This window comes from Luteimonas terrae, assembly GCF_031457535.1.
GTDB lineage: Bacteria > Pseudomonadota > Gammaproteobacteria > Xanthomonadales > Xanthomonadaceae > Luteimonas > Luteimonas terrae_A.
On sequence record NZ_JAVDWO010000001.1, the window covers coordinates 115,343 to 173,013 of the forward strand.

Below are 57,671 nucleotides of genomic sequence, written 5' to 3' on the forward strand. Positions count from 1 at the left end.
TTCGGCCGCCAGTGCATCGATGCTGCCGGGCAGCGCCTGCGCAAGGTCGAGCGCCGGCGACTGCAGGCCGAACACGCCGCGCACAGGTGACAACGCACGTGCGAGATCGCGGTAGCACCAGGCGATGCCGCCGGCCGGATGCACGACGAACAGCGGCGCCCGCGCCGGATCGCCCTGTGCGAGTGCGATCACCGGCGCCAGGCCGTGATCGGGATCGTCACCTTCGCCCGCATCGAGCGCGGCGGCGAGCCCTTCCACGGTGGGCGTCGCGAACAGTGCGCCGAGGCCCGGATCGCGGCCGAAGCGCTGCTGGATCGCGAGCAGCAGATGCACGGCGAGCAACGAATCGCCACCGAGCGCGAAGAAGTCGGCATCCGCGCCGACGCGCTCGATACCGAGGGTCTCGGCGAACAGCGCGGCGAGCGCGATCTCGGTGGCGGTGCGCGGTGCGACGAAGGCACCGGCCTCGAACGCGGGCGCCGGCAGCGCGTCGCGGTCGAGCTTGCCGTTTGCGGTCACCGGCCAGTCGGCGAGTGCGACGAAGGCGGCCGGCACCATGTAGTCGGGCAGCTGCGCGGCGACGGATGCGCGCAATGCCGCCGCATCGTAATCGGCGCCCGGCTGCAGGTACCCGACCAGCCGCCGGTCACCGGCACGGTCCTCGCGCACGATGACCGCCGCCTGCGATGCGAACCCGCTGGCGACGATCGCGGCCTCGATTTCGCCCAGCTCGATGCGCAGGCCGCGCAGCTTGACCTGATGATCACTGCGGCCGAGGAATTCGACCGCGCCATCCTCGCGCCAGCGCGCGAGATCGCCGGTACGGTAGATGCGTTCGCCCGGTCGATGCGGATCGTCGAGAAAGCGCTCGGCGGTCAGATCGTCGCGCCCCAGATAACCGCGCGCGAGCTGCACGCCACCGAGATACAGATCGCCGACCACACCGGGCGGCAGCGGACGCATGCGCGCGTCGAGCACGTACAGCCGCGTGTTCCAGACCGGGAAGCCGATCGGCACCGGGCGCGAGCTGTCGTCCGCACTCGCGGGCCAGAAGCTGACATCGACCGCGGCTTCGGTCGGGCCGTAGAGGTTGTGCAGTTCAGCATGGACCGTCGCGTGGAAGCGGTCGCGCAGATCGGCATCCAGCGCCTCGCCGCTGACGAAGACGCGGCGGGTAGACTGACCGTGCGCTTCGTGTGCGGCGAGGAACGCGGCCAGCATCGACGGCACGAAATGCAGGGTGGTGATGCCGGCATCGCGGATCAGTCGCGCGATTGCGACCGGATCACGGTGCGCATCCGGCGGTGCGATCACCAGCGTGGCGCCGGCCAGCAGGGGCAGGAAGAATTCCCAGACCGAGACGTCGAACGTGGCCGGCGTCTTCTGCAGGATGCGGTCGGACGCGTCGATGCCGTAGTGCGCGCGCATCCACGCCAGGCGGTTGACGATGGCGCGATGCTCGACGACGACGCCCTTGGGCTCACCGGTCGAGCCGGAGGTATAGATGACGTAGGCCGCCTGCTGCGGTGCGACTGCCGGCAGCATGGTGCCCTCCGCGATCTCCGGCCAGTCGCGCGGCGCGAAGCGCGGCATGTCGTCGGGCCATTCGATGCCGTCGTCGTCCAGCGCCAACAGTGCGAGCGGCTGCGCGGAGCGCAGGACGCGCGCCCGGCGTTCGAGCGGATGCGCGAGATCCATCGGCAGATAGGCCGCGCCGGCGCGCAGCACGGCGACCAGCGCGACGACCAGTTCGATCGATCGCGGCAATGCGACGGCAACGACGGTGTCGGCGCCTGCGCCGCGCGCGTGCAGTGCCTGCGCGAGCGCGCGACTGCGGGTGTCGAGCTCGCGGTAGGTCAGCGTCTCGCCGTCGAACACCAGCGCCGGCGCATCGGGCGCCGCCGCCATCGACGCTTCGATCAGCGCAGTCAGCGTCGTGTCGGGCACCGGATGCGCGGTGGCGTTGAAGTCGAACAGCGTGCGCGCGGCTTCGCCCGGCGTTGCCAGCGGCACGTCGTCGAGACGCGCGTCCGCTTGCAATGCGCATGCGAACGCGTTCATGAGAAACGTGCGTAGCCGTGTCGCATGCGCGGCGACATCGGCGGGTGCATACAGATCGGGATTGGCTTCGATCTCGAGATCCAGCGCCTGCGTGCCGTCACCGCGGAAGCCCAGCGTGATGTCGTCGACCGGCCCGGTGGCGAGGATTTCCATCGACGCGCGGGCACCGGTGAGCACCGTCGGGCGATAGAACGGCTGCACGTTGATCAGCGGACCATGCAGACGGCGCTGGCCGCCGATCAGGCCGAGATCGCGCCGTAGCTGTTCGCCGCGGTAACGGCCATGGCGGCGCCCGCGCAGCAGTGCGCGGATCATCGTCTGCATGAAATCCGCGATGTTTGCGTCGGACAGCGCCGGCACGCGCAGCGGCAGCACGTTCATCACCATCGCCGGCACGCGCGCGGACGCGCTGCCGAGGCGGCCCATGAAGGGCACCCCGACGACCGCCTCGCCCTGCCCGCCAAACCGCTGGCAATAGGCAGCGGTCAGCGCGGTCAGCACATCGGGCCACGGTTGGCCGAGCGCCGTTGCCGCGCGCGCGAGACCCTCACGGAAGTCCGCATCGAGCGCTTCGACATGACGCAGGCAATCGGACGCGGCATGGGCGAAGCCACCGCCCAGACCCGACGCGGCCGGCATCCCGGAAAGCGTCTCCTGCCAGTACGTCGCATCGGCCGCGCGCTTGTCGGACGCGCGATAGCTCGCGTCTTCGGCCAGCACGCCATCGAGCGGCGCGAAGGCCGAGCCCGCAGATGCGTCGGCATACAACGTGCAGGCGCGCTCGGTCAGCAGCGCCATGCCGTAACCGTCGGTCGCGAGGTGATGCACGCGCAGATACCAGACGAAGCGATCGCCGCCGAGCACATACAGCCGCTGCAGCGCAAGACGATCGCGCGCCGGGTCGACCGGCGTCAGGCGGTCACGCGTCATCGCCGCCCGCGCGGCGTCCTCGGGTGCAGGCCCGGTCGACAGGTCGACGAGCTCCAAATGCGGCGTGTGCGCGGCATCGATCCACTGGATTGGACCCTCAGCGGTCTCGCGCATGCGCAAGGCCAGTGCCGGCGTCTCGTCGGCGGCCTGGTTCGCCGCGCGCGCAAAGGCCGCGACATCCAGCGCGCCATCGATCCAGAGCGCGTGCGCGGTGTTGAACGCCGGGTTGTCCGGCGCCAGCCGCTGTGCATACCAGAGCCCGGCCTGCGCTTCGGCCAGCGGCCAGCCCGCATTCGAAGTGGATGCGTCGGCTTCGATGGGAGACGCCGACGTTGTCATCCGGCGGCAGGCGTGTCGCGTTGCAGGTCCTGCACCACCTGCCACCAGCCAGCCAGCGTGGTGTGCTCGGCGAGGTGCGAGAACTCAAGCGCAATGCCGTGCTCGCCCCAGGCCATCACCAGGCCCAGAACGCGCATCGAATCGAGGCCCAAGTCCATCAGATTGTCGTCGTCGCGCACGTCTTCGGGCGCTTCGCCGACGAGCCTGGCGACGTCGGCGCGCATGCGCCCGAGGGTCAACGCGCCGGTGCGGTCCATAGTCACTGCAGCATCTCCAGAAGTCGGTCGGTGGTCAGTGGCACGCCGCAGGTGCGCGCAATCCAGTGCAGCGCGAGGTCGTGGTCGGCGCGCGAGAAGTCGGCGATCGCGTCGGCGACGACGAAGGTTTCGATGTCGCGCTGGAAGGCCTCGGTCGCCGTCGACAGCACGCCGATGTGCGCGTAGACGCCGGTGATCAGCAGCTGGTCGCGGCCGCGCGCGCGCATCAGTGTGTCGAGATTGCTGCGCTGGAAGGCGCTGTAGCGATGCTTGACCAGCACATGGTCGCCATCGGCCGGTGCCAGCGCGTCGACAATGGTTTCGTGTTCGGCGCTCGCCTGCATGCCCGGGCCCCACAGATCGGCCTGCAGGCCGCGATCGCGCCGGTCCTGATTGCCGCGCTGCGCGGTGTAGAACACCGGGATGCTGGCGCTGCGGCAATGCGCGAGCAGGCGCGCGAGGTTCTGGACCGCGGGCGCCAGAGGCGCATCGTCCTGCGCGAATGCGGCGAGGAAGTAGCGCTGCATGTCGTGGACGAGCAACGCCGCGCGGGATGCCTCGGGCATCCATTGGCCGCGTGCGGCCGGGAGATCGGCAGCGGTGGGCAACGGATATGGTGCGATCTTCGGCAGGCCCATCAGTCGGCGTCCTTTTGTTCTTCGAGGAAGCGCGCACGCAACTGCGCCCGCAGTTCCCGCCGGCTGATCTTGCCCACCGCCGTGGTGCCGAAGGCATCGACGAACACGATCTGGTCCGGCACCTTGAACGCCGCAAGCCCGCGACCGCGCACCCAGGCCTTGAGCTCGGCCGGACGCGGCTTCGTATCGCCGGGAATCACGAACGCGCAGCTGCGCTCGCCGAGAAACTCGTCGGGAATCGACACCACGGCCGCGTCGAACACCTGCGGATGTGCAAGCAAATGATCTTCGATCTCCTCGGCCGAGATCTTCTCGCCGGCGCGGTTGATGTGGTCGGTCGCCCGGCCCTGCACGATCAGATGCCCGCTTGGCAGGCGCTGCACCATGTCGCCGGTGCGGTAGAAGCCGTCGTCGGTGAACGCGCGCTCGTTCGCCGCGTCGTCGTTGTGGTAGCCGCGGATCGTGTACGGCCCGCGCGTCAGCAGATGGCCGATCTCTCCATCGGCGACCGGCGCACCCGCGTCGTCGACCACCCGCACTTCGTCGTCGGTGCTGATCGGTCGGCCCTGCGTGGTCAGCACGAGATCGTCGGCATCGTCGAGACGCGTGTAGTTCACCAGGCCTTCGGCCATGCCGAACACCTGCTGCAATGTGCAGCCCAGGCCGGCGACGACGCGCCGCGCGGCCTCGGGCACGAGCTTGGCGCCGCCGACCTGCAGCACCTGCAGGCTCGACAGATCGAACGCGGTCTTGCCCGCGGCATCGGCCCACAGCAGCGCCAGCGGCGGCACGAGGCCGACGCAGGTCACGCGCTCGCGCGCGATCAGCGGGAACGCGGCATCCGGTCCCGGGCCGGGGCTCAGCACCACGCGCGCGCCGGCATACAGCGCGCCGAAGAAGCCCGGGGAGCTCATCGGGAAGTTGTGCGCGGCCGGCAGCGCGACCATGTAGACGCTGTCCGCGTCGATACCGCACAGCGCGTTGCTCGCGCGGAAACTGTAGATGTAGTCGTCGTGCGTGCGCGGGATCAGCTTCGACAGGCCGGTGCTGCCGCCCGAGATCTGCAGGAAGGCGACCGACTGCGGATCCGGATCGCCGGGCAAAGCATCGCGCGCGCCGTCGAGCGCGGCGGTGGACACGAACTCCGCCGCATCGCCGACCACGAACACATGCCGCACCGCCGGCACCTCGGCCTGCAGGTCGCGTGCGAGCGTGCGGTAGTCGAAGGTTTCATAACGTTCGGCGCAGACGTAGGCGCTGGCCTCCGCCTTGCGCGCGAAGTGCGCGACCTCGGTCAGGCGATGCGCAGGCAACGCGTACACCGGCACCAGCTGCGCGCGGAACAGGGCGCAGACCACGGCGATGAATTCCGGAATGTTGCCCAGTTGAACGACCACGCGGTCGCCGGGCGCCAGCCCCTGCGCGAGCAGGCCGGCGGCGATGCGCTCGGCTTCGGCCCACAGTTGCGCATAGCTCCAGCGCGTGTCACCGCCGACGACGGCGATCGCGTCGGCGAAACGCGTCGCGCGTTCGCGCAGGAACCCGGGGAAGGTCTCGCCGCGCCAGTACCCGGCCGCGCGGTAGCGCGCGACGAACGCGTCGGGCCACGTCTGGCGCAGCGGCACGGTGTGTCGGAATGCATCGGTCATGCGAAACGGGTGTCCTGGTGGGGCGTCAAGCCGCGCGGGCATCGTCGATGCCGAGCGCATTACGCAGGGCCATGAACTTCGCCGCGGTCTCGTCGACCTCGAGCGCGGGCTGCGAGTCGGTCACGATACCGGCCCCGGCGAACAGATGCATCGCGTGGCCCTGCACGCGCGCGCAGCGGATCGCCACGTACCAGTCCCCGTCGCCCGAGGCATCGGTCCAACCCACGGCGCCGGCATAGAAGCCGCGGTCGAAAGGTTCGAGCTCACGGATCGCCTGCAACGCCTGCAGACGCGGCGTGCCACAGACCGCGGGCGTGGGATGCAGCACGCCGGCGAGCATCGCCGACGAGATGTCGTCGCGCTTCAGCGTGCCAGTGATGCGCGTGGCGAGATGCCACATCGTCGCAGTCGCATGCAGCGACGGTCGCGGCGGCGCCTGCAGCTGGCTGCACAGCGGCGCGAGGCCGTCGAGGATCGCTTCGACGACGAAGCGGTGTTCGTGGAGGTCCTTGTCGGAGGCCAACAGCGCATCGGTGCGCAAGCGGTCTTCGGCAGCGTTCCCGACCCGCCGCGCCGAACCGGCCAGCGGATGTGACACCACCGCGCGGCCGCGACGCGACACCAGCAACTCGGGCGTCGCCCCGACCAGCCAGGCAGGCGCATCGCCGGACGCGACCGGCAGCGGCACGACATAGGTGGTCACACTGGCATCGCTGCCGAGCCGGACCGCCAGCAGGTTCGGATCGATCAGAGCCGCGCTTTCCACACGCAGGCCACGCGCGAGCACGACCTTGCGCAGCGCGTCGTCACCGGCAGGGGCTTCGCGCAGCCTGGACACGCAGCGTGCAACCGCATCGGCGTAGTCGGCAGCCGGCGGCAGTTCCGCCGCGACCAGCAACGGCTCGAGCGTCGAGAGTGCCGCACCGCTCGCGGACGCGGAGAGACGCGCCGGCTGATACAGCGCATCGTCATGATGCGGATCGAACGGCAACGCGCCGACCAGCAGGTCCGGCCCGATGCGCGGCGCGGCGAAGAACGCGGCGACACGTTCGCCGAGCGTCGCCGCAGGCCCGGACGGCAGCCGGGCCTGGAGGCCGTCGGTCGCCAGACGCCGGTCCGGCGCGTGCAGCCGGAACAGGCTGGCGATGTCGCCAATCGAATCGCGCACTTCGATGGCGCGGGCCGCGCTCATGCCTGCTGCGGCGCGTGCAGCGCTGCGAGCAGCGACAAGCCGACGAGCACTGCGCCGACGCAGACATACGGCGCTGCCGGCGACCAGCGATACAGCAGCGTGCCGAGCAGCGGACCGGCGACCATGCCCATGCCCTGCACCGACGCGACTGTGCCTGCGGCGGCGCCCTGCTCGTGCGACTCCACCGAGTCGGCGGCCAGCGCCTGGAAGGACGGGAACACGAACCCCATGCCGAACGCCGCGACGCCGTAGGCGAGCAGCAGTTGCCACTCCATGACGACCAGCGCCGAGGACGCGAACCCGAGGCCCGACACCAGCGCGCCGATGGTGATCCAGCGCGCCGGCGGCACCGCCTTGAAGCGCATCACCAGTGACTGGGCGAGGATCAAGCCGATGCCCACCGCAGTCAGCGCGAGACCCGCGACGCGCGCGCCTTCGGCCGGTGACAGCTGCAGGCGGTCGATCGCGAAGAAGCCGACCACGACCTGGGCGATGCTCACCGACGCCATCGCCGCGAAGACCGCGCACAGCGGCAAGCGCAGCCGCTGATCGGCATACGCGAGCGTCGGCCGAGGTCCGGCCCGCCCTGCGTCGGCCGGCGTTGTGCCGGGCAGCCGGCTCCACACGACCGCCAGCGACAGCAAGGGCAGCGCGGCGGCGATGTACAGGGTGAACGCGATGCCATGCGGTGCGATCCAGCCCGCGACAGCCGGGCCGATCACCATGCCGACCGCGCTGGCGGTGCCGAGTTTGGCCATCGCCGCGCTGCGTACGCCTGCGGGCATCTCGTCGGCGATGGTCGCCATCGCGGTCGGGGACACGGCGGCCCAGAACAGGCCGATCAGCGCGCGCGTGGCGACCAGCATCGCCACCGACACCAGTACCGCCGGCGGCGCGCGCAGCGCCGAATCCACGAAGACCGCCATCACGATATAGACGATGGCGTAGCCGGCCAGGCCGATCAGCAATACGCGGCGGCGTCCGATCCGGTCGCTCAGCCGGCCCCAGCGCCGCGCCGACAGGATCAGCAGCACGCCGGCTGCGCTGACCGACAGGCCGGCATGCCACTCGGCCAGCCCCAGCAGGCGGACGATCGGCCCCACCACTGCGACAAAGGCCATCATCGCCATCGTGCCGACGAACACGGTGAACACCAGCGCCGGCAGGGCGGACGCAGTCGGGCGCGCGGTGGTCGCAGTGTGCATCGGGGTCTCGGTCGGCGGGCGCCGGCGGCGGCGCGGCAGGCGGTGCGCGAGTGCTGCTTCAGTGACAGCGATCGGCGTGCAAATGATAACAGGTCGCATTTGCGGACAGCCAGCGAGGCCTGCCGGAACGATTCATTCCAGCCGAACCAGTTATTGAGAATAATTCGCATTCATTTTACTATTCGCGAACGTCGTCCAGCGACGCCCTTCCCCACGTCACCGCCTGCCGCCGCCATGGCGAGTTACCAGCGCCGGAGTTTCCGCATGTCGTCCGCCCCCCTGCACCGCACCGCCCTGTCCGCCTCGATCGCCCTGTTGCTGTCCGCCCCCGCGCTGGCGCAAAGCGTGTCCGACGAGACCAGCCGCGATGCCGTCGAACTCGATACCGTCCGCGTCACCGCCGAAGCCATCGCCCGCCAAGCGCTGGGCACCTCGGTCATCACCGTGGAAGACATCGAGCGCCGCCCGCCGGCCAACGATCTGTCCGAGCTGATCCGCACCATGCCGGGCGTGAATCTCACCGGGAACAGCTCGTCGGGGCAGTACGGCAACAACCGCCAGATCGACCTGCGCGGCATGGGCCCGGAGAACACCCTGATCCTGGTCGACGGCAAACCGGTCGGCTCGCGCGATTCGATCCGCATGGGCCGCAGCGGCGAGCGCAACACCCGCGGCGACACCAACTGGGTGCCGGCCGAGGCGGTCGAGCGCATCGAAGTGCTGCGCGGACCGGCGGCGGCGCGCTACGGCTCCGGCGCCTCGGGCGGCGTGGTCAACATCATCACCAGGCGCCCGACCGGTGACCTGACCGGCTCGCTGAGCCTGTTCGGGCAGGTGCCCCAGCACGGCGACGAGGGCGGCAGCCAGCGCGCCGGCGTGACCCTGAGCGGTCCGCTGACCGACACGCTGTCGTTCCGCGTCTACGGCAACGTCAACAAGACCGATGCCGATTCGCTCGACCTCAACGCTGACTACCTCACCGACATCGGCGTCACCCCGCCCGCCGGCCGCGAAGGCGTGCGCAACAAGGACGTCAACGCCCTGCTGCGCTGGGACATCAACGAAGCACACGTGGTCGAGTTCGAAGCCGGCACCAGCCGCCAGGGCAACATCTTTGCCGGCGACCGCGCGGTGAGCCTCGACGGCACGCCGCTGATCACCGAGCTCGCCGAACAGGGCGCCGAGACCAACCGCATGTACCGCAACAGCGGTGCGGTCACCCATCGCGGCCGCTGGGGCGATGCGTCCTCGCGCGTCACGCTCGCATTCGAAGGCACCAACAACACCCGCCTCAACGAAGGCCTGGCCGGCGGCCCGGAAGGCTCGATCGGCAGCGCGACCGAGTCGTCGACCTCGCGCCTGCGCAACTACGCGGTCGATGGCGAGGTGAGCCTGCCGACGACCATCGGCGCGACCGAGCACATCTGGACGGTCGGCTTCGAACACCGCGACAGCGAGCTGGAAGATCCGTACTCGATGTCGCAATCGGGCGGCAACGGCGGCGGCATCCCCGGCCTCGATCCGGACCGCGGCGGCGGCAAGGCCGATGCGCAGACCTCGGCCGTGTTCGTCGAGGACAACATCTACGCCGGCGAGCGCTGGATCGTGACCCCGGGCGTGCGTTTCGACCACCACAGCCAGTTCGGCAACAACGCCAGCCCCAGCCTCAGTGTGCAGTTCGCACTGCGCGAGGACCTCAAGCTCAAGGGCGGCGTGGCGCGCGCGTTCAAGGCGCCGAATCTCTACCAGTCGAACCCGAACTACCTCTATTACACGATGGGCTTCGGCTGCCCGGACAACTTCGCAAGCCTGGGCTCGGGCTGCTACGTCCTCGGCAATGCCGATCTCGACGCGGAAACCAGCCTCAACAAGGAAATCGGCATCGAGTGGGCGCCGGTCTCCGGCCACCATGCGTCGCTGACCTATTTCCACAACGACTACAAGGACAAGGTGGTCTCGGGCTTCACGCCGGTGGGGCAGACGCCCGGCGTCCCCGGCGCGCAGCCGGTGCCGCCGGCGCGCATCTTCCAGTGGGAAAACGCGCCCGAGGCCGTGGTCTCGGGCCTGGAAGGCAACATCAACATTCCGCTGATCGGCGACCGCGGCAGCGTGCTGAAGTGGAACAACAACGTCACCTACATGATCGAGAACGAGAACAAGGTGACCGGCCAGCCGCTGTCGGTGATTCCGGAATACACCGTCAACACCTCGCTCGACTGGCAGGCCACCGAAGCGCTGTCGCTGCTGCTGACCGGCACGTTCTACGGCCGCCAGGAACCGGCAACGCGCGACATCAACAACGATGACCGCTGCGATGAAGCCGGCGCGGACTGCGTCGCCGTGCGCCAGGTTCGTGACCCCTACAACGTCTGGGGCATCGGTGCCCGCTACCGCATCACGCCGACGGTGAGCCTGGGCGGCGGCGTCAACAACCTGCTCGACAAGCGCCTGTTCCGGGAATCGAACAGCCAGTACGCGGGCGCGGCGACCTACAACGAGCCGGGCCGGTCCTACTACGTCAGCATGAATATCGGTTTCTGATGCAGCGCGGCCCCGGGGCCGCGCCCGGCCGGAGCGTCCGCGGTCCGGCCTCCATTCCCTGACGATCTGGACGCATCCGGCCCGTCGCACGAAGATCGGACCCCCGCACGCCACGATGCCCCGCATGACACTCCGTAGATCCTCCGCCACCCGCCCGCTGCGCCTGGCCACGCTCGCCGCGGCCGCGGGCCTGCTGTTCGCGCTGCAGGCCGTGCCCCAGACCGCCGCCGCGCAGCAACGGGATCCGACCCGGTCGATTGGTGAGACCGTTGCCAGCCAACCGTCGCAGCACTACGCCTTCGAACGGTTCGAAGTGCACAGCGCCGATGGCCAGCGGACGTGGCGCGTCCACGTCGCGGCGCCAAAGGGCACGGCGCCCGACGGCGGTTGGCCCGCGTTCTGGATGCTCGACGGCAATGCCGCGTTGATCGAATTCGACGAGGCGTTGCTGGCCGAACTCGCCGCGCAACCGGTGCCGCATGCGCTGGTGTTCGTGGGTTACGCCAATGACCTGCGCATCGATTCCGAAGCGCGCACGCGCGACTACACGCCGTTTGCCGGCGAGCGCCCGGTGCGCGAGGGCGGCACGATCACCGGCGGTGGCGGCGCGGATGCGCTGCTCGAAGTCATCGAGCGCCAGATCCGGCCCGAAGTCGAGCGCCGCATCACGACCGATCCGACGCAACAGACCCTGTGGGGCCATTCGCTGGCCGGCCTGTTCGCGCTGCATGTGCTCTACACCCGCACCGGCGCGTTCGACACCTATGCCGCCGGCAGCCCGTCGCTGTGGTGGGGCGACGGCGCCATGTTGGGCGCACCGGAGCAGCGCTTCGTCGAACACAACGCTGGCCGCCACGCCCGCGTGTTGCTCGGCCTGGGCGAAGGCGAGCGCCAGGTCACCCACCGTGATCTCGACGATCCACGTGTGCAGGTGCATCTGCGCCGGATCGAGGCCGCGCCGGCGGATTCGGCGGAAAAACTCGCGCAGCGCCTGGCAGATGTCGACGGCCTGCAGGTCGCGTACCGCGAGTTCCCCGCGCTGACTCACGGCCCGATGTTCCGCGCGTCGCTGATGTGGGCGCTGCACGCGGTCGCCGGCATCGCCGACCACAGCGACACCCCGAGCCGCGCCGACGGCGTGGACCCGCACCGGTGAGCGCGGTCGCGATGGACATCGACGGCCACGTGGCGGATGCCGATGCCGCCTACCCGATGCATTTCCATCGCGAACAGATGCCGGCGTGGCTGCACGCCACCGCCACGGCGCTGGGTTTTCGTGCGCCCGATCTTGCGCGGCCCTATCGCTGGTGCGAGCTCGGCAGTGGCGCAGGGCTGACCGCGCTGGTCGCCGCGGCCTGCAATCCCTCAGCGCGCTTCACCGCCGTCGACGCAGACGCCGCGCAGATTGCCCGCGCCCGCGACATCGCCGAACGTGCGGGCCTCGCCAATCTCGAATTCGTCCATGCCGATCTGCGCGAGTACGCGACGCACAGCGGTGAATCCTTCGATTTCATCGTTTCGCACGGCATGTGGGCCTGGGTGTCGGACCCGGTGCGCGACGCGTTCATCGCCATCGTCGAGCGACGTCTCGCGCCCGGCGGTCTGCTCGAACTCGGCTACATGAGCCATCCCGGCGCGTCGCAACTGCAGGGCGCGCAGCGCCTGCTGCACGAGGCGGGCCGGCATCTCGAAGGCGACACGCCGGCACGCGTGACCGCGGCATTGTCGCTGCTGCGCGATCTCGCCGACGGCGGCGCCGGTTACTTCGCCGAACATCCGGGCGCGAGGCGCCAGCTCGACGCGATGGAACGCGAGCCGGCCGGCTACATCGCCCACGAATTCCTCGGCGCGCACTGGCAACCGCAGCACGTCGCCGACGTGATCCGCGCGTTCGCCGGTGTGGGCTGCGGTTTTCTCGGCAGCGCGACGCCGATCGAGAACATCGATGCGCTGTCGATTCCCGGCGCGCTGCAGCCGCGGCTGCGCACGTTGCCGCCCGGCCCGCTGGCCGAAACCGCACGCGATCTCGCCCGCAACCAGAGCCTGCGCCGCGATCTGTTCCAGCGCGGCGCGCAGCGCCTCGACGATGCCGCGCATCTCGACGCGCTCGATACGCTGGTGTTCGCCGCCCTGCCCGGCGCGCCGCCGGCGCTCACCGGCGATCTGCGCTTCGACACGCGTATCGGCCCGGTGACCGGCGCGCGCGAGCTCTTCGCGCCGGCGCTCGACGCATTGGCGCAGGGACCGCAATCCTTCGCGAGGCTGCGCACGCTGCCGCCTTACGACGCGACGCCCGGCCTGCTCAACCAGGCGCTGCAGGCGCTGACCTGGGCGGGCTTCGTCCATGCGTGCCTGCCGTCGAGCCGCGACACCTCGGCCGATGCGCTGGCGCGTCAACTGTCTCCACTTCCGGGCGTTCCCGCACTGGCGCTGTTGCCGGCGATCGGGTCCGCCGCTGTACGCCAGGTGCCGCGATGACCCATATCGCGCGCCCAGCCCACGCTGTCCCCGCTCTACGCACCGAGTCCTTCCGGCGATATGCAACGCCGGTCAAATCCACGCTCCAGGAGTTCGTCATGCAAAAGCTGTCCTCGCGTCGTCTGCGCCTTGCCGCGCTGTCCATCGCCCTGTGCGCCGCCTTCGGCGCCGTCGGTGCACAGGGCTTCGGCCAGCCGGATCCCGATTTCAAGGGTGCCGTGCGCGCCGCCAGCCCGGTGATCAAGGCCGGTGACTCGGTCGACATGACCGGCCAGGGCTTCAAGCCCGGCCAGGCGGTGACCCTGCTGCGCGGCGAGACCGTGCTCAATGCCCGCCCGTGGACCGCCGATGCCGAAGGCCGGGTCAGTGGCCAGGTCCAGGTGCCCGCCGACGCGGCCGTCGGTCGCCACCCGGTGGTCGTGCGTGTCGCCAACCCGGATGCCGCCGCCGTGATCGAGCTGAAGGTCTCCAAGGACGTGCCGCTGTCGGGCGCCGAGCGCTATGACGTGACCACCAACAAGCTGGTGCAGGGCCTGTACCAGGTCGCGCACAGCCAGGCATCGAACGCGCTGTTCGTCACGGCCGCCGTGGGTCGGCCGCCGGTCAGCCAGTCGGAGTTGCTCAAGCTCGATCCCGAGACGCTGGAAATCACCGCGCGCGTGACCCCGGCCCAGATCGAAGGCGAGACCAATGGGCGCGTGTATGCGGTCTACGGTGTCGCCGTCGACGACGCCAACGGCAACGTCTGGGTCACCAATACCCGCGACGACACGGTGGCCGTGTATCGCCAGTCGGACCTGTCGCTGGTCAAGCAGTTCGACAAGGGCGTGCTCCCGCATGGCCGCGACATCGTCGTCGACACCAAGGACAACCGCGTGTGGGCCAGCGGTTTCGGTGGCGGCAAGTTCGTGGCATTTGATGCGAAGACGCTCGAGGTCGTGCAGGACCTGACCGTCCCGTCGGGCGTGCGCGGCGAAGAGTTCGGTCCGATGGCGCTGACCGTCGACCCGGTGGGCGGCAAGCTTTATTCGGTGGGCCTGTCGACCGGTGAAGTGGTGGTGCTCGATGGCGCCACCGGCGCAGTGGACAAGATGTTCCGCTTCCCCACGATCAACGGCGGCATCGGTGTCGCGATCGATCCGGTGGGCCGCCGCCTCTACGTTACGGCGCAGGGCAGCGACAACCTGGTGATTGCCAACGCCGACACCGGTGAAGTGCTGCATGACGTCTACGTGGGCGCGGGCGCGGTGTACGTCGCGTTCGACCCGCACAGCCAGCTCGCCTATGTCGCGAGCCGCGGCGCCGGCACGATCACCGCCGTGGACGCGAACGGCAACATCGTCGCCAATCTCGACGGCGGCACGTTCCCCAACCATGTGCTGCCCGTCGGCAACGGCACGGTGTACGCGATCAACAAGTCGCGCGGCGCCGAGGATGTCGACGGCGACCAGATCCGCCGGATCACGCCGAAAACCAACTAAAATCGGTGTCTCGCAGCGGCCGGACCCGGTCCGGCCGCTGCTTTTTTTTGCCGCGATGGAATTGAAGATGTCCGCACGCCGCGTCCACGTCCCGCTGATTCTCGCCCTCGCCCTCGCTTGCGCGCTGGCTGCGTGTGCGCCGGCGCCCGAGGTGGCACCGTCCGGCGATGCGTCCGTGCAGACCGACGAAGCCGCCCTGTCCGACGGCTGGCTGCGCATCGCCGGCACCGACATTCCACGCGTCGCGCGTTCGCAGCAGGATCTGCCCGTCACCGTGCGTTCCGACGACGGCGTCGAGGTGACGGTCACCGACACCGCGCGCACGATCGTCGGGAACGACGACATCGTGATGGTCATGGATTCGCTGGGCCTGTCCGACCAGGTGTTCGCGGCGCCGACCAACGCCGTCACCGAGACCGGCCGCAATGCGCAACATCATTTTCTGTTCAACCGCACGACGGGCGTCGAAGGCATCCTCAGCCTCGACGGCACGCTGTTCGTCGGCAACAGCCTGCGCCGCCACGGCAAGCTCGCGCAGCCGCTGCGCGACGCCGGGCAGACGCTGGTGATCGTCGACGAGCTGCAGCCGATCCCGGACAAGGTGCGCAAGCTCGCAGCCGTGTTCGGCCATGCCGACGAAGGTGAGCAACTCGCCACGCAGGTGCAGCAGCAGCTCGATGAAGCCGCGCGCATCGCTGCCACCCATACGCGCAAGCCGCGCGTGATCCACATTTCTGCGACCGGTGGCGGCGGTTCGCCGACCGTCGGCGGGGCCGATACCGCCGCCGCGGGGCTGATCCGCCTGGCCGGCGGCATCAATGTCGGCGACGAGGCCAAGGTGTCCAACTATTCGCAGCTCAGCAACGAGGGCATCGTCGCGGTCGAACCCGAGGTGGTCCTCGTCAGCGAGGACGACCTGCGCGTGTTCGGCGGCGAAGCCGGGCTGTGGAAGGCGTACCCGTCGCTCAGGCAGACGCCGGCCGGCTTCGCCAACCGCGTCTGGGTGATGCCCGATACGCAGCTCAAGGTGAGCAGCATCGGCGGCGGTGCCGGTGCGGTTGCCCTGGCGCAGGCCATGGCCACGCTGGCCGCCGAACTCGACGCGCTGCCCGGCGCGTGACGGCAGGCGCCGCCTCTCGACGCACAGGTCTCGTCCGGCGACCGCCGGGCGGGCTATTGTTCGTCGGCATGCTGGCGCTGCTGGTGGTCGTGATCGTGTTGTCGTTCGGCATCGGCCCGCTGCGCATTCCGCCGGGCGACGTGATCCATGTGATCGCGCACAAGCTGGGCCTGGCCGATGCCGGCGCACTGAGCCAGCGCGACATCTCGGTGGTGTGGAACCTGCGCGTGCCGCGCGCGCTGCTGGCGGTGATCGTCGGCGCGTCGCTGGCGATGGCCGGCGCCGGCCTGCAGGGCCTGTTCGGCAACCCGCTGGCCGACCCGGGCATCGTCGGCGTGACCCACGGCGCGGCGCTCGGCGCGGTTGGCGCGATCGTGATCGGCGCGACCGCATTCGGCGCGTGGACGATTCCGGTCGCGGCCTTCCTCGGTGGCGCGGCGACGACGACGCTGATCTACGTCCTGGCGCGGCCCGACCGCGGCACCGGCACCGCGACCCTGCTGCTGGTCGGCATCGCGATCGCGGCGGCGTGCTCGGCCGCGATCGGTTTCTTCACCTATATCGCCGATGCCGACGAGCTGCAGTCGCTGGTGTTCTGGCAGATGGGTTCGCTGGCGATGGCGAACTGGAATTCGATGCTGGCCGCCCTGCCTGCCTTCGCGCTTGGCGCGGTCGCACTGCACGCGCTCGCGACGCCACTCGACATGCTCGCGCTCGGCGAGCGCCAGGCGCAGCACATCGGCCTGGACGTGAAGCGCGCGCGGCTGATGCTGATCGCGGTCTGCGCGCTGCTGGTCGGCTCGGCCGTGGCGTTCGCCGGGGTGGTCGGCTTCGTCGGCTTGGTCGTGCCGCATTTCGTACGGCTGCTCGCCGGGCCGGGACATCGCTGGCTGATTCCGCTGTCGGCGGTCGCCGGCGGCCTGCTGATCGTCGCCGCCGATACCGCGGCGCGCAGCCTCGATCCGCCGTCGGAGATTCCGCTCGGCCTGTTCTCGGCCGCGCTCGGCGCGCCGTTCTTCCTGTGGCTGGTGTTGCGTCGCAAGGGCGCCGCATGAGCCACGACGCCGCCGACCTCGCGCAGGACGTGCTCGCGCTCGACGGCGTGAGCGTGCGCATCGACGGCCGCGCGATTCTCGACGCGATTGATCTGCGCTTCGCGCGCGGCACGCTGACCGCACTGGTCGGCCCGAACGGCGCCGGCAAATCCACCCTGCTCGCGGTCGCCAGCGGCGATCTCGTGCCAGCCGCCGGCCGCGTACGCCTGTCGGGCGCCGAACTGCGCGACTGGAAGGCGCGACCACTCGCCCGCGAGCGCAGCGTGCTGCCGCAGGACCACGCCGTGCGCTTCGGCTTCAGCGTGCGCGAAGTCGTCGCCATGGGCCGTCTGCCGCATGCGCCGGATCCGGATGCCGACGGCCGCATCGTCGATGCAGCGCTCACGTCAGCCGACGTGATGCATTTCGAAGGCCGCGACGTGCAGACGCTGTCCGGTGGCGAAGCCTCGCGCACCGCGTTCGCCCGCGTGCTGGCGCAGACCACACCCGTCGTCTTCCTCGACGAACCCACCGCCGCGCTCGACCTGCAACACCAGGAATCCGTACTGCGCATCGCCCGCGGCCTCGCCGACGACGGCGCCTGCGTGATCGTTGTGCTGCACGATCTGAACCTGGCCGCCGGCCACGCCGACCGCATCGTGATGCTGCAAGACGGCCGCGTGGCCGCCGACGGCAGCCCGCGCGAGGTGCTGACCCGGGCGACGATCGAACGCGTCTACGCCCAACCGGTGCTGGTGCTCGAACATCCGACCCGCGGTGTACCGCTGGTCGTCAGCGACGATCCGCGCGCCGACGACTGAGCCAACCTGCCAGGCACGCCGCGCAGCAGCTGCGGTGTGGACCAGGCGCCGATCGACCTCGGGGCCAGCGAACGAATGTGTCCGTGTAGGCGCGCGTCGACACGCGAACGCCCTGTAGGAGCGCGCTCGCGCGCGAATGCTCGTCCGCTGTCTCCCTCGCGCGCAAGCGCGCTCCTACACAAGGACGATGCGGCCTGCGCGGATACCGGCGCACCCTGTCGGCACGCGCTCGCGCGCGACGGTCGTTCCGCTGCCCCCATCGCGCGCAAGCGCGCTCCTACGGAAGGACGATGTGGCACGCGCGAATACCGGAGCGCCCTGTAGGAGCGCGCTCGCGCGCGAACAGGTGTTCGCCTCGCAATCACGTCACCGCGCTTCGGGCCAGCGCGCACGCTCACGCGTGCATCCGTCGGCACGTCACTCGCGCAGGCGCGCCACCACCGGCGTGACCTGCGCCTGACGTCCGAGTGCCTCACCGACATCGGCCAGACGCTGCGCCAATGCCTCGGCCTCGTCCGCCCGCAACGTGGCGTGGCCGACCTTGCGGCCGTCGCGCGGCTGCTTGCCGTAGTCGTGCCAGTGCCCGCCCGCCGTCGACAGCACAGGCGAGGCATCCGGCATCGCGCCGATCCAGTTGAGCATGCAGACCGTGCCGCGCACGGCAGTGTCACCAAGCGGCAGGCCGAGCACCGCGCGCAGATGGTTCTGGAACTGCGAGGTCTCGGCGCCTTCGATCGTCCAGTGCCCGGAGTTGTGCACGCGCGGCGCGAGTTCGTTGGCGAGCAACCCGCCATCACGGCAGAACAGTTCGAGCGCGAACACGCCGACGTAGCCGAGACGCTCCGCGATCGCGCGCGCATACGACAACGCGGTCGCATGCAGAGCGGCATCGACGCGCGCAGGCGCCAGGCTCGCCGACAGCACGCCGTCGACATGCCAGTTTTCGGTCAACGGCCAGGCGCGGAATTCGCCATCGCGACCGCGCACGGCGACCACGCTGAGCTCGCGCTGGAACGCGACGAAGCCTTCGAGGATCAGCCCGACCGTCTCCGCCTGCGCGCCGAGCGCCTCCCACGCAGCATCGACATCCGCTGGCGACTTGATCCGGAACTGGCCCTTGCCGTCATAGCCCAGCCGCCGGGTCTTGAGGATGCACGGGGTTCCGATGCGCGCGACCGCGTCATCGAGCTGCGCACGCGTCGCGACATCGGCGAAGTCCGGCACCGGGATGCCCAGTTCGCGGAAGAGGGTTTTCTCGGCAAGGCGGTCCTGGGTCAGCGCCAGCGCGTCGGGACTGGGAAACACCGGCACACGCTCGGCCAGCCAGTGCGCGCTCTCGGCCGGCACGTTTTCGAAATCGAAGGTCGCCACGTCCACCTTGCCGGCGAACTCGGCCAGCGCAGTCTCGTCGCGATAATCCCCGACCAGCAGCGGCGCGAATTGCCCGGCGCAGGCATCGTCGGCGGTGTCCATGACCAAGAACCGCATACCCAGCGGCGCGCCCGACAACGCGAGCATGCGGGCGAGCTGGCCGCCGCCCAAAATACCGACAGTCGTCATACGCGCAGATACTCCAGCGAACACAGCGCGTAGGAGAAGCGGACCCGCCCGGCGCCCGCGCGCCCTCTGCCTCCGGGGTGAGGATGGTCTGCTGGCGCGGCACTGCCGCGCAGGCCGGCCGAACGCCCGGCGCGCTGCGCCGGGCCGGGGCCCGGTTGCGGTGAGGGCAACAGGGACGCGCACATATCGAGTTCAACCGTGGTCGCGCTCATCGACGCGGGTCGTCGTTGCCGGCAACGTCGTCGGTCTGGCGTTGGCGGAACTCGGCCAGCGCAGCGGCCACCGTCGCGTCGTCGGCCGCGAGCATCGCCGCCGCGAACAGCGCCGCATTGGCGGCGCCCGCATTGCCGATCGCGAACGTCGCCACCGGAATGCCGGCCGGCATCTGCACGATCGACAGCAGCGAGTCCATGCCGTTGAGCGCCTTGGATTGCACTGGCACGCCGAGCACCGGCACCGCGGTCTTCGACGCCAGCATGCCCGGCAGATGCGCCGCGCCACCGGCGCCGGCAATGATCGCGCGCAGACCGCGCGACTGCGCACTGGCCGCGTATTCGAACAGCACATCGGGCGTGCGATGCGCGGACACCACGCGGACTTCGTGCGGGACGCCGAGCTGTTCGAGCTTCTGCGCGGCGTGCTGCATCGTGTCCCAGTCGGATCGTGATCCCATCACGATGCCGACCTTCGGCGGTACGGAACTGGCGGTCATTGGGGGGTCCCCGGCCACAAAGACGCATTTTATCCGCCCCGGCCGCATCGTGCGCGTGCAGCGGGCGCCCGGGGCCGAATGCTACCCTTCCAGTCCGCTCACCACGCCCGCACAAGACCGCCCATGGACCGCAAGCTGCTCGATATTCTCGTCTGCCCCGCCAGCCGCCAGCCGCTCGCGCTACTCGATGCAGCGGGACTCGACGCGCTCAATGCGGCGATTGCCGCGGGCTCGGCGCGACGTGAAGACGGCGCCGCGCAGGCCGGCCCGGTGCGCGAGGCGCTGATCACGCACGATCGCAAGCGCGTCTACCGCGTCGACGACGGCATTCCGGTGCTGCTGGTCGAAGAAGCCATCTCCACTGGGCAGATCCCCGATTTTCCGAAGGCATGAGCGCAACCGACCGCTTCGACATTCCGCACGCGGCGGTCGCAGACAACGTCGCGGCGGCATTGGCTGAAGACATCGGCAGCGGTGACGTGACCGCAGCGCTGCTTCCAGACCGCGACGACATCGCCTATCTGTTGTGCAAGGAAGACGCGGTGATCTGCGGGCGTCCCTGGTTCGACACCTGTCATCGCGCGCTCGACCCCGACGTGCGCATCGACTGGCGCGTGGCCGAAGGCGATCGCGTGGCCGCCGGGACCGTGCTCGCGACGCTCGCCGCGCGCGCGCGCGCGCTGGTCAGCGCAGAACGCACCTCGCTCAATTTCATGCAGACGCTGAGCGCGACGGCGACCGTCACCGCGCGCCACGTCGCCGCCGTGGCCGGCACCGGGACGCGCATTCTCGACACCCGCAAGACGTTGCCCGGCCTGCGGCTGGCGCAGAAATACGCGGTGCGCGTCGGCGGTGGCCACAATCATCGGACCGGTCTCTACGACACGGTGATGCTCAAGGAAAACCACGTGCGCGCGGCCGGCGGCATCGCCGCGGCGGTCGCATCCGCGCGCGCGCAATCGCCGGGCCTGCCGCTGGTGATCGAAGTGGAAACGCTGGACGAACTGCGCGCCGCGCTCGATGCCGGCTGCACACGGGTGCTGATTGATGACTTCGATGCCGCAACACGCCGCGAAGCCGTGCGTATCGCTCACGCCACGCCGTACGACGGACGTACTCCGCTGGAAGTCTCGGGCAGCGTGGATCTGGATGGCCTACGCGCGATTGCCGAAGACGGCGTGGACTTCGTCTCGATCGGCGGGCTGACCAAGCACGTCCACGCGATCGATCTGTCATTGAAGCTGGGCCCACCGCCGGGCTGATCGCCACGCGAGCGCGAACGTTTTGCAACGCGGCCGCTAAATCTTACGTCCCACGATGTCCCGGTTCGATGGCGCACCGACGCGTCGACGACGAGCCGACGGAAATCACCCTTCGCGCCAAGCTCCGAGATGCGCGCCAATGCAGGCATCGCCACGCCCACACTTGTAACCACGCGCCGCCGCCGCCACAGTTCGCGCATGCCCGACTTTCCGACAATGATCTTCGTCATGCTGGCTGCGTTCGCGGCGTTCCAGTGGTGGAGCAGCGCGCGTGCAGCAGCCGAACGCGCCGGTCGACTCGGGCGCGATGCCTGCGAGCGGGCGGGCGTGCAGTGGCTGGATCAGGCGGTCCATGCACATTCGATGCGGCTGCGTCGAGGCGACGACGGGCGCCTGGGCGTCGAACGCAGCTTCCGCTTCGAGTATTCGGAGGACGGTGTGCAGCGCCACATCGGGCATCTGGTGCTGCGCGGCGAACAGCTGCTCGCCTTCAGCGGCCCGACCCGGCCTCAGGCCGTGCCGATCCACTGGACCAACTGAGGCGCTGATCGCGCACCAATGCTGACGCGTCCACGTTCCGCGGACGTGAGGTTGAACCGCGATCCGCTGCTTACTTCACCACGCGCAGGTGCCCGCGGCGCGGCTCCGGGGGCGTATCGCCATCCGGCGGATCGTCGGGACCTTCGGCGTTGCCATCACCGTCGACCGCATGCAGCGACGGTGCGCTGTCTTCCGCCTCGTCACGGGGCTCGCCGGAACCGACGATCTCTTCCGGCAGCGCCATGCCCTGCCCGGTTTCGCGCGCGTAGATCGCCAGGACCGCACCCACCGGCACCAGCACAGACTGACTAACACCACCGAACCGCGCGGAGAACCGCACGCTTTCATTGTCCATCTCAAGCCTGCCGACCGCGCGGTCGGCGACGTTGAGCACGATACGACCATCCTTGACCGCATGCGCCGGCACGCGCACGCCCGGCTGCCGCGCATCGACGAGGATGTGCGGCGTCATGCCGTTGTCGGCAATCCACTCGTAGAGCGCCCGCAGCAGGTACGGGCGATGGCTGGTCATCGGGGGCGTGCTGTCCGTCATGCGCGACAGTTTATCCGTTCATACCGACGTTCAGGCGTACAGGGCTGAACACAACGGGCATCGCGGTTTATTCGGGCAGCGCGCGCAGTTGCCGCTCCTGCGGCGTCAGGCTGCGGACAAAGCCGGGGCTCCGGAAAATCCGGTTGCCGTAATCCTCGATCGCCTTGCCGCCATCCTTGGGCAACGGGATGTCGAGCGCCTGCAGACGCCAGACGATCGGCGCCACCGCGCAATCGGCGAGGCTCATTTCTGTATTGAGGAAGAACTTGCTGGCCTTGAACAGCGGCACCGCCGCGGTGACCAGTTCCTTGAGCCGCTTGCGGCCGCTCTCGGCCTGGGCCTTGTTGCCCATCTGGATGGCCTGCACCTGCGGCACCCAGTCATGCTCGATACGCAGCATCGCCAGGCGCAGGCGCGCACGCGACAGCGGGTCGACCGGCATCAGCGGCGGATGCGGATAGCGCTCGTCGAGATACTCGCTGACCACGCTGGCGGCATAGAGCACCAGATCGCGCTCCACCAGGGTCGGCACGGAATGGTAGGGGTTGAGATCGATCAGATCCTCGGGAGGATTCTGCGCGTCCACCGGGACCATGTCGTAGTTCACGCCCTTGGCGGCAAGCACCAGGCGCGCACGATGACAGAGCACATCATCGACAGAAGAAAACAGCGTCAGCACGTTTCGCATGGATGCACTCACGGCCGTCGCCCGGCCTGTCCGGAGGCTGGAGTCCGCCAGCCCGGTGACGCCGACTGCTGCTCGCAGACGGTTGTCGCGGTTTCCCGAGTCTCGCATTTCCCTGAGCCGGACGGCAATGGCCGGACGGCTCGGAGGAACGCCTGCGGCGCAGCACCGCGGGCGCAATCGATCAGTGCACGTCGCGCCAGTATTCCTGCTTCAGCAGCCACGCCAGGAACGTCAGCAGGGTCAGGAACAGCAGCACCCAGACGCCGAGCTGCTGGCGCTTGAGTGCCGCCGGCTCGCCGACATATTCGAGGAACGTGGTGATGTCGCGGACGGTCTGGTCGAACTGGCGCGCGTCCTGGCTGCCGGGTGTGCCCAGCTCCAGATGCGCGACCACCGGCTCGCCAGTGTCGTCGACTTCGCCGTGCACCGGACGCTGCAGGCCCTGCATCTCCCACAACGGATTGGGCATGGATGCGTTCGGGAACAGCGTGTTGTTCCAGCCCAGTGGACGCGTCTCGTCGAGGTAGAACGACTTGAGATAGGTGAAAACCCAGTCGCTGCCGCGCACGCGGGTGATCAGGCTCAGGTCCGGCGGCGCCTGGCCGAACCACTGCGCGCCGTGCTCGGCGGTCATCGACGACACGATGTGCTCGCCATAGGCGGCGCCGGTGAGGTTGAGGTTGTTCATCACCTCGTCCTCGGTCAGCCCCAGATCCTCGGCCATGCGCGAATAGCGCATGAACTTCAGCGAGTGGCAGCCGGCGCAGTAGTTCATGTACAGCTGCGCGCCGCGCTGCAGCGACGCGCGGTCACCGATGTCGGTGCCGGCCTGCTCGACCGGGCCGCCTGCGGCGGCGAACGCGCCGAACGACAGCAGCAGGCCCGCGACGGTGGTGGCGATGCGCGCGAAGAACTTGCGGGCGAAGGCGTGGTCAGTCATGCAGCGTCACCCGTTCCGGAACTGCCTTGGTCCGGTCGAGCTTGGTCCAGACCGGCATCGTGATGAAGAACGCGAAGTAGAGGAACGTCAGCACGCGGCCGATGATCGTCTCCACCGGATCGGTACCGGGACCGGCGCCGATCTTGCCCAGCCAGACGAAGCACACGACCAGCATCGCAAGCATGATCTTGGTGATCGGGCCACGGTAGCGATGCGAGCGCACCTTGCAGCGGTCGAGCCACGGCACCAGGAACAGAATCGCGATCGCGCCGAACATCACCAGCACACCGCTGAGCTTGTGCGGCACGACGCGCAACATCGCGTAGTACGGCGTGTAGTACCAGACCGGCTTGATGTGCTCGGGCGTCACCAGCCGGTTGGCCTCGGTGAAGTTGTCGTGCTCGAGGAACCAGCCGCCGAACGCAGGCGCGAAGAAGATGATGAAGGCAGCGATGATCAGGAAGCAGCAGACGTAGAAGCCGTCCTTGACCGAATAGTAGGGATGGAACGGGATGCCGTCGGCCGGCGCGGTCGCCGACCAGCGGTTGCCCTTGGGCCCCTTCTTGATATCCACGCCATCCGGATTGTTCGAGCCCACCTCATGCAGCGCGCCAAGGTGCAGGACGACGAGCAGCAGCAGCACCAGCGGCAACGCGATCACGTGCAGGGCGAAGAAGCGGTTGAGCGTGGCGTCAGAGGGCAGGTAGTCGCCCATGATCCATTCGGTCAGGCCATTGCCGATCACCGGAATCGCGCCGAACAGCGAGATGATGACCTTCGCGCCCCAGAACGACATCTGGCCCCACGGCAGCACGTAGCCGAGGAAGGCTTCGGCCATCAGCACCAGATAGATGAGCATGCCGAGAATCCACACCAGCTCTCGCGGCTTCTTGTAACTGCCGTACATCAGCCCGCGGAACATGTGGATGTAGACCACGATGAAGAACAGCGACGCACCGGTGGAGTGCATGTAGCGGATCAGCCAGCCCCACTCCACGTCGCGCATGATGTATTCGACCGAGGCGAAGGCTTCCGTCGCGCTCGGCTTGTAGTGCATCGTCAGGAAGATGCCGGTCAGGATCTGGTTGACCAGCACCACCAGCGACAGCACGCCGAAGATGTACCAGATGTTGAAATTCTTCGGTGCGTAGTACTCGGTCATGTGCTTGCGGTACATCGGCATCAAAGCCGGTGCCCGCTCGGTGACCCAATTGAAGACGCCGTTGGCGCCGCGGACGAGGACGTTGGCCATCAGGCGGCTCCCTGCGGATCGACGCCGATGACGATCGTGTTGTCGTCGGCATAGTGGTGCGGCGGCACGAGCAGGTTTGTCGGCGCCGGCACGCCGTCGTAGACACGACCGGCCATGTCGAACTTCGACTTGTGGCAGGGGCAGAAATAGCCGCCCTTCCAGTTGGCGTCGAACGGCGCCGGACGGATCTCGGCGACCATTTCCGGCGCACAGCCCAGATGCGTGCACAGGCCGACCAGCACCGAGATGTCGGACTTGATCGAGCGCAGCTCGGGGTTCGCCTCCAGCACGTACGCCGGCTGCTGGTCGGGATTCCCGGATTCGGGATCCTTGAGCATGCCGTCGAGCGTCGGCAGTGCGTCGAGGATCGCCTTGGAACGCTTGACGATCCAGATCGGCTGCCCGCGCCACTCCGCAACCAGGCGTTGGCCTTCCTGCAGCGCACTGATGTCCACGGTCACCGGCGCACCGGCGAGCTTGGCCCGGGCGCTGGGATTCCATGACTTGATGAACGGAATCGCGGTCACGCCCGCGCCCACCGCTCCCACGACCAGGGTACTGGCGGTCAGGAACCGACGCCGCCCCTCATTGACTGGACCATCCCCACCAGGTCCGCTCACCGCTTCATCGACCATCCGGTACCCCGCCCTCTTTCGGTAGCTGTTGCGTACTGGCTGCCACGGACCGTTTCGCCCGCTCGGGACGGATGGCCGCATATATAGAGAGGCCCGAGTGTAGCGGAACCCTGAATCGACCGACAATCGATTTGCCGCGCACGCGCATCAACCGGCTCAGCGGCTGGCAAGTTGCCCGCGATAGCGGTCGGCTAACGTGCCGACGCGGACCACGTAGCGCTGGGTCTCCGCGTACGGCGGCACCCCGCCGTGGCGCTGCACCGCGCCTTCGCCGGCGTTGTAACCGGCCGCGGCCAGGGTCAGATCCCCGTTGAAGCGCTTCAACAGCCAGGCGAGATATTCGACGCCGCCGCGGATGTTCTGCTCCGGGTCGAAGGCATTGACCACGCCGAAGCGCGCCGCGGTGGCCGGCATCAGCTGCATCAGGCCCTGGGCGCCTGCGCGCGACAGCGCATTGGGGTTGAATGCGGACTCGGCGTGCATGATCGCGCGGACGATCGCTTCGTCCACGCCGAACTCGCGCGACGCCCGTGCCACTTCATCGCGGTAGGCGTTCTCGTTGAGCCGCACGTTGCCGAAGTTCACCCCCGGCGCCGCGCCGCAGGCGTAGCAGGTCTCGAAGAAGCTGTAGCGGATCGTGCGGACCGCAGCCACCTGGGCGCCGCCGGCCGGCCGGCTGCTGCTGTAGTGGCGCACGCCATCTTTCACGTACGAATAGACCTGGCCCTGCTGCAGGCGCCGTTGGCTGCCGCCCTGCGCAGCTCTGGCGGCCGGCGCTGGCGTGGCGGCGGCCGGCCGTGCCGGTTGCGGCGTGGAGGCAGGTGCAGCTGCGGAGGTACCACCCATGAAGGTCGCAGGGGCACCGCTGTCGACATTCGCGGGCGCTGTGGTCGGCGCGGGGGTTGTGGCAGCCGGGCGCGCTGCACGAGGGGCGCTGGTACGCGGCGCAGCAGGCGCGCTGCTCACCACCCGGCAACTGGCGCCGCTGACGCGCTTGCTGACGTACTGCGGGATGCCGTCGCCGGAATCGCAGCGATACAGCGTACTGCCGGCAACCGGAAAGGCCGCCAGCAGACCGAGTGTCGCGATGAGTCCCCATCCCCGTTTCACGGGCGAAGTGTCCGATGTTCGGCGACCGTTGCCAAGTGCTTGATTGCGAACGCCGCTGACGGAGATGCCGCGCCTCCCCCGCGCCGCGGCTCCAGCGCTTCCCGGTACACTGCCCGCCCCATTCCAGCCATCCGGCCCGGACGACCAGCTTCGCTGTTGTGAAGCGCTTCAACGCCGCGCCCCGGACACGCCATGACCCAGACCGCTTCCGCGGCGCCGAGCGCGCCCGCTTCCGACCTCTCCGCAGCACCGGTGTCAAGCGCCCCGGTGCCGCGCAAGCCCGGCGACGGCGCGCCGCCGCGGGGAAAGCTCTATATCCAGACCCACGGCTGCCAGATGAACGAGTACGACTCGGCCAAGATGGCCGACGTGCTTGCGGCCAGCGATGGCCTGGAACTGACCGACAACGTCGAGGAAGCCGACGTCGTGCTGGTCAACACCTGCTCGATCCGCGAGAAGGCGCAGGAGAAGGTCTTCAGCCAGCTCGGCCGCTGGAAGGCGCTGAAGAAGGACGGCAAGCCGGTGCTGATCGGTGTCGGCGGCTGCGTCGCGTCGCAGGAAGGCGAGGCGATCGTCAAGCGTGCGCCCTACGTGGACCTGGTGTTCGGCCCGCAGACCCTGCATCGCCTGCCCGAACTGATCCGCGCCAAGCGCGAGACCGGTCTACCGCAGGTCGACATCAGTTTTCCCGAGATCGAGAAGTTCGACCGCCTGCCCGAGCCGCGCGCCGAAGGGCCGAGCGCGTTCGTGTCGATCATGGAAGGCTGCTCGAAGTACTGCTCGTTCTGCGTGGTGCCCTACACCCGCGGCGAGGAAGTCAGCCGGCCGTTCGAGGACGTGCTGGTCGAGGTGGTGCAACTGGCCGGTCAGGGCGTGCGCGAGATCAACCTGCTGGGGCAGAACGTCAATGCGTACCGCGGCCCGATGGGCGACGGCGAGATCGCCGATCTCGGCCTGCTGATCCGCACCATCGCCGAGATCGACGGCGTCGACCGCATCCGCTTCACCACCTCGCACCCGCTGGAGTTCTCCGACTCGCTGGTCGAGGCCTATCGCGACGTGTCGCAACTGGCGAACTACCTGCACCTGCCGGTGCAGTCGGGCAGCGACCGCATCCTGTCGGCGATGAAGCGCGGCTACACGGCGCTAGAGTTCAAGCAGAAGATCCGCAAGCTGCGCGCGGTGCGCCCGGACATCTCGATCTCGTCGGATTTCATCGTCGGTTTTCCCGGCGAGACCGAGGCTGATTTCGAGAAGACGATGAAGCTGATCGAGGACGTCGGCTTCGACCAGTCGTTCTCCTTCATCTATTCGCGCCGCCCGGGCACCCCGGCATCGGATCTCGAGGATTCGGTGACCCAGGAAGAAAAGCACGCGCGTCTGTCGCGCCTGCAGGCACACATCAACGCCCACGCCGCCGGCATCTCCGCCGCGATGGTCGGCAGCGTGCAGACCGTGCTGGTCGAAGGCCCGTCACGCAAGGATCCGACCGAGCTCACCGGCAAGACCGAGAACATGCGCTCGGTGAACTTCCCGGCGCCGGCGCGGCTGATCGGCCAGTTCGTGGATGTCGAGATCACCGCCGCACTGAGCAATTCGCTGCGTGGCCGCCTCGTGCTGCGCGACACTGACTGAACCGCGCCGCGGAGGGGATTTACACGTCCGCCTGTCGCGACCCTCGCTAGAATCCGCGCCATGACCAACGCCCTTCCCGAACGCACTTTCCTGCTCGAGCCCGCGGACTCCGAGCGCCTGTCCAATCTCGCCGGCCCCTTCGACGGCCACCTGCGCCAGATCGAGTTGCGTCTGGGCGTCGAGATCGCCAACCGGGGCAACATCTTCCGCGTCACCGGTCGCGATGGAGCCATGCTCGACCGCACCGAGAAGCTGCTCAAGGCGCTGTACGCGGAGAGCGAGGCGGAGGTGCTCGACAGCCATGCAATCAACCTGCGGTTGAGCCCGGCGAACGTCGAAGAGGACTACACGCCGCAGGAAGTTTCGGTGCGGGTCAAGCGCGGCACGATCCGCGGGCGCGGTGCCAACCAGGCCAAGTACCTGCACAAGATCACCGGCCACGACATCAATTTCGGCGTGGGCCCGGCCGGTACCGGCAAGACCTTCCTCGCGGTGGCGATGGCGGTCGAGGCACTCAACGAGTCCAAGGTCCAGCGGCTGATCCTGGTCCGGCCCGCGGTCGAGGCCGGCGAGAAGCTGGGGTTTCTGCCAGGCGATCTGACCCAGAAGGTCGATCCCTACCTGCGTCCGCTCTACGACGCGCTCTACGAGATGCTCGGCGTGGAGAAGGTGGCCAAGCTGCTGGAGCGCAATGTCATCGAGATCGCGCCTCTGGCCTACATGCGTGGGCGCACGTTGAACGACGCGTTCGTGATTCTCGACGAGGCGCAGAACACGACGATCGAGCAGATGAAGATGTTCCTGACCCGGTTGGGGTTCGGTTCGACCGCGGTCGTGACCGGCGATCTCACCCAGATCGATCTGCCCAAGCACGTGAAGTCCGGGCTGCGTGATGCAATCGAGGTCCTGCACGAAGTCGACGGCGTCAGCTTCACGTTCTTCGAGGCGCGCGATGTGGTGCGTCACCCGCTGGTCGCCCGCATCGTCACCGCCTATGAGCGCCGCGATGCCGCGACCGGCCCGGCGCCGCGCGCATGACCCAGGGGCCGACCCGTCTCGATGTCGCAGTGGGTTACGCCTTGCCCCGCAAGGGGCTGCCCGCTGCAGCAAGTTTCCGCAGATGGGCAGCGGCCGCACTGTCGGGACGCATCCGCGAAGCGGATCTGGCGATCCGGCTTGTGGACGAGGACGAAGGCCGCGCGCTCAACCGCCACTACCGCGGCAAGGACTACGCGACCAATGTGCTGAGCTTCCCGGCGGAGCTGCCGGAAGGTCTGCCCGAGGGCGTGCGCCTGCCGCTGCTCGGCGATCTGGTGCTGTGCGCGCCGGTCGTTGCGCGCGAGGCCGCCGAACAGGGGAAACCCCTGAACGCGCATTACGCGCACCTCACCGTGCACGGCGTGCTGCATCTGCTCGGCTGGGACCACGAGGACGACAAGGACGCCGAGGCCATGGAGCAGCTCGAACGGGGCATCCTCGCGGGCCTCGGCATCGACGACCCCTACGCCGGCGAGCTGCGCTGACAGGCGCCGCCACGGTGGCCTGATAGACTGCCATCCACGCCCGATCCGGGTGATTTGCGAACCAAGCACCACGCCATGTCCGAGGACGACAGTCGACCTTCCCCCGCCTCCGAACCCCAGGAGCGTCGCCGCGGCTGGCTCGAGCGCCTGAGCTCCGCGATTTCCGGCGAACCGAGCAACCGCGAAGACCTCGTGGAACTGCTCCGCGACACCCATGCCGACGGCCTGATCGATGCCGACACGCTGCGCATGTTCGAAGGTGCGCTGGGCATCTCCAGCAAGACGGTTGGTGACGTGATGGTGTCGCGCGCGCAGATGGTCGCGCTGCCCTCAGATGCGCCGTTTCTCGACCTGATGAAACAGGTCGTCGAGTCCGGGCATTCGCGTTTTCCGGTGCACGGCGAAGACAAGGACGAGATCCTCGGCATCCTGCTGGCCAAGGACCTGCTGCGCGGCGTGGTCGCCGACAACGGTCCCGGCTCGATCCACGAGCTGCTGCGCCCCGCGGTGCTGATCCCCGAATCCAAGAAGCTCAACGTGCTGTTGCGGGAGTTCCGCCTGTCGCGCAACCACATGGCGATCGTCATCGACGAGTACGGCGGTGTCGCCGGACTGGTGACGATCGAGGACGTGCTCGAGGAAATCGTCGGCGAGATCGATGACGAGCATGACGATGCCGAGGATCCGAACGCGCTGATCGCCGCCCAGGCCGACGGCCAGTTCGCGGTCAGCGCGCTGACGCCGATTTCTGACTTCAACGAGCGTTTCGGCTCCGATTTCGACGACGCCGAGTACGACACCATCGGCGGTGTGATCACCGATGCGATCGGACACCTGCCCGAGGTCGGCGAAGAACTCACGCTCGGCCGCTTCGCATTCCGTGTCACCGACGCCGACTCGCGACGCCTGCATGCCCTGCACGTCAGCGTGCATGCCGAAGCCTGATCCGTTGCGCCGGCCGTCGCGCGTGTTCGCGCGTGCGCTGGCCCTGCTGCTGTGCCTAACGCTGTGGCCGCTGCTCGCGGCCGCGCAGGACAGCGGGGCGCCACGCATCGGCGTGGCGACGATGCAGCCCGGCGATGTGTTCTTCGAGCGCTTCGGCCACAACGCACTCGTCGTCGACGATCCCGCCGAGCCGGAACCGTTGTCTTACAACTTCGGCTTCTTCGATCCGAACGAGCCGGACTTCGTGCCACGTTTCATCCGCGGCGACATGCGCTACATGCTCGCCGCCCTGCCGCTGACCGAAGACCTCGCCTATTACCGGGAAGTGGGCCGCGGTGTGTCGATCCAGTGGCTGGATCTCGATCCGGCGCAGGCGCGCGCGCTCGCCGCGGCGCTGGCCGAGAACGCGATGCCCGAGAACGCGCACTACCGCTACGACTATTTCACCGACAACTGCTCCACGCGCGTGCGCGACGCAATCGACACCACGCTCGGCGGCGCGCTGCGCAACCAGCTGCAGGGACGATCGCGCGGCAATACCTATCGCGGTGATGCAGTGCGGCTGGCCTCGCCGGCACTGTGGATGTGGCTGGGTTTCGACATCGGCCTGGGCCCGGCCGCCGACCGCCCGAACGCCCTGTGGGAAGACGCGTTTGTGCCGATGCGCCTTGCCGATGCGTTGCGCAGCGCGCGCAATCTCGATGGGCGGCCGCTGGTATCGGGCGAGCAGATCATCGTGCCGCACACGCAGGCGCCGGAACCTCCCGAGCGCGCACGTCTGCTGTGGCCGTGGCTGGTGGCCGGCTTGGTGCTGGGCGCGTTGATCCTGGCGACAGGCCGCATCGCGCCGCGCGCGCTGGCGGCGATTGCATTGCCGTTCTGGACCGTGAGCGCCCTGCTCGGCGGCGTGATGCTGTTCCTGTGGCTGGGCACCGAACACGGCTTCGCCTGGCGCAACCACAATTTGCTGCTGTTCAATCCGCTGTGCCTGCTGCTGCTGCCCGGCGGCTGGCGCATCGCGCGCGGTCGCGCGCCCGGCCCGCTGTTCGGCTGGGTGCTGGCCACGGTGCTGCTGTCCGGCATCGCAGCCCTGTTCCTGCACTGGCTGCCGGTGCTGCCGCAGCGCAACGCGGCCTGGCTGTCGCTGCTGATGCCGGTGCATGTGGCGTTGTGGTGCGCGTTCCGCAAGCGGCAAGCGTTGTAGGAGCGCGCTTGCGCGCGACAGGGTCTTTCCCGTAGAGCTCCATCGCGCGCAAGCGCGCTCCTACACGCTGCATACGTATGCAGACGAACCGCGCGGAATGCGCGTGCAAGAATCCGGACAAATGCACGATCGATCGCGCCTGGGAGGGTGCCGCACGATGTCGAACCGTCTTGCCGGATTGCTGGCCGCGTTGCTGCCGCTCGCCACCTTCGCCACCTCTGCCGCTGAGCCGCGCACAAGCGCGCGCATCGCATCGCCGGATGCCCGTATCACCGTCGAAGTCACGACCGACAACGAGGGCCGCGCCAGCTACGCGGTCAGTCGCGATGGCCGTCCGGTGCTCGCGCCGTCGCGCCTGGGCCTGATGTTCACCGACACGCGCAAGTTCGAACGCAACCTGGCGATCGTCGAGCAGGCGACGCGCACGCAAGACGAACGCTGGGAGCAGCCCTGGGGCGAGCGCCGGCAGATGCGCGACCACCACAACGAGCTGCGGGTCACGCTGGCAGAAACCGCCGGCCCGAAGCGCCGTTTCGACGTGGTGTTCCGGGTGTTCGACGACGGCGTCGGCTTCCGCTACGACGTGCCGAAGCAGCCCGGGCTCGATCGCCTGTCGATCGCCGAGGAACTGACCGAGTTCGAGATCGCCGACGCCGCGACCGCGTGGTGGATCCCCGCATTCGAATGGAACCGCGAGGAGTACATCTACCACCGCACGCCGGTCGAGGAAGTCGGCCAGGCGCAGACGCCGATCACGCTGCGCACTGTCGACGGATTGCACCTGTCGATCCACGAGGCCGCGCTGGTCGACTATTCAGGCATGAATCTCGCGCGCGTCGATGGGCGTCGCTTCCGCGCCGCGCTGACGCCCGGCATCGGCGCGGCGAAGGTCGAAGTGGCGACGCCGTTCGCGACGCCCTGGCGCACGATTCAGATCAGCGACCGCGCCGGCGGACTGGTCGAGTCGGGCCTGGTCCTCAACCTCAACGCCCCCAATGCGCTGGGCGATGTGTCGTGGGTGCGGCCGATGAAGTACGTCGGCATCTGGTGGGAAATGCATCTCGACCGCAAGACCTGGGCGTCCGGCCCGAAGCACGGCGCGACCACTGCGCACGCGATCCGGCACATCGATTTCGCCGCGGCGAACGGCATCGGCGGCGTGCTGGTCGAAGGCTGGAACGTCGGCTGGGACGGCGACTGGTTCGGCAACGGCGAAACCTTCAGCTTCACCCAGCCCTATCCGGACTTCGACATCGAAGCGGTGACGCGGCATGCACGCGAACAAGGCGTGACCCTGATCGGCCACCACGAAACCTCGGGCCACGCCGCGCACTACGAAGCGCAGCTCGACGATGCGATGGCGCTCTACGGCCGCCTCGGCGTGCAGGCGGTCAAGACCGGCTATGTCGCCGACGCGGGCCAGGCCAAGGTGCGCAGCGACGACGGCGCGCTGCACTACGCCTGGCATGAAGGCCAGTCGATGGTGCGTCACCACCAGCGCGTCGTGGAGGCCGCTGCGCAGCACCGCATCAGCGTCAACCCGCACGAACCGGTCAAGGACACCGGCCTGCGCCGCACATACCCGAACCTCGTCGCCCGCGAGGGCGCGCGCGGCATGGAGTACAACGCCTGGGGCCAGCCGGGCAATCCGCCGGAACACGAGGCGACGCTGGTCTACACGCGCCTGCTCGCCGGGCCGATGGACTTCACGCCGGGTATCTTCGGCATGGACACCAAGTCGGGTACGCCGATGGCGACGACGCTGGCCAAGCAACTGGCGCTGTACGTGGTGATCTACAGCCCGCTGCAGATGGCCGCCGATCTGCTGGAGCATTACGAATCGCGGCCCGAGGCGTTCCAGTTCGTTCGCGACGTGCCGGTGGACTGGGACGACACCCTTGCGCTCGATGGCGCGGTCGGCGAATACGCGGTGATCGCCCGACGCGAGCGCGGTGGCGACGACTGGTATCTGGGCGCGGTGACCGACGACACGGCGCGCACCGTTGCGCTGCCGTTGGACTTCCTCGAACCCGGCCGCCGTTACACCGCGCAGATCTACCGCGATGGTGACGGCGCGGGCTGGCGCACCAATCCACATGCGATCGCGATCGAGTCGCGTGAAGTCGGCGCAGGCGACACGCTGTCGATCGCGATGGCGTCCGGCGGCGGCCAGGCGATCCGCTTCGTCGCGCATTGACCTGTAGGAGCGCGCTCGCGCGCGATGGCGCTTTCCCTGCAAAGCCCATCGCGCGCGAGCGCGCTCCTACGGAAGCGGGCCTTGTCCGGGCGCGTTCACTGGCGGACGATGACGCGATGCAGACCACGTCCGATCCGATACCCGCTGCGGCAGCCACTGCCGTCAATCCAGCTTGCGTGGTCAACTGCGCGGCCTACGGGCCCGACGGCAAGCGCGACATCCTGCTCGACGACATCAGCAACGTGCTCGCGATCGACGATGGCAGCTTCGTCTGGATCGGCCTGTACGAGCCCGCAGCCGACGTGCTGGCACAGCTGCAGGCCGAATTCGGCCTGCACGATCTGGCGATCGAGGATGCGGGCAAAGCGCACCAGCGGCCGAAGATCGAGGCGTACGGCGATTCGCTGTTCATCGTCGCCAACACCGCGCAGGCGATCGACGAGCGCATCGCCTATGGCGAGACGCACATCTTCCTCGGCGCGCGCTACCTGGTGACCGTGCGCCACGGCGCATCGCTGTCGTACGCACCTGCACGCCAGCGCATCGAGCGCGAACCCGAGCTGATGGCGATGGGTGCACCGGCGGCGCTGTACGCGGTGCTGGACGCGATCGTCGACAACTACCTGCCGATCGTCGACGACTTCAAGGCGACGCTCAACGCACTCGAGGCCGACATCATCAGCGAGCAGTTCCACCGCGGCATCGTGATCCGGCTCTACCAGCTCAAGCGCGAACTGACCTACATGCGCGTGGCGGTGACGCCGCTGCAGGACGTGCTCTCACAGCTGGTGCGCAGCAGCAGCCCGCTGATTCCGGCCGAGGCCAAGCTCTACATCCGCGACGTGCTCGACCACTCGGTGCGCATCAACGAGACCATCGACGCGATCCGCGACATCCTCGGCACCGCGCTGGGCGTCAATCAGGCACTGGTGACGCTGACCCAGGGCGAGATCGTCAAGAAGCTCGGCGCCTGGGCCGCGCTACTGGCCGCGCCGACGCTGATCACCAGCTGGTATGGCATGAATTTTCACGACATGCCCGAGCTCGACGAGCGCTACGCGTATCCGCTGCTGATCGGCGGCGTGGGCGTGGTGATGGTCATGCTCTACCGGATGTTCAAGAAAGCGCGCTGGCTGTAGCCGCGCGCGTACCGGCCTATGCGGGCCAGAAGCGTATGAGGAGCTCGCGGATCGCCAGACCACCGCCACCGATCAGGATGGCGAAATAGACCATCGTCAGCACGTTGGCGACATGGCCCAGCAGCACCATCAGGCCGTCGCGCTGCAGCAGGCCGATCGCCAGGCACATCAGGGCGACGCCGGGAATCGTGTTGCTGAAGGGGATGAAGCCGAACGGCGCCATCAGCAGCACCGCGCCGAGCACCAGCGCGCTGTCGTTGACCAGTCCCATCGCGCGGCCATCGGTCAACCGCGACAGGCGTCCGGGCTTCGTGATGCGCTCCAGCCGGCGGACCCAGGTCAGTCCGGTATCGAGCGCGCCGCGCAGGCGCCCTGCCGGCACCGTGCGACGACGTACCGCACCGGGCAGCCACAGCGCGCGACCGGCCATGCGCGCGAAACCGATCAGCACGATCACCGCACCGAACACGGTGCTGACCCCCGGGATCGACACCGGAATCAGGAACACCAGGGTCAGCAGGATCACCAGCAGCAGCATGCCCTGCGTGCCGAGTTCGTCGACCAGCGGGCCGAGCTGCACCTCGCCATCGGGGAGCCGCGCGATCAGCGACAGCAACTGCTCGCGCAGCGACGCACCAACGGGCGGCGTCACGACGAAACCGGATTGGCAGGCGGGCGGGGCGCAGATGGGTTCACGTCAGTCCCAAGCAGGTCACCGAATGCGTCGAGCGCGTCCATGCCGACCACATCGCTCGCCAGCAACGGGACTTCCTGCAGTGGCAACGACGGCAGGGCCTCGTGCAGTGCCAGCAGATGCACCGCTTCCTGCCGATGCCGGGTGGCGAGGAACGGCCCGGCATCGTGGGGCGAGCGCTTGTTGACCACCAGCCCGGCGACATCGATGCCGGCGCGCGCGAGCTGCGCATGCAGTTCGATCGTCTCCAGCACCGGCAAACGTTCGGCAGCCAGCACGATGAAGAACGCCGTGCACTGCGCGTCGGCGAGAACGTTGCGCAGGTGTTCGAAACGGTGACGGCGTCGGTGCAGCAAGCTGCGGATCGCCTGGTCGCGATCGGCCGGCGTGGCCGAAGGGGTTTCACCGCCCAGTGCACGCCCACCGATGCCATCGTCCCGGCCGAGACTGCGCAGCGCGGCACCGAAGCGTTCACTCTTCGTCTGTCGCTGCAGCAGGCCCTCGGTCCAGGCGCTCAGCATTTCCGGCAACGCCATCAGGCGCGCGGTATGCCCCGACGGCGCGGTATCGAAGACCAGCAGGTCGTAGCTGTGCAAGCCGTCGTGGACGAGCTCGGCGATGCGCTCCAGCAGCGCCGCTTCGTGCATGCCGGGCGCGTCCTGCGACAGGGCCAGATGCCGGCCGACTTCGCCCGCCAGATGTGCCGGCATCAGCCGACGCAGCGCATCGCCGACCTGCTGGAGATGCGCGGCGACGGTCGCGTCGGGGTCGATTTCGATCGCGTCCAGCCGCTCGGCCAAGCTCCGCGGTTCGGGCCCGACCTCGCATTGCCACAGATGACCCAGGTTGTGCGCCGGATCGGTCGACACCAGCAGCACGCGGCGGCCCGCGCGTGCCTGCGACAGCGCGAGCGCCGAGGCCACCGAGGTCTTGCCCACCCCGCCCTTGCCGCCCACGAACACCACGCGCCGCGCCGCGGCGGTGGTCAGCAGCATGAAATGTGGTCCAGCGGCGAGCGTTCCAGGCCCATCCTGCGGTGCCAGTCGTGGAAGCGCTCGTACATCGCCGGCATCAGCTCGAGCGTGTAATAGCCCACCGGATTGGGCACGCCCAGCGATTCGGAGAACACCATCAACATGAAGAGATCTTCCTCGTCACGCTGCGCGCGGGCGAAGGTCCGGCGGTACGGCGCCATGTAGAACTCGCGCAGGCCCGCCGAAAGACGGGCGAGCGCGGTAGGCGCCGCAGGTGCGCCCGGATCGGTCACGCGTCGGCGGCCCCATCACGGACTTCGCGGCCCTGACGCATCGCAACGGCAGCCTCGAAGGCCACCCACACCGCCGCGATCAGGATCACGATATCCATGGCCAGCAGCAGCCACTTGCCATCGTTGTAGAACGTGCCCAGCTGCACGACCAAGGCGTAGACCGACATGATCATCAGGAACACCATCGGGATGCCGGTCAGCCAGGGATTGCGGCCCTTGCGGATCAGGATGACGGTGATGATCGCCAGAGTCAGCGCCGCGAGCAGCTGGTTGGTGGTGCCGAACAACGGCCAGATCACCATGCCGCCGCTGCCACCACTTCCCGCGCCGAACGCGAGTGCCAGACACACGGCCAGGGCGATCACGGTGCCCAGGATCGTGCCGACCTTGAAGCCCGCCAGCTCGGCCGCTTCCTGCACAACATAGCGCTGCAGGCGCAGGCCGGTGTCCATCGTGGTGGCGGCGAACAGGATCGCCATCGTCGCCAGCAGCGTGGAACCGAGGTTCTCCGGCAGACCCAGGCCTGCGGTGATCAGCGCTTCACCGCCGTTGACGAAGGCGGTGACGTTGCCGCCGCCGAAGCTGCTGTAGACCGTCTGCCAGTCCACCAGGGTTGCAAAACCCGCGGTGCAGCAGATGATCGCCGCCAGCGACAGCATGCCCTCGCCCACCGCGCCGAAGTAGCCGACGAAGCGCGCGTCGGTTTCCTTGTCGAGCTGCTTGGAGGTGGTACCGGAGGCGACCATGCCGTGGAAGCCGGAGATCGCGCCGCAGGCGATGGTGACGAACAGCAGCGGGACGATGCTCGGCGTGCCCGCGGGCACGGCCGTGTTGAAGGCCGGCGCGACGATCGTCGGCGAGGCGATCAGCACCGCGGCATAGAGGATGCCCAGGCCGATGAACAGCTGCAGGCCGTTGATGTAGTCGCGCGGCTGCAGCAGCACCCACACCGGCAGCAGCGAGGCGATGCCGGCGTAGGTGAACAACAGCACGATCCAGGTGGAATTGGCATTCATGCCCAGCACCGTCTCGGGCAGCACGATCGGATACATGCTGCCGAGCCAGATCAGCGCATACAGCACCACGACGCCGATGATCGACGGCCACAGCAGGCCCATCTTGAAGCGGTAGATGGCCTGACCGATGAGCAGCGCAACCACAATCGCGCCCCAGACCGGGATCACCGAAGTCGGTGTGGACACCAGTAGATTCGAGATCACGACCGCGAACGCGGCGTTGACCATCAGCAGCAGCAGGAAGATGACGACCAGGAACAGGTTGCGACCACGGCGGCCGATGTAGCTGCCGCTGAGCATGCCCATCGACTGGCCCTTGTTGCGGACACTGGCCCACAACGCGCCGAAGTCGTGCATGCCGGCGAAGAACACCGTGCCGAACACCACCCAGAGGAAGGCGGGGCCCCAGCCCCAGATGACCGCGATCGCGGGACCGACGATCGGCGCCGCACCGGCGACCGAGGTGAAATGGTGGCCCCACAGCACGAATTTGTTGGTCGGCACGTAGTCCACACCGTCGCGCATGGTGTGCGCGGGCGTCGGGAAATCGGCATCGAGCCGGTAGATCTTCTCGGCAATGAACTTCGAATAGAAGAAGTAGCCGAGCGCCATGATCGTCAGGCCAACGACCAACAATACGATCGCATTCATCTGTGACATCCCCTTGCCGTGTGCGGTGAAACGACCGCCGTGCGGGGAGGATCGCCGCTGGCGCCTGCGGAGGGAAGGCCCCGAGGGCCGATATCACCCGCGGCTACGACTAAAGTCTGAGCCCGAAGCCGCCACTGGACCGGAATCGGCGCCGGCTCGTAACAGCGCCAGCGTTCTCGCATCGGACGCGCCCGGCCTCCAGTTGATCGTGGATGGCCAGACAGACGCAATCGCGAGCGGCTGCGTCTGCAGGCGCAGGCGTCAGGTTCTCAGGCGCCGGCCATCACCCGCAGGATCTGTCCGACGAAGTATGCGATCAGCGTGCCGGTGGCATAACCGACCGTGCCCAGCAGCACGCCCACCGGCGCCAGTGACGGATGGAAAGCCGCGGCGATCACCGGTGCAGACGCGGCAGCGCCGACGTTGCCCATCGAACCGACGCCGACGTAGAACATCGGCGCGCGCACCAGCCGCGCCGCGCCCCAGATCACCAGTACGTGCACGCTCATCCAGATCACGCCGATGGCGAGCAGTTCCGGCCGGTCGGCGAGCTTGAGAAAATCCATCTGCATGCCGATACAGGCGATCAGGAAGTACAGGAACACGGTGCCGATCTTCGACGCACCCGCGCTTTCCAGCCTGCGCGCACGGGTGAAGCTCAGCAACAGGCCGGCCAGTGTCGAGGTGAGTACGACCCAGACGAAGGCAGAGTCGAGGCTGAATCGCGCCGACCACTCGTAGCGCGCGAACCACGCGGCCAGCGGGTTGGAGATCGCATGCGCCAGTCCCACCAGGCCGAAGGCGACCGCGATGATGATCATCAGGTCGGTCAGTGTCGGAATGCGGGCATTCTCGGCCTCGTAGGCTGCGATCCGCGCCTTCATCTCGTCGATCGCGCGGGTGTCGGCGCCCGAGCGCGCATCGATCTGCGCCGAACGGTTGGCGAGGAACAGTAGTGTCGCCATCAGCGCGCTGGCCATCGCCACATCGACGACCGCGAACTGGCCGAACAGGGTTGCATCGACCTCATAGACCTCTCGCATCGCGACCATGTTGGCGCCACCGCCGATCCAGCTGCCCGCGAGTGCCGCCATGCCTTTCCAGGTGTCGCCGGCCACGGCCGGTGGATGCACCCACTCCATGACCTGGAACGACACGATCGCGCCGAGCACGATGCCTACGGTGCCGGCGACGAAGACGAACAGCAGCTTCGGCCCGAGCCTGAGGATGCCCTTGAGGTCGATCGACAGGGTCAGCAGCACCAGTGCCGCCGGCAGCAAGATGCGGCTGGCGATCGGGTTGTAGAGGCTGTTGTTCTCGCCGTCGATCAGTCCGACGGTGTTGTAGAACGCCGGTATGAAATAACAGAGCAGCAGCGCCGGCACCCAGGCGAAGAATTTTTTCCAGAATGGCGTCGGGCCGCTTGCGAGCCAGAAGATCGCGCCCAGCGTCGCGGCCAGCAGGCCGAACAGGACGATGTCGCTGGTGATCAGCGCAGTGGACGTGTCGAGCGATTCGAGCGCCATCTTGGCGGTACTCCGGTTGGATGCCTGGGTGCGACGCAGAACGGCCGGCTTGCGCCGGCCGTCCGCTCAGTGCCGCTTACTCGCCGATGTGCTGCTTGAGCCAGGCGTTGACGGTGTCGTGCCACAACACGCTGTTGTGCGGCTGCAGGACCCAGTGGTTCTCGTCCGGGAAGTACAGCAGCTTCGACTCGATGCCCTTGCGCTGCAGCGCGGTGAACGTCGACAGGCCCTGGTCCACCGGCACGCGGTAGTCCTTTTCGCCCTGCACGACCAGCATCGGCACCTTCCAGTTGGCGACGTGGTTGACCGGGTTCCAGCGCTCGTAGTGCTTCGGCTGGTCGAACGGCGTGCCCTTGTTCTCCCATTCGGTGAACCAGAGTTCTTCGGTCACGTAGCCCATCGAGCGCGTGTCGAACACACCGTCATGATTGACCAGGCACTTGAACGGCGCGTTGCCCTGGCGATCGAACCAGTTGCCGGCGATCCAGTTGATCATGTAACCGCCGTAGCTCGCGCCGAGCGCGCAAGCGCGGTCGCCGTTGAGGAATGCGTACTGCTGCTGAGCCGCCGTCCAACCCTTCTGCAGATCCTCGAGCGGCTTGCCGCCCCAGTCGCCGCTGATGGCATCGGTGAAGGCCTGGCCGTAACCGGTGGAGCCGTGGAAATCGATCATCACCACCGCGTAGCCCTGCCCCGCATACGTCTGCGGATTCCAACGGTAGCTCCAGCCGTTGCCGAAGCTGCCCTGCGGGCCGCCGTGGATCAGGAACGCGACCGGATAGGTCTGGCCTTCCTGGTAGTTCCACGGCTTCACCACATAACCGTAGACGGTCTCGTTGCCGGCGCCCTTGAACGAGAACTGCTCGTAGTCACCGAATGCGACATCGGGCAGGCGCTCGGCCGCGGTCGGGGTAATCTGGCGCAGCTGCGACTCGACGCCCAGCGACTGCAGCGAGCCGGTGTAGAGCGTGTCGCCGCTCTGGATCGAGTTGCGGGTCAGCGCGACGGTGTCGCCGGCAATCGCGAACGACGAGACCGAGCCATCGGCGATGAGCCTGGTGACTTCACCGCTGGCGACATCGACGCGGAACAGCGGGTATTCGCCGGTGTCCTGGGCGGCGACGTAGAGCGCGCTGCCGTCGGCCGATGGCGTGACGCTGCTCGGCGAACGATCCCACTTCGGCGCGATTTCGCGCGTCTGGCCGCTGGCGACGTCCATCGCCATCAACGCGTAACGGTCGGCTTCGAAGCCGGGACGCTTCATCGCACGGTAGAACAACGTCGCGCCGTCCTCGCTGAAGACCGGACCGGTATCCCACGCGGGATTGGCGCTGGTGAGGTTCACCGGCGCTGCCTCGCCCGTGGCGTCGATGCGGTAGAGATCGAAGTTGGTCGACCACGGCGCCTCGCGCCCGGCCACCTTGACGCTGGCGACGACCGAGCGGCCGTCTGGCGCCCAGGTGTAGTCCTCGGCGCCGCCGAAGGGCTTGGACGGGATGTCGCCTTCCAGTTCATGGCCCAGTGCGCGCACCGTCGTGACCGCGCGCTCGCGGGCGGCCGGCAGGTCGGCGACGAACAGACGGCTCATCGTGCCGTCCTTCCAGGTGTCCCAGTGGCGCACGAACAGCTGGTCATAGACCACGCCGCTGGCCTTGGCGTCCTTGTTTTCAGCAAGCTTCTGCTTCGTGCACGCGAGATCCGCGGCGCAGTCGCCGAAGGTGTCGGCACTGAACGCCACGCGTGCGCCATCGGGCGACACCTGGTAGCTGCCGATGTCGACCGCAACGTCGGTCAGCTGCCGCGGCGTGCCGCCGGCCAGCGGCATCGCGAACAGCTGCGAACTGCCGTTCTTGCCGCTGAGGAAGTAGACGGTCTGACCGTCGGCCGACAGCGTCGGCGAGCCCACGTTCCAACCCACCGGGGTCAGCCGCTTGGGCGGCGCCATGTCGCGGGTCAGCAGGTTGCGCGTGTACAGCGCGGTTTCCGCCTTGCCCGAATCGAAGTCCAGTGCGCGATGCGCGAACACCAGCTGGCGACCGTCAGCGGTCAGCAGCGGCGCGGAGACACGGTCCAGCTGGACCAGATCGCGGACATCGAGCCCGCGCGCGGCCTCACGTTCCTGGGCGACGGCCGGCAACGCGGCGATCAGGCACAACGGCAACAGCGCAAGGCGCAAGGACATGGCAGGGCTCCGTACAAAGAGCCCGAATGGTAGGCCGGCGCCGCGATGCTGGCAAAGCGGCGCTGGCGTCCCCTACTGTGCGGCGCGTTCGCCGCCCAGATGCGTGGCGAGGAAGTCGAGCAGCTTCGTGTAGTAGGCCCGCTTGTTCTCGGGTTTGTAGAAGCCGTGGCCCTCGTTGGCGACGTACATCGTCTCGACCGGAACGCCTGCGCCCCGCAACGCGCGCTCCATGCGCCGGGTGTGCTCGATCGGTGCCACCTCGTCCTCGCCGCCCGCGACGAGCAGTACCGGCACCTTGATCCGGTCGGCGAGTCGGGTCGGCGACGCATCGGCGAGCTGCTGCGAGTCACTGCCCACCCATTCGTCGGACCACGTCCGCGTCCACCGCGCAATGCGCCCGTTGTCAGTACGCATCATCTGCAGGTCGTAGACGCCTACATACCCCACTGCGCAACGGTACAGGTCGGGTTCCTTGGCGATGCCCATCAGTGCGGCATACCCGCCATAACTGCCACCATAGATGCAGATCCGCTGCGGATCCGCGTGGCCCTGCGCCATCGCCCAGCGGGTCGCATCGGTCAGATCGTCCTGCATCGTACCGCCCCACTGGCGTGCGCCCGCCTGCTGGAAGCTTCGCCCGTAACCGCCCGAGCCACGATAGTTGAGACGCAGTACCGCGTAACCGGCCTGCGCGAGCAACTGGGTGTCACTGTCGAATTCCCATTCGTCGACGATGCCGAACGGCCCGCCGTGCGGCAGGACGATCAATGGCAGTGGCTGGCCGGCCCTCGCCTCCTTCGGCCGCGTCAGCCAACCGTGCAATTGCAAGCCGTCGCGTGCCGGCAGCGTGATGGCCTGCATCGTCGCCATCCGCTGGGAATCCACTTGGTCGCGACGCCCCAGCTCGAAGGCAGCACGTTTCAGACTGGTGTCGTAGGTGTAGAAGCTGCCAGGATCGACATCGCTGGTGACAAGCAACAGCTTGCTCGCTGCATCGCGCGTTGCCGACGCCACTTCGACCACCTGCCCCGGAAACGCTCCCGTGAGCATGCGTTGGAACCGGGCGTCCTCGGAGTTCTCGTCGAACATCACAGTACGGGGCTGCGCACCCGGAAACCGCGCGCCGACCGGAACGGATGTACCCGGGCGGTACACCACCTCGGGATCGCGGACCGCGTCGCGCAACAGTTCGCGCTTCTCGCCCGAGGCCACATCGAACGCGACGATCGCATCAGGACCTCTGGGCTGCGTCGTCTGCAGATACGCCGTCGCGCCATCGTCCGAAAAACCGAGCGGCGTCTCGACCCGTTTGGATTCGCTTTCATGGTTGATCAGCCGCCAGTCGCTGCCGCGACCATCGCGGTAGTAGAGCTCGCTCAGATTGTCGCCGCGCGAGCCTCGCGCAAAACGCACTTCACCATTGTTGTCGGTGATGAAATCGGCACGCGGCACCGGTACCGTCGCAACGGTAGAGCGGCGACCACTCTGGATGTCCAACCGGTCGACACGGGTGAACGCGTCGCCATTGAAAGGCGAGATGCCGACGAGAATATGCCGGGGGTCATCGCGCAGCATGTCGATCGGCCAGGCGAAGACACGCTCTTCCTTCGGGCCGGAACGGATGTTGGTACCCAACGACGACGAGCGCACGCGTTGGCCGACCAGCAACTGCGCGCGACTGCCATCGACGTTCATCGCATACAGCTCGCCGGTCGGTTGCGGAAAGTCGCGTGCGCCGAACTGTTCGCTCAGACTGAACAGCAGACGATCGTCAGCGGCCCACCAGAAGTCCGCAATATGTAGATTCTTTGGCAGCGCGAAACTGCCGATGATCTTGCGATCGGAGCGATCCAGTACTGCAATGACCGTGCGCCCTTCGTTCGGCAGCGTCGCTGCAAAGTAGGCGCCTGTCGGCGAAATCTTGATGTCCTGGATGTTGTCTTCCGCAACGAACGGCGCCAAATCGACCTGCGCGCGAACATCAAGCCCAACGACGCACATCAGCGCCACGCAAATTCCAAGCAGTTCCTTACGGACCATCCTTGTCTCCCTGTCACGTAGTGGGTGCCGTTCCCGCGTCGATCGAACCGATCTTCACAAAGCATCCGGTGCTCAGATCCTAGCCGTGAAGCAGAGTGCGCGTCACCTGGAACGTCGCGATCCGCGTGCTCCACGCGCCTATACTCGCGCCTTCGCCCGCCCGGATTACGGCATTGCGCGCTGCCACCGCTTCCTCCGCCGCGTCGCACACGGACTTTCTGGGCCATCCCAAAGGCGTCTTCGTCTGCTTCTTCACCGAGATGTGGGAGCGATTCTCGTTCTACGGCATGAAGGCGCTGCTGCTGCTCTACATCCTCAAGTACCACCTGTTCGGCGACGATGCCGGCTTCGATCTGCTCGGCGCCTATGGCGGCCTGGTGTACGCGGTGCCGGTGATCGGCGGGCTGCTGGCCGACCGGTATCTCGGCATGCGCAAGGCGGTGGTACTCGGCGGCGTGCTGCTGGTGCTCGGCCATCTGGGCATGGCCTACGAGGGCGAGCAGGCGCGCATCGTCGATGGCATCGTGGTGCGCGACGAAGGCGCGCTGCAGGTGTTCTACCTGTCGTTGGCGCTGATCATCATGGGCGTCGGGTTTCTGAAGCCGAACATCTCGACGATCGTCGGCAAGCTGTACGCACCCGAGGATCCGCGCCGCGATTCCGGGTTCACGCTTTTCTATGCCGGCATCAACGTCGGCGCGCTGTTCGCGAGCCTGGTCTGCGCGTTCCTGGGCGAGACCTACGGCTGGAAGTACGGATTCGGCGCGGCCGGCATCGGCATGATCGCCGGGCTGATCGTCTTCATCTGGGGCCAGAAATATCTCTACGGCCTGGCCGAGCCCAACGATCCGGCAAAGCTGCGCGAGCGCGTGGGCCCGCTGTCGCGCGAGTGGTGGATCTACATCGGCAGCGTCGCCGGCGCGCTGCTGGTCTGGCAGCTGATCCAGCGCACCTGGACCGTGCACGGCGCGATGCATCTGATCGCGGCAGCGCTCGCGGTGTGGTTCATCTGGTTCCTCGTGCGCCACTGCACGAAAGTGGAGCGCCAGCAGATGCTCGCGCTGGTGGTGCTGATCGTCGGCGTGCTGATCTTCTTCACGCTCTACGAGCAGACCTACGGCTCCTGGGTCACGTTCACCGACCGCATGCTGACCAAGGACCTGTTCGGCATGACGCCCGGCAACTACCAGCCCGGCATTCCGTGGGCGATGTTCGCGCTCGCCGCGAGCCCGATCCTGATGGTCACCGCACTGCGCGCCAGCGACCGCGGCAACGGCGGGCTGGCCAAGGCGGCGGTCATCGCGATGGTCGTCGGCCTGGCGATCGCGCTGGTCCACGATGTCGTGCTGGTGCCGCAGACCGCCGGCTCGCTGACGTTCCTGGGCGCGTTCTTCATCGTCGTGCTGGCGCCGATCTTCTCGTGGCTGTGGCCATGGCTGGACCGCCGCGGCCTCAACCCGAGCAAGCCGGCGAAGATGGCGATCGGCCTGGTGTTCGCCGGCCTCGCCTTCGTGCCGCTGATGCTGGCCGCGCAATCGGCGGGCAGCGGTGTGCTCGCCAGCGTGTGGTGGCTGGTGCTGGCGTATTTCCTGCTGGAACTGGGCGAGATGTGCCTGTCGCCGATCGGCCTGTCGGCGGTGACCCAGCTGTCGGTCGCGCGCGTCGTCGGCCTGATGATGGGCGCGTTCTGGCTGGCGACCGCGTACTCGGAGGTACTGGCCGCGCAATTCGGCAAGCTGACCTCGATGGAGGTGCTCGAGGGCGAGACCTTCGACATGGCGGTCGCAGCCACGCGTTACGGCGATCTGTTCCAGCTGATGCTGTGGATCGGCGTCGGCTCCGGCATCGCCTACTTCGTGCTGTCGCCCCTGGTGCGGCGCTGGATGCACGGGGTGCGCTGAGGCGGCACCCGGCGCGCGTTCGCGACGTCGTTCCCTGAAACGCAGAACCCCCGATCGCTCGGGGGTTCGTGCACTACATCACGCGACGCGCCCTCCGATCAGAACGGGATGTCGTCGTCCGAGAAGTCATCCATGGGCGCGGGACGCTGCTGCTGCGGCGCCGACTGGCGCGACGGCGCGGGGCCACGCTGCTGCGGGGCATCGCCGCCACCGCCGCCGGCCGCACGCTGTGGACGATTGCCGCGTTCGTAATTGCCACCGCCACCGCCACCACCGCCGCCGTCACCACGACCACCGAGCATCTGCATCTCGTTGGCGACGATGTCGGTCGTGTACTTCTCCACGCCGTCCTGGCCGGTGTACTTGTCGTAGCGGATCTCGCCTTCGACATAGCACTGGCTGCCCTTGCGCAAGTACTCGCCAGCGATCTCGCCGAGCTTTCCGAAGAACACCACGCGGTGCCATTCGGTGCGCTCCTGCTTGTTGCCGTCCTTGTCGTTGCGCACGCTGGTCGTGGCCAGGCTGATGCGGGTCACGGCCATGCCGCCCTGGGTGTACTTGGTGTCGGGGTCGTTGCCGAGATTGCCGACCAGGATGACTTTGTTGACGCCGCGGGCCATGGGAATTCCTTGGATTGCACCGGCTTGCGGGCCGGCGTGATGGATTTCGACATCACAGTATAAAGCGCCCTGCCCCTGCCGTCCGGGCGGTCCGCATGCAGCGATGGGTGGCATCCGCACGCCGCCGTCGGGCGTTGCCTATAATTCCGGGTCTGCCTGTCCCGGATTCTGCATGAACAACGTCGCCCTCCCGGCCGCCCGCCTCGACCTGCCGGCGATCCAGGCCCTCGCCGCCGGCGACATGGCGGCCATCGACGCCTTGATCCGCGACCGGCTGGCCTCCGACGTGGTGCTGATCAACCAGGTTGCCGAACATATCGTCTCGGCCGGCGGCAAGCGCCTGCGGCCGATGCTGGTGATGCTGGCGGGCCGCGCGACCGGCACCATCGGCGCCGAGCACCACCAGCTGGCGGCGATCGTCGAGTTCATCCACACCTCGACCCTGCTGCATGACGATGTGGTCGACGAATCCGACCTGCGCCGTGGCCGCAGCACCGCCAATGCGATCTGGGGCAACGCGGCCAGCGTGCTGGTCGGCGATTTCCTGTACTCGCGCAGCTTCCAGCTGATGGTCGAACTCGACCGCATGCCGGTGATGCGCATCCTCGCCGACACCACCAACCGCATTGCCGAGGGCGAGGTGCTGCAACTGCTGCACGTACGCAACCCGGACACCGACGAGGCCGCCTACCTCAGCGTCATCGAGCGCAAGACCGCGGTGCTGTTCGCCGCCGGCACGAAACTCGGCGCGCTGGCTTCCGGCGCGGATGAGGCGATGCAGGAGGCGCTGTACGACTACGGCATGCAATTGGGTTACGCGTTCCAGATCGCCGACGACGTGCTCGACTACTCGGGCGACGCCGACGCGCTGGGCAAGAACCTCGGCGACGATCTCGCCGAAGGCAAGGCCACGCTGCCGCTGATCCACGCGATGGCGCAGGCCACGCCCGAGTTGCGCGCGCGCCTGCGCACCATCGTTGAAACCGGCGATACCGATGCGCTGCCCGAAGTGCTGACCGCGATCGAAACCGCCGGCAGCCTCGACTACAGCCGCGCGCGCGCGTTCGAATACGCCGAAGCGGCCGAACGCGCGCTCGAAGGCCTGACCGACAACGAGGCCGTCGCTGCACTGCGCGGACTTGCGCGCTACGCGGTCGAACGCGGGCACTGATCAACGCGTGTTTCACGGGCGCGTCTCCTGTTCGCAGCGCCTTTCATCCTGCCTGTAGGAGCGCGCTCGCGCGCGATGGGGCTTTACCGGGGCGGCCACTCGCGCGCCAGCGCGCTCCTACGGGAGTGCGACTGCGATGAAGATGACTACGCCCGCGATCAACGCCAGCAGGATCGCCACCCCGCCTGGCCGCGCGAGGTTGACTGTCCAGCCGAGCACCTTTGGATGTTTCGGTACCCACACCCGGCTGTCTTCAGGCGCGCGGTAGAGGCCCAGCCAGCGCGGGCCGGTCCAGTGGGCGGAGTCCGCCCACGCACGTGCATTGCGTTCACGCTCTTCCATATCGTGCCCACGCTTCGTTCCGGAACTCGAGAGTGCTGGACCTCGGCCGCTCGGGTGACGCGGTGCGACGAACGCGGGTCTGCGCCTGACGAAACGCCGCTGCCGTCGACACGCGGGGCCTCAGGCAATACCGATTCCCGGGATCGCGGTGATCACATCCGGATCGAAACCGCCCAGCGCGGCGAAATGCCGCCCACGTGCGGTGTAGTCGCGGTAGGCGCCGAAACTCGGCGCGCCGGGCGACAGCAGCAGCACGCCCTCGCCATCCAGCGCCACGCGTGCCTGCGCGATTGCCGATTCGAGATCATCGGCCGCCGACAGTTCGAAGCCGGCCGTGCGCGCGACCGGCGCCAGCAGCGCATGGATACGCGCGCCGTTCTGCCCCATCGTCACGATCGCGTGCGGCGCACCGGCACGCATTGCCTCAGAAAATGCCTGCCAATCGACGCCACGGTCGTGGCCGCCGACCAGCAACGCGACACGCCGGTCGCGATAGACATCGAGCGCGGCAAGACTCGCGTGCGGTGTCGTACTGATCGAATCGTTGACCCACAGCACGCCATCGCGCGTGCCGAGCGGCTGCAGGCGATGCGGCAGCGGCACGAAACCTACGGCAGCCGCCGCCAGCGGCGCGGCATCGATGCCCAGCGCTTCGATCGCGGTCAGCACACCGCAGAGATTGCCGCGGTTGTGCCGGCCCGGCAGCGGCAGACCCGACGTGTCCATGACCGCCGTGTCGCCGCGATGCAGGACATCGCCGCGCAGATGCCAGCCCTCGCGGGTGTTGAACCAACGGATCTCGCTGTCCGGCAGCGCCAGCGCAGCCAGGCGCGGATCCTCGGCGTTGAGCACGGCGATGCGCGGGCGCGCACGGGTCAGAAGGCTCAGCTTGTCGTCGACGTACTGCGCCTCGCTGCCGTGCCAGTCGAGGTGTTCGGGAAAGATGTTGGTGACGAGCGCGATGTCGGGCCGCACGCCGCTGGCCGCGACATCGCCGGTCTGGTAGCTCGACAGTTCGATCGCCCAGGCATCAGCGTCCGCATCGAGCAATTCCAGCAGTGGCAGGCCGATGTTGCCGGCCAGCGCGGTGCGCAGGCCATGGGCGCGCAGCAGATGCGCGAGCAGCGCGGTGGTCGTGCTCTTGCCCTTGGTGCCGGTGACGCAGACCGTGCCGGCCGCGACCTCGCCGGCAGCGGCCCGTTCGGCGAACCACAGCGCCGTGCCGCCGATGAAACGCGTGCCTTGCGTGGCCGCAACCATCGCCTCGGGTCGGTACGGGCTGATCCCCGGCGACTTGATGACCACGTCGAAGCGCGCCAGATGTTCGCTGCTGGCCACCGTTTCGATATCGAGTGACGGATCGCCCAAACCGAGCACGTCCGCCGTTTCGTCCTCCGCGCAAAACACAGTCAGAGGCACACCCACCGAATCCCGAATCCCGAATCCCGCATCCCGCGCGGCGCGCAGCGCCGCATACGCTGCGCGGCCTTCGCGGCCCCAACCCCACAGCGCGATGCGGCCGCCACCCGCCGCGATCGACTCAAGCTGCGAGATGCGCACGCAGGCGGTCCCACAGTGCGTCAGGAATGCGATGTGCGTCATCCTCGACCACCAGCAGCGCGGCGACATCGAGTTCGCCGGCATTGAGCTGCGGCGCGATCAGCTGCGCGAAACGCGCGACGATCGCGTCCTCGCGCCACTCCGGGCGCTTGGCCAGCGCGGCCATTGCAGCGCGCGACTCGCGGCCTTCGCCGACACATTCGAACGGCTTGTGGTCCTGGTACTCGAGCAATGCGTCGTAGCCAGGCACCTGCGACGCATCGTCGAGCAGGTTGCGCCCGAAGATCGCCACCAGCCGCGGCTTGGGCATGAACGGCGCGAGCGCCAGGAACACGAAATGGCACTTCGGGCAGATGCCGCACCAGCGGTTCACCGGCCGCTCGCCGAGCAGGTGGAAGTTGCGGTTGCAGCTGGAGAAGTGCGCGTCGTAGCGATCGGTCTTCGCGAACTGGCGCGCGACCGCGAGTTCCGACAGCGGCCGCAGCAGCGAGTAGTACTGCAGATCCGCCGCCACGCGCGCCTGCACGTGATCGCCGAACGCGCGTTCGAACGCCCAGCCTTTCGACCACTGGTGGTTCACTTCGCCGGTGCCGGGGATGACGCTGCCGTAGCTGGCCGAGCGTTCGTTGGAGAACACCACTTGGTCCACGCCATGCAGCACCGCGGCCAGCACCAGGATCGCCGAATTGATCGCGGTGACCGGGATATGCCCGTTCCACGCGCCCTGCCGGTTGTACTCGAACAGCTCCGGCGCGATCTGGCGGCCGATGTTGAGCGTCGCCAGACCGGTGCGCTCGGCGCAGACGCGGATCAGCTGCGAGCCGCCGATCCAGCTGACGGTCTGTTCGATGCCCAGCGCGCGCAGCGCTTCGATCGACACCAGCGAATCCTTGCCCCCGCCGATGGCGACCAGCGCGTGTTCGCGCAACCCGAGCGCGGGCGCATTCGAGCCCCTCTCCCCCTGGGAGAGGGGTTGGGGTGAGGGCGGCTCGTGCGGAAAGCGGATCTTCCCGTGCAGATCCAGCCCGTTGCGATACGCGAACTCGCCAAGCCCGTGCACGTACACGTCCTCGAGCAGCGCCGCGGTCTCAGCGTCGATCGCGTAGCCATCGATGCGAACTTCGTCCGGCACCGCAGCCTTGTAGTAACTGATGCCCGCGATCAGATGCAGCAGGCGCAGCGCTTGCGTCGCGGCGTGCAGGCGCGCGGCGTCGAGTGCGAACGGCGCACCCGGCACGGTCACCGTCTCCATCAGTTCAGGGCCATCGTCGAATGCGTAGCGCAGGCGCGCGACGCCCGTTGCGGCGTTGAACTCGCAGTCGACGAAGCGGAAGGCGCGAATGGAATCACGTACGAACATGCGCTCAGGTCTCCCCTTGGAGGACGTGGGGCCGCGCACGGATGCAGCGGCAAGGCACGGCGACGCCGTGCCGGCAGGACAGGACGGGGACGGGGACGGGGACGGTCGATGCGTGCATCAGGCCGGCACCGCCGCGGTACGGCGCTGCAGGTAGCGCAGGCTCACCGGCACCATCAACAGCGCGCCCGGCAGCGCGCCGAGCGCAGCGGCGAACAGGCCCAGCAGCATCGCGCGATCGAGCGCGGCGCCAAGCAGTCTTCCGATAGAACCGAGTGGAAGCTCGCCCATGCCCGCGACGATCCCGCCCAGCAGCACCAGGACGACAAACACGACCAGTGCGATCGCGACCGTGCCCAGTGCCAGAGCGACCGACCGCCAGAGACGTGATGCCTGGCCGAGCACGAGCGGCCACTGCCCGGTCCACAGCGCCGCCAGTGCGGCGGCAAGCCCAGCCGGTACTGCCGTGACCGCCAACAGCTCCAGGCTCCACGCCACCCGCGTCAGCCAGAGTGTCATTACACCCCACACGCCGATGCATGCCAGCACGGCCGCGAGCAGTGCGGCGCAGACGATGAATTCAAACCGTGGCGTCATCCAGCACCTCCTGCACGGGAAGCGCACGCAGGTTGTAGGTATTGGCCATGACGAAGCCGTAGGCACCGGCATCGGCGATCAGCACGGTATCGCCTTCGCGGGTCGCGGCCGGCAGGCGACGGCGCGTGCCGAAGACGTCGCTCGATTCGCAGATCGGGCCGACGATCTCGGCCGTCGTCTCGTCCGCGTCGTCGAGGCGGGTCAGGTTGTGGATGCCGTGCCAGGCGTCGTAGAGCGCAGGCCGCATCAGGCTGTGCATGCCGGCATCGACGCCGACGCGGCGCGTGCCCAGCTTGTCGACGACCTGGGTGACGGTGGTCAGCAGCACGCCGGCTTCGGCGACGAGATAACGGCCCGGCTCGATCGCCAGACGATAGCGCGGGTATTCGGCCTTGATCGCGGCCAGGCCCGCGGCCCAGGCCGGAATGTCGAACGGCACGTCGTCGGGACGATACGGAATCGGCAGACCGCCACCGATGTCGATCGTGTCGACGGTGCCGACCGCATCGGCGAAACCGGCCAGTTCGGCATAGACCTCGCGCCAGTGGGCGACGGTCTCGATGCCGCTGCCCAGATGCGCGTGGATGCCGGTGATGCGCGCATCGACCTCTTCGGCCGCGATCAGGAACGCATCGAACGCGCCCAGCGGCAGGCCGAACTTCGACGCCGCACCGCCGGTGACGACCTTGGCGTGATGCCCGTCGCCGCGACCCAGATCGAGCCGCAGCCACAGATCACGGCCACGGAAGACGTCCGGCCAGTTGCGCAGCGCTTCGACGTTGTCGACGGTCACCGTGACGCCGCGCGCGTACGCGGCCGCGTACTCGGCGCGCGGCGCGAAGCTCGGCGTGAACAGCACGCGCGACGGGTCGAGATCCGGCAGCACCGCGAACACGTGCTCGAGTTCGCCCTGCGACACGCATTCCAGACCGAAGCCGGCATCGACCAGGGTGCGCAGGATCGCCGGATGCGGATTGGCCTTGATCGCGAAGAAGCGGCGATCGATCGCATCGGCCGTCGATAACGCAACGGCGCGCTCGCGCACCGTCGGCAGGTGATAGACGTAGTGCGGCCGGCCGGGTTCGGCCAGCGCCAGCAGCGATTCGCGCGCGCCCTGCCACCATTGCGGCGCGCGTTCGCGGCGGCCATGGGCGATCTCGCGCCAGCTCGGGCCGAACACGGTGTCATCAAAGACCGGCATCGCCCCGCTGTCGATCAGCTCGGCATGCAGCACCGGCAGTAGACCGTCGGCGTCGGCCTCGTCGATGACGAAGGTCAGGTTGAGATCGTTCGACGACTGCGAGATCAGGTGCACGCGTTCCTTGCCGAACGTCGCCCAGACATCCGACAGCTTGTGCAGCAGCGACCGCATGCCGCGGCCGACCAGGGTGATCGCCGCGCATGGCGCGATGACCTTGACCCGGCAGATCTCGGCCAGATCATCGGAGAGCCGCGCCAGCACGTCGGTGCTGACCAGGTTCTCGCTCGGGTCCAGCGACACGGTGACGTTGGTCTCCGACGAGCCGATCAGGTCCACCGACAGGCCGTGGCGCTTGAAGCGCTCGAACACGTCGGCGAGAAAGCCGACCTGCTGCCACATGCCGATGCCTTCCATCGACACCAGCACGATGCCGTTGCGGCGACTGATCGCCTTGACGCCGGGCACCGGCTCGGCGCTCGCATCGATCGCAGTGCCCGGCAGGTCCGGACGCTCGGTATCGAGGATCGCCATCGGCACGCCGGCATCGCGGCAGGGCTTGATCGAACGCGGATGCAGCACCTTGGCGCCGGTGGTCGCGATTTCCTGCGCCTCGGCATAGTCCAGCCGCGTGAGCAGGCGCGCATCGGGTACGTCGCGCGGGTTGGCGCTGAACATGCCGGGCACGTCGGTCCAGATCTCCACGCGCCGCGCACCGAGCAGCGCACCGAAGTACGCGGCCGATGTATCCGAACCCCCGCGTCCGAGGATCGCCGTCCCGCCGTCGCCGTGACGGGCGATGAAGCCCTGGGTCAGCAGCATCCGCGGCGCCTGGGCCGCGAATCGCGCGCGCCAGTCGCCGTCAGGTTCGCGATTGCAGTTCACCGACAGGCGCGAGGCCCAGTCGCTCTGGTTCGGCAGCGCGACCGCGTCCAGCCAGTCGCGCGCATCGCACCAGCCGAAATCCAGGCCCTGCGCCGCGAGGTAGGCCGCGCCGATCGTCGAGGACAGCAGCTCGCCCTGCCCCAGCACCTCGGCCTGCCAGTCGAGCGTGCGCGTTGCCGCGCGTGCATCGGTGGCCAGCGCCTGCAAGGCAGCGAGGCGCGCGCCGAGCACCGCATCAACATCCAGTTCGAGTTCGGCAACGAACGCGCGGTGCCGCTCGACCAGCGCGGCGACGCGCGCGGCCGAATCCGCCGCGCCATCTGCGATCGCGGTCAGCTCGTTGGTCACGCCCGACAGCGCCGACACCACCACCAGCACGCGCGCGTCCTGCTCCTGCGCCCGGCGTTTCGCCAGCCGGCCGATGGTGTCCCAGCGGTGGCGACGCGACACCGAAGTGCCGCCGAACTTGAGCACGATCCAGCGATCGTCAGAGGGTGAGGACATCGAGGTGGGGTCTCGGATGGAGGACGAAAACAGGGGCGAAGACCGACATGCGGTGACAACGCGCGCGATGACAGGCGATTCTAAAGCAACCCCCAGCCACCCGAGAGACCCCGATGCAACGTCGTTACCTGCAGTTGGACGTGTTCGCCGACCGGCCCGGCGCCGGCAATCCGCTCGGCGTGGTGGTCGATGCCGACGGGCTCGACGGCGCGGCGATGCAGGCCATCGCGAACTGGACCAATCTGTCGGAAACCATCTTCCTGCTGCCGCCCGATGCCGACGCCGATTACCGCGTGCGCATCTTCACGCCGCGTCAGGAATTGCCGTTTGCCGGCCATCCCAGCGTCGGCGCGGCGTGGGCGGCGCTCGATCAAGGCCTTGCGACACCGCGCGCCGGGGCGCTTGTGCAGCAATGCGCGGCCGGTCTGCTGCCAGTGCGCATCGACAGTCGCGAGGGCCACACGCTGCCCAGCGTGCGCGCGCCGCGCGCGGTGCATCGCGCATCTCCGGACGGCATCGATGCGCAGCTCGACGCTGCGCTGCAGGCGCTCGGCGCGCTTGATGCGCCGCATGCGCTGCTCGACAACGGTCCACGCTGGTGGTGCGTCGATCTCGGTACGTCCGCCGCCGTACGCGCGCTTGCGCCACCGCTGGCGGAGATCGCCGCGCTGTGCCTGGCCAGCGATGCCGTGGGCCTCGCGATCTGCGGGCGCAGCGACGCCGCCGACCACCAACTGGCCGTCCGCGCGTTCTGCCCGGCCGACGGCATTCCCGAAGACCCGGTGACCGGCAGCGCGAACGCCGCGATCGCCGCATGGCTGCATATGGACCGGGCCGAGGACGGCCGCGTGCTCCGCTATATCGCCAGCCAGGGTCGCGAGCTGGGCCGCGACGGACGCGTCGAGATCGAAATCGATCCGGCCGGCGAGGTCTGGATCGGCGGCGCGGTGCAGGCGGTCATCCGCGGGACATTCGCGTGGTGAACGGGCCGCTACACTGTCGCGCCACGTGACGCCCCCGCCATGACTTCCCGCCGCTTCGTCCAGGTGGACGTATTCGCCGACCGGCCCGGTGCCGGCAATCCGCTGGCCGTGGTGCTCGATGCCGAAGGCCTCGACGACGCCGCGATGCAGGCCATCGCTCGCTGGACGCGCCTGCCCGAGACCACGTTCGTGTTCCCGGCCACGTCCGACGACGCCAGCTACGGCATCCGCATGTTCTCGCCGCGCCGTGAAGTGCCGTTCGCCGGCCACCCGAGCGTCGGCACCGCACACGTCGTGCTCGAAGCCGGGCTCGCCACACCGCGCGATGGCCTGCTGGTGCAGGACGGCATCGCCGGCAAGCTGCCGCTGGAAGTCGTGGGCGACGGCGAAACCCGCACGATCGCTGTGCGCACGCCGCGTGCGTCGGTCATTGAGACCGCATCGGCGGAGGATCCGCGTCTGCGTGACGTCCTCGCCGCGATGCCACTCGGTGACCTGCCGCCCGTGCTGATGGACGGCGGCCGCCGCTGGTGGCTGGCCGAGCTGGCGAGCGAAGCCGAGCTGCGCGCAGCGATACCGGACTGGGCTGCGATCGGCGCGCTGGCCGAGGCCACCGGCAGCATGGGCCTGTGCGCATTCGCGCGTTCCGACGATCCGGTGCATCACCTCGCGGTGCGCGCCTTCGTCGGGTCGACCGGACACTTCGAGGACGCCGCCTCCGGCGCCGCGAACGCGACCCTGGCTGCATGGTTGGCTGATCGCGATGCCCTGCCCGGCAGCGATGGCCGCTACCGCATCAGCCAGGGTCGCGAAGTCGGCCAAGACGCGATCATCGAACTGCACGTCGACGGCAACGGCGATGTCTGGTCCGGTGGTCGTGTGCAGACCGTCGTGCGCGGGACGATCGACTGGCGCTGAGCGGCCCACTGTAGGAGCGCGCTTGCGCGCGACGGCACCTTCCCAGTGACGCCGGAATCGCGCGCAAGCGCGCTCCTACAGGCAGATCGAACATCTGCAGTGATCGACGCGCCCGCACCTGCGCATGCGTGGCCTGCACGCCCGACACCGCAGACACGAAAACGCCGCGCCGGTTGCCCGACGCGGCGTTGTTTGCCGCACTCAGCCTTCGAGTTCGGCGTCCAGCGACAACGGCACAGCCGAGAGCGCCTTCGACACCGGGCAGTTCTGCTTGGCGTCGTCGGCGATCTCACGGAACTTCGCCGCGTCGATGCCCGGCACCTTGGCGCGGGTCTTCAGACGGATCGCACTGATTTGCGGCCCGCCGTCCATCGACAGGTCGACGTCGGCGCGCGTGTCCAGCGATTCGGGCGGAAAGCCCGCTTCCGTGAGCTTGGCCGACAGCGCCATCGTGAAGCAGCCCGCATGCGCGGCGGCGATCAGCTCCTCGGGGTTTGTGCCTTTCTCGTCGCCGAATCGGCTGCTGAACGCATAGCGCGTATCCGACATCAGGCCGCTCTGCGGCGTCGACAACGTGCCCTTGCCGGACTTCAGATCACCGGACCAGTGGGCGGTGGC

At 68.3% G+C, this 57,671-nt stretch carries 49 protein-coding genes (2 of these 49 running past the window's edge); 21 read left to right on the plus strand and 28 right to left on the minus strand.

Going from position 1 to position 57,671, the window contains the following annotated elements; genetic code table 11:
• The 6 genes in view from J2W68_RS00440 to J2W68_RS00465 are tightly spaced (at most 25 nt apart) and all read right to left on the minus strand, a layout consistent with a single transcriptional unit that may run on beyond the window.
• Window positions 1–3,330, minus strand: the 5' portion of a protein-coding gene (locus tag J2W68_RS00440) for an amino acid adenylation domain-containing protein (RefSeq protein WP_310231523.1). The gene continues 591 nt to the left of window position 1, outside the view; the window shows 3,330 of its 3,921 coding nt (coding positions 1–3,330); the start codon lies at window positions 3,328–3,330; its stop codon lies off the left edge, out of view.
• Entirely contained in the window at window positions 3,327–3,587 is a 261-nt protein-coding gene (locus J2W68_RS00445; RefSeq protein ID WP_310232416.1) for a phosphopantetheine-binding protein, read from the minus strand. The genes J2W68_RS00440 and J2W68_RS00445 overlap by 4 nt, the downstream gene beginning before the upstream one ends.
• 2 nt (window positions 3,588–3,589) lie before the next feature.
• Window positions 3,590–4,225: an isochorismatase family protein gene (locus J2W68_RS00450; protein WP_310231526.1), complete on the minus strand. Its 636-nt coding sequence runs from the start codon at window positions 4,223–4,225 to the stop codon at window positions 3,590–3,592.
• The gene (locus J2W68_RS00455; RefSeq protein WP_310231529.1) at window positions 4,225–5,874 is read right to left on the minus strand and encodes a (2,3-dihydroxybenzoyl)adenylate synthase; all 1,650 of its coding nucleotides are present in this window, start codon (window positions 5,872–5,874) and stop codon (window positions 4,225–4,227) included. Before J2W68_RS00455 ends, J2W68_RS00450 begins: the two co-directional genes overlap by 1 nt.
• Before the next feature lie 25 nt (window positions 5,875–5,899).
• A complete protein-coding gene (locus tag J2W68_RS00460) occupies window positions 5,900–7,066 on the minus strand; it encodes an isochorismate synthase (protein ID WP_310231532.1) in 1,167 nt (388 codons plus the stop codon).
• Window positions 7,063–8,271 (minus strand): MFS transporter, encoded by a 1,209-nt coding sequence (locus J2W68_RS00465; RefSeq protein ID WP_310231535.1) that lies wholly within the window; start codon window positions 8,269–8,271, stop codon window positions 7,063–7,065. The genes J2W68_RS00460 and J2W68_RS00465 overlap by 4 nt, the downstream gene beginning before the upstream one ends.
• Before the next feature lie 264 nt (window positions 8,272–8,535).
• Here J2W68_RS00465 and J2W68_RS00470 point away from each other — a divergent pair, with 264 nt between their 5' ends.
• From J2W68_RS00470 to J2W68_RS00500, 7 genes are all read left to right on the plus strand, one after another.
• The gene (locus J2W68_RS00470; protein ID WP_310231538.1) at window positions 8,536–10,812 is read left to right on the plus strand and encodes a TonB-dependent siderophore receptor; all 2,277 of its coding nucleotides are present in this window, start codon (window positions 8,536–8,538) and stop codon (window positions 10,810–10,812) included.
• A gap of 124 nt (window positions 10,813–10,936) precedes the next feature.
• Window positions 10,937–11,968, plus strand: a complete 1,032-nt coding sequence (locus tag J2W68_RS00475; RefSeq protein ID WP_310231541.1) for an alpha/beta hydrolase — start codon at window positions 10,937–10,939, stop codon at window positions 11,966–11,968.
• Window positions 11,965–13,290: a class I SAM-dependent methyltransferase gene (locus J2W68_RS00480; protein ID WP_310231545.1), complete on the plus strand. Its 1,326-nt coding sequence runs from the start codon at window positions 11,965–11,967 to the stop codon at window positions 13,288–13,290. The genes J2W68_RS00475 and J2W68_RS00480 overlap by 4 nt, the downstream gene beginning before the upstream one ends.
• Before the next feature lie 98 nt (window positions 13,291–13,388).
• Window positions 13,389–14,771, plus strand: a complete 1,383-nt coding sequence (locus J2W68_RS00485) for a YncE family protein (RefSeq protein WP_310231548.1) — start codon at window positions 13,389–13,391, stop codon at window positions 14,769–14,771.
• A 67-nt stretch (window positions 14,772–14,838) separates the two neighbouring features.
• Window positions 14,839–15,891, plus strand: coding sequence for a heme/hemin ABC transporter substrate-binding protein (locus tag J2W68_RS00490; RefSeq protein ID WP_310231551.1), 1,053 nt, complete (start codon window positions 14,839–14,841; stop codon window positions 15,889–15,891).
• 68 nt (window positions 15,892–15,959) lie between these two features.
• A complete protein-coding gene (locus J2W68_RS00495) occupies window positions 15,960–16,946 on the plus strand; it encodes a FecCD family ABC transporter permease (protein ID WP_310231554.1) in 987 nt (328 codons plus the stop codon).
• Window positions 16,943–17,746, plus strand: coding sequence for a heme ABC transporter ATP-binding protein (locus J2W68_RS00500; protein WP_310231557.1), 804 nt, complete (start codon window positions 16,943–16,945; stop codon window positions 17,744–17,746). The genes J2W68_RS00495 and J2W68_RS00500 overlap by 4 nt, the downstream gene beginning before the upstream one ends.
• Before the next feature lie 417 nt (window positions 17,747–18,163).
• Here the strand turns inward: J2W68_RS00500 and J2W68_RS00505 are convergent, their stop codons facing one another.
• The gene (locus tag J2W68_RS00505; protein ID WP_310231560.1) at window positions 18,164–19,306 is read right to left on the minus strand and encodes a 5-(carboxyamino)imidazole ribonucleotide synthase; all 1,143 of its coding nucleotides are present in this window, start codon (window positions 19,304–19,306) and stop codon (window positions 18,164–18,166) included.
• Window positions 19,307–19,514: 208 nt separating this feature from the next.
• Entirely contained in the window at window positions 19,515–20,018 is a 504-nt protein-coding gene (gene purE / locus J2W68_RS00510) for a 5-(carboxyamino)imidazole ribonucleotide mutase (RefSeq protein ID WP_310231563.1), read from the minus strand.
• Window positions 20,019–20,141: 123 nt separating this feature from the next.
• Between purE and J2W68_RS00515 the strand changes: the two genes are divergently transcribed.
• From J2W68_RS00515 to J2W68_RS00525, 3 genes are all read left to right on the plus strand, one after another.
• Window positions 20,142–20,411 carry a Trm112 family protein gene (locus tag J2W68_RS00515; protein ID WP_310155490.1) on the plus strand — a complete coding sequence of 90 codons (270 nt, stop codon included), beginning with the start codon at window positions 20,142–20,144 and terminating at the stop codon, window positions 20,409–20,411.
• The gene (gene nadC, locus J2W68_RS00520) at window positions 20,408–21,280 is read left to right on the plus strand and encodes a carboxylating nicotinate-nucleotide diphosphorylase (protein WP_310231565.1); all 873 of its coding nucleotides are present in this window, start codon (window positions 20,408–20,410) and stop codon (window positions 21,278–21,280) included. Before J2W68_RS00515 ends, nadC begins: the two co-directional genes overlap by 4 nt.
• Before the next feature lie 198 nt (window positions 21,281–21,478).
• The gene (locus J2W68_RS00525; RefSeq protein WP_310231568.1) at window positions 21,479–21,820 is read left to right on the plus strand and encodes a DUF3301 domain-containing protein; all 342 of its coding nucleotides are present in this window, start codon (window positions 21,479–21,481) and stop codon (window positions 21,818–21,820) included.
• Between the two features lie 70 nt (window positions 21,821–21,890).
• On the opposite strand, the gene J2W68_RS00530 is transcribed toward J2W68_RS00525, so the two are convergent.
• The 6 genes from J2W68_RS00530 to J2W68_RS00555 all read right to left on the minus strand — a co-directional run bounded on the left by J2W68_RS00530 (window position 21,891) and on the right by J2W68_RS00555 (window position 26,998).
• Window positions 21,891–22,373, minus strand: a complete 483-nt coding sequence (locus J2W68_RS00530) for a ClpXP protease specificity-enhancing factor (RefSeq protein ID WP_310231571.1) — start codon at window positions 22,371–22,373, stop codon at window positions 21,891–21,893.
• 67 nt (window positions 22,374–22,440) lie between these two features.
• On the minus strand, window positions 22,441–23,061 hold the full coding sequence (locus tag J2W68_RS00535) for a glutathione S-transferase N-terminal domain-containing protein (protein ID WP_310155478.1): 621 nt from the start codon (window positions 23,059–23,061) through the stop codon (window positions 22,441–22,443).
• Between the two features lie 181 nt (window positions 23,062–23,242).
• A complete protein-coding gene (locus J2W68_RS00540; protein WP_310231573.1) occupies window positions 23,243–24,001 on the minus strand; it encodes a cytochrome c1 in 759 nt (252 codons plus the stop codon).
• The gene (locus J2W68_RS00545; RefSeq protein WP_310231576.1) at window positions 23,994–25,253 is read right to left on the minus strand and encodes a cytochrome b; all 1,260 of its coding nucleotides are present in this window, start codon (window positions 25,251–25,253) and stop codon (window positions 23,994–23,996) included. The genes J2W68_RS00540 and J2W68_RS00545 overlap by 8 nt, the downstream gene beginning before the upstream one ends.
• Window positions 25,253–25,888: a ubiquinol-cytochrome c reductase iron-sulfur subunit gene (gene petA, locus J2W68_RS00550; protein WP_430539636.1), complete on the minus strand. Its 636-nt coding sequence runs from the start codon at window positions 25,886–25,888 to the stop codon at window positions 25,253–25,255. The genes J2W68_RS00545 and petA overlap by 1 nt, the downstream gene beginning before the upstream one ends.
• A 156-nt stretch (window positions 25,889–26,044) precedes the next feature.
• Window positions 26,045–26,998, minus strand: a complete 954-nt coding sequence (locus J2W68_RS00555) for a lytic transglycosylase domain-containing protein (protein WP_430539637.1) — start codon at window positions 26,996–26,998, stop codon at window positions 26,045–26,047.
• A gap of 192 nt (window positions 26,999–27,190) precedes the next feature.
• Here J2W68_RS00555 and miaB point away from each other — a divergent pair, with 192 nt between their 5' ends.
• From miaB to J2W68_RS00590, 7 genes are all read left to right on the plus strand, one after another.
• Window positions 27,191–28,633, plus strand: a complete 1,443-nt coding sequence (gene miaB / locus J2W68_RS00560; protein WP_310231581.1) for a tRNA (N6-isopentenyl adenosine(37)-C2)-methylthiotransferase MiaB — start codon at window positions 27,191–27,193, stop codon at window positions 28,631–28,633.
• A 60-nt stretch (window positions 28,634–28,693) separates the two neighbouring features.
• The gene (locus J2W68_RS00565; RefSeq protein ID WP_310231584.1) at window positions 28,694–29,671 is read left to right on the plus strand and encodes a PhoH family protein; all 978 of its coding nucleotides are present in this window, start codon (window positions 28,694–28,696) and stop codon (window positions 29,669–29,671) included.
• A complete protein-coding gene (gene ybeY / locus J2W68_RS00570; RefSeq protein WP_310231586.1) occupies window positions 29,668–30,156 on the plus strand; it encodes an rRNA maturation RNase YbeY in 489 nt (162 codons plus the stop codon). Before J2W68_RS00565 ends, ybeY begins: the two co-directional genes overlap by 4 nt.
• Before the next feature lie 75 nt (window positions 30,157–30,231).
• Entirely contained in the window at window positions 30,232–31,101 is an 870-nt protein-coding gene (locus J2W68_RS00575) for an HlyC/CorC family transporter (protein WP_310231589.1), read from the plus strand.
• Complete coding sequence (locus tag J2W68_RS00580) at window positions 31,088–32,305, plus strand: DUF4105 domain-containing protein (protein ID WP_310231591.1); 1,218 nt, start codon at window positions 31,088–31,090, stop codon at window positions 32,303–32,305. Before J2W68_RS00575 ends, J2W68_RS00580 begins: the two co-directional genes overlap by 14 nt.
• A gap of 157 nt (window positions 32,306–32,462) precedes the next feature.
• Window positions 32,463–34,502 (plus strand): glycoside hydrolase family 97 protein, encoded by a 2,040-nt coding sequence (locus J2W68_RS00585; RefSeq protein ID WP_310231594.1) that lies wholly within the window; start codon window positions 32,463–32,465, stop codon window positions 34,500–34,502.
• Between the two features lie 116 nt (window positions 34,503–34,618).
• Window positions 34,619–35,641, plus strand: coding sequence for a magnesium and cobalt transport protein CorA (locus tag J2W68_RS00590; protein WP_310231597.1), 1,023 nt, complete (start codon window positions 34,619–34,621; stop codon window positions 35,639–35,641).
• Window positions 35,642–35,657: 16 nt separating this feature from the next.
• On the opposite strand, the gene J2W68_RS00595 is transcribed toward J2W68_RS00590, so the two are convergent.
• From J2W68_RS00595 to J2W68_RS00625, 7 genes are all read right to left on the minus strand, one after another.
• Window positions 35,658–36,293, minus strand: coding sequence for an exopolysaccharide biosynthesis protein (locus J2W68_RS00595; RefSeq protein WP_310231601.1), 636 nt, complete (start codon window positions 36,291–36,293; stop codon window positions 35,658–35,660).
• Window positions 36,290–37,330, minus strand: a complete 1,041-nt coding sequence (locus J2W68_RS00600) for an ArsA family ATPase (protein WP_310231604.1) — start codon at window positions 37,328–37,330, stop codon at window positions 36,290–36,292. The genes J2W68_RS00595 and J2W68_RS00600 overlap by 4 nt, the downstream gene beginning before the upstream one ends.
• Window positions 37,321–37,602, minus strand: a complete 282-nt coding sequence (locus J2W68_RS00605; RefSeq protein WP_310231607.1) for a cory-CC-star protein — start codon at window positions 37,600–37,602, stop codon at window positions 37,321–37,323. The genes J2W68_RS00600 and J2W68_RS00605 overlap by 10 nt, the downstream gene beginning before the upstream one ends.
• A complete protein-coding gene (locus J2W68_RS00610; protein ID WP_310231612.1) occupies window positions 37,599–39,269 on the minus strand; it encodes a carbon starvation CstA family protein in 1,671 nt (556 codons plus the stop codon). The genes J2W68_RS00605 and J2W68_RS00610 overlap by 4 nt, the downstream gene beginning before the upstream one ends.
• Before the next feature lie 269 nt (window positions 39,270–39,538).
• Entirely contained in the window at window positions 39,539–40,795 is a 1,257-nt protein-coding gene (locus tag J2W68_RS00615; protein ID WP_310231615.1) for a DUF819 domain-containing protein, read from the minus strand.
• A gap of 76 nt (window positions 40,796–40,871) precedes the next feature.
• Complete coding sequence (locus tag J2W68_RS00620) at window positions 40,872–42,977, minus strand: S9 family peptidase (protein ID WP_310231618.1); 2,106 nt, start codon at window positions 42,975–42,977, stop codon at window positions 40,872–40,874.
• Between the two features lie 72 nt (window positions 42,978–43,049).
• The gene (locus J2W68_RS00625) at window positions 43,050–45,017 is read right to left on the minus strand and encodes an alpha/beta hydrolase family protein (protein ID WP_310231621.1); all 1,968 of its coding nucleotides are present in this window, start codon (window positions 45,015–45,017) and stop codon (window positions 43,050–43,052) included.
• Between the two features lie 173 nt (window positions 45,018–45,190).
• On the opposite strand from J2W68_RS00625, the gene J2W68_RS00630 reads away from it, so the two are divergent.
• Window positions 45,191–46,918 (plus strand): peptide MFS transporter, encoded by a 1,728-nt coding sequence (locus tag J2W68_RS00630; RefSeq protein ID WP_310231624.1) that lies wholly within the window; start codon window positions 45,191–45,193, stop codon window positions 46,916–46,918.
• Between the two features lie 98 nt (window positions 46,919–47,016).
• On the opposite strand, the gene J2W68_RS00635 is transcribed toward J2W68_RS00630, so the two are convergent.
• Window positions 47,017–47,538 carry a single-stranded DNA-binding protein gene (locus tag J2W68_RS00635; RefSeq protein WP_310231627.1) on the minus strand — a complete coding sequence of 174 codons (522 nt, stop codon included), beginning with the start codon at window positions 47,536–47,538 and terminating at the stop codon, window positions 47,017–47,019.
• A gap of 172 nt (window positions 47,539–47,710) precedes the next feature.
• Between J2W68_RS00635 and J2W68_RS00640 the strand changes: the two genes are divergently transcribed.
• On the plus strand, window positions 47,711–48,709 hold the full coding sequence (locus J2W68_RS00640; RefSeq protein WP_310231630.1) for a polyprenyl synthetase family protein: 999 nt from the start codon (window positions 47,711–47,713) through the stop codon (window positions 48,707–48,709).
• A 117-nt stretch (window positions 48,710–48,826) separates the two neighbouring features.
• On the opposite strand, the gene J2W68_RS00645 is transcribed toward J2W68_RS00640, so the two are convergent.
• The 5 genes from J2W68_RS00645 to J2W68_RS00665 form a co-directional block, all read right to left on the minus strand.
• A complete protein-coding gene (locus J2W68_RS00645) occupies window positions 48,827–49,051 on the minus strand; it encodes a hypothetical protein (RefSeq protein WP_310231633.1) in 225 nt (74 codons plus the stop codon).
• 120 nt (window positions 49,052–49,171) lie between these two features.
• On the minus strand, window positions 49,172–50,611 hold the full coding sequence (murD, locus tag J2W68_RS00650; protein WP_310232421.1) for a UDP-N-acetylmuramoyl-L-alanine--D-glutamate ligase: 1,440 nt from the start codon (window positions 50,609–50,611) through the stop codon (window positions 49,172–49,174).
• A complete protein-coding gene (murL, locus tag J2W68_RS00655; RefSeq protein WP_310231636.1) occupies window positions 50,592–51,971 on the minus strand; it encodes a UDP-N-acetyl-alpha-D-muramoyl-L-alanyl-L-glutamate epimerase in 1,380 nt (459 codons plus the stop codon). Before murL ends, murD begins: the two co-directional genes overlap by 20 nt.
• A 117-nt stretch (window positions 51,972–52,088) precedes the next feature.
• Entirely contained in the window at window positions 52,089–52,565 is a 477-nt protein-coding gene (locus J2W68_RS00660; protein WP_310231639.1) for a hypothetical protein, read from the minus strand.
• Window positions 52,549–55,152 (minus strand): bifunctional aspartate kinase/diaminopimelate decarboxylase, encoded by a 2,604-nt coding sequence (locus J2W68_RS00665; protein ID WP_310231642.1) that lies wholly within the window; start codon window positions 55,150–55,152, stop codon window positions 52,549–52,551. The genes J2W68_RS00660 and J2W68_RS00665 overlap by 17 nt, the downstream gene beginning before the upstream one ends.
• 113 nt (window positions 55,153–55,265) lie before the next feature.
• On the opposite strand from J2W68_RS00665, the gene J2W68_RS00670 reads away from it, so the two are divergent.
• Both J2W68_RS00670 and J2W68_RS00675 read left to right on the plus strand, forming a co-directional pair.
• Entirely contained in the window at window positions 55,266–56,135 is an 870-nt protein-coding gene (locus tag J2W68_RS00670) for a PhzF family phenazine biosynthesis protein (RefSeq protein ID WP_310231645.1), read from the plus strand.
• Between the two features lie 39 nt (window positions 56,136–56,174).
• A complete protein-coding gene (locus J2W68_RS00675) occupies window positions 56,175–57,053 on the plus strand; it encodes a PhzF family phenazine biosynthesis protein (RefSeq protein WP_310231648.1) in 879 nt (292 codons plus the stop codon).
• 201 nt (window positions 57,054–57,254) lie between these two features.
• On the opposite strand, the gene J2W68_RS00680 is transcribed toward J2W68_RS00675, so the two are convergent.
• Window positions 57,255–57,671 carry the 3' portion of an OsmC family protein gene (locus J2W68_RS00680; protein ID WP_310155403.1) on the minus strand. It continues 18 nt past the right edge of the window, so the window shows 417 of its 435 coding nt (coding positions 19–435); its start codon lies off the right edge, out of view — the gene reads right to left on this strand; its stop codon occupies window positions 57,255–57,257.

What these genes read in the sequence shown, in the direction of transcription:
- J2W68_RS00660 (WP_310231639.1), bottom strand. Translation starts at nt 52,565, where the DNA reads ATGACGCCACGGTTTGAATTCATCGTCTGCGCCGCACTGCTCGCGGCC.
- J2W68_RS00485 (WP_310231548.1), top strand. Translation starts at nt 13,389, where the DNA reads ATGCAAAAGCTGTCCTCGCGTCGTCTGCGCCTTGCCGCGCTGTCCATC.
- J2W68_RS00495 (WP_310231554.1), top strand. Translation starts at nt 15,960, where the DNA reads ATGCTGGCGCTGCTGGTGGTCGTGATCGTGTTGTCGTTCGGCATCGGC.
- J2W68_RS00465 (WP_310231535.1), bottom strand. Translation starts at nt 8,271, where the DNA reads ATGCACACTGCGACCACCGCGCGCCCGACTGCGTCCGCCCTGCCGGCG.
- J2W68_RS00620 (WP_310231618.1), bottom strand. Translation starts at nt 42,977, where the DNA reads ATGTCCTTGCGCCTTGCGCTGTTGCCGTTGTGCCTGATCGCCGCGTTG.
- J2W68_RS00645 (WP_310231633.1), bottom strand. Translation starts at nt 49,051, where the DNA reads ATGGAAGAGCGTGAACGCAATGCACGTGCGTGGGCGGACTCCGCCCAC.
- J2W68_RS00565 (WP_310231584.1), top strand. Translation starts at nt 28,694, where the DNA reads ATGACCAACGCCCTTCCCGAACGCACTTTCCTGCTCGAGCCCGCGGAC.
- J2W68_RS00615 (WP_310231615.1), bottom strand. Translation starts at nt 40,795, where the DNA reads ATGGCGCTCGAATCGCTCGACACGTCCACTGCGCTGATCACCAGCGAC.
- J2W68_RS00665 (WP_310231642.1), bottom strand. Translation starts at nt 55,152, where the DNA reads ATGTCCTCACCCTCTGACGATCGCTGGATCGTGCTCAAGTTCGGCGGC.
- J2W68_RS00580 (WP_310231591.1), top strand. Translation starts at nt 31,088, where the DNA reads ATGCCGAAGCCTGATCCGTTGCGCCGGCCGTCGCGCGTGTTCGCGCGT.
- J2W68_RS00530 (WP_310231571.1), bottom strand. Translation starts at nt 22,373, where the DNA reads ATGACGGACAGCACGCCCCCGATGACCAGCCATCGCCCGTACCTGCTG.
- J2W68_RS00640 (WP_310231630.1), top strand. Translation starts at nt 47,711, where the DNA reads ATGAACAACGTCGCCCTCCCGGCCGCCCGCCTCGACCTGCCGGCGATC.
- J2W68_RS00460 (WP_310231532.1), bottom strand. Translation starts at nt 7,066, where the DNA reads ATGAGCGCGGCCCGCGCCATCGAAGTGCGCGATTCGATTGGCGACATC.
- J2W68_RS00635 (WP_310231627.1), bottom strand. Translation starts at nt 47,538, where the DNA reads ATGGCCCGCGGCGTCAACAAAGTCATCCTGGTCGGCAATCTCGGCAAC.
- nadC (WP_310231565.1), top strand. Translation starts at nt 20,408, where the DNA reads ATGAGCGCAACCGACCGCTTCGACATTCCGCACGCGGCGGTCGCAGAC.
- J2W68_RS00525 (WP_310231568.1), top strand. Translation starts at nt 21,479, where the DNA reads ATGCCCGACTTTCCGACAATGATCTTCGTCATGCTGGCTGCGTTCGCG.
- J2W68_RS00545 (WP_310231576.1), bottom strand. Translation starts at nt 25,253, where the DNA reads ATGGCCAACGTCCTCGTCCGCGGCGCCAACGGCGTCTTCAATTGGGTC.
- J2W68_RS00575 (WP_310231589.1), top strand. Translation starts at nt 30,232, where the DNA reads ATGTCCGAGGACGACAGTCGACCTTCCCCCGCCTCCGAACCCCAGGAG.
- J2W68_RS00470 (WP_310231538.1), top strand. Translation starts at nt 8,536, where the DNA reads ATGTCGTCCGCCCCCCTGCACCGCACCGCCCTGTCCGCCTCGATCGCC.
- J2W68_RS00455 (WP_310231529.1), bottom strand. Translation starts at nt 5,874, where the DNA reads ATGACCGATGCATTCCGACACACCGTGCCGCTGCGCCAGACGTGGCCC.
- J2W68_RS00610 (WP_310231612.1), bottom strand. Translation starts at nt 39,269, where the DNA reads ATGAATGCGATCGTATTGTTGGTCGTTGGCCTGACGATCATGGCGCTC.
- J2W68_RS00670 (WP_310231645.1), top strand. Translation starts at nt 55,266, where the DNA reads ATGCAACGTCGTTACCTGCAGTTGGACGTGTTCGCCGACCGGCCCGGC.
- J2W68_RS00585 (WP_310231594.1), top strand. Translation starts at nt 32,463, where the DNA reads ATGTCGAACCGTCTTGCCGGATTGCTGGCCGCGTTGCTGCCGCTCGCC.
- murL (WP_310231636.1), bottom strand. Translation starts at nt 51,971, where the DNA reads ATGTTCGTACGTGATTCCATTCGCGCCTTCCGCTTCGTCGACTGCGAG.
- J2W68_RS00600 (WP_310231604.1), bottom strand. Translation starts at nt 37,330, where the DNA reads ATGCTGCTGACCACCGCCGCGGCGCGGCGCGTGGTGTTCGTGGGCGGC.
- purE (WP_310231563.1), bottom strand. Translation starts at nt 20,018, where the DNA reads ATGACCGCCAGTTCCGTACCGCCGAAGGTCGGCATCGTGATGGGATCA.
- ybeY (WP_310231586.1), top strand. Translation starts at nt 29,668, where the DNA reads ATGACCCAGGGGCCGACCCGTCTCGATGTCGCAGTGGGTTACGCCTTG.
- miaB (WP_310231581.1), top strand. Translation starts at nt 27,191, where the DNA reads ATGACCCAGACCGCTTCCGCGGCGCCGAGCGCGCCCGCTTCCGACCTC.
- J2W68_RS00590 (WP_310231597.1), top strand. Translation starts at nt 34,619, where the DNA reads ATGCAGACCACGTCCGATCCGATACCCGCTGCGGCAGCCACTGCCGTC.
- J2W68_RS00500 (WP_310231557.1), top strand. Translation starts at nt 16,943, where the DNA reads ATGAGCCACGACGCCGCCGACCTCGCGCAGGACGTGCTCGCGCTCGAC.
- J2W68_RS00675 (WP_310231648.1), top strand. Translation starts at nt 56,175, where the DNA reads ATGACTTCCCGCCGCTTCGTCCAGGTGGACGTATTCGCCGACCGGCCC.
- J2W68_RS00540 (WP_310231573.1), bottom strand. Translation starts at nt 24,001, where the DNA reads ATGACTGACCACGCCTTCGCCCGCAAGTTCTTCGCGCGCATCGCCACC.
- J2W68_RS00445 (WP_310232416.1), bottom strand. Translation starts at nt 3,587, where the DNA reads ATGGACCGCACCGGCGCGTTGACCCTCGGGCGCATGCGCGCCGACGTC.
- J2W68_RS00625 (WP_310231621.1), bottom strand. Translation starts at nt 45,017, where the DNA reads ATGGTCCGTAAGGAACTGCTTGGAATTTGCGTGGCGCTGATGTGCGTC.
- J2W68_RS00450 (WP_310231526.1), bottom strand. Translation starts at nt 4,225, where the DNA reads ATGGGCCTGCCGAAGATCGCACCATATCCGTTGCCCACCGCTGCCGAT.
- J2W68_RS00490 (WP_310231551.1), top strand. Translation starts at nt 14,839, where the DNA reads ATGTCCGCACGCCGCGTCCACGTCCCGCTGATTCTCGCCCTCGCCCTC.
- petA (WP_430539636.1), bottom strand. Translation starts at nt 25,888, where the DNA reads ATGGTCGATGAAGCGGTGAGCGGACCTGGTGGGGATGGTCCAGTCAAT.
- J2W68_RS00535 (WP_310155478.1), bottom strand. Translation starts at nt 23,061, where the DNA reads ATGCGAAACGTGCTGACGCTGTTTTCTTCTGTCGATGATGTGCTCTGT.
- J2W68_RS00515 (WP_310155490.1), top strand. Translation starts at nt 20,142, where the DNA reads ATGGACCGCAAGCTGCTCGATATTCTCGTCTGCCCCGCCAGCCGCCAG.
- J2W68_RS00475 (WP_310231541.1), top strand. Translation starts at nt 10,937, where the DNA reads ATGACACTCCGTAGATCCTCCGCCACCCGCCCGCTGCGCCTGGCCACG.
- J2W68_RS00505 (WP_310231560.1), bottom strand. Translation starts at nt 19,306, where the DNA reads ATGACGACTGTCGGTATTTTGGGCGGCGGCCAGCTCGCCCGCATGCTC.